51 protein-coding genes and 1 tRNA gene (1 of these 52 running past the window's edge) are annotated in these 57,671 nt (G+C 70.8%); 18 read left to right on the top strand and 34 right to left on the bottom strand.

What is annotated here, in order from left to right; translation table 11 throughout:
* A protein-coding gene (gene serC, locus ACYVKX_RS11290; protein ID WP_460832105.1) for a phosphoserine transaminase crosses the window boundary here: on the top strand, positions 1-224 show its 3' end. 889 nt of this gene lie to the left of the window's left edge; 224 of the gene's 1,113 nt are visible here — the last part of the coding sequence; its start codon lies beyond the left edge, outside the window; it ends in the stop codon at positions 222-224.
* A gap of 174 nt (positions 225-398) precedes the next feature.
* Positions 399-1,553: an HNH endonuclease signature motif containing protein gene (locus ACYVKX_RS11285; protein WP_460832101.1), complete on the top strand. Its 1,155-nt coding sequence runs from the start codon at positions 399-401 to the stop codon at positions 1,551-1,553.
* Positions 1,554-1,747: 194 nt separating this feature from the next.
* Here the strand turns inward: ACYVKX_RS11285 and ACYVKX_RS11280 are convergent, their stop codons facing one another.
* Positions 1,748-2,239: a macro domain-containing protein gene (locus tag ACYVKX_RS11280; RefSeq protein ID WP_460832099.1), complete on the bottom strand. Its 492-nt coding sequence runs from the start codon at positions 2,237-2,239 to the stop codon at positions 1,748-1,750.
* Positions 2,240-2,264: 25 nt separating this feature from the next.
* On the opposite strand from ACYVKX_RS11280, the gene ACYVKX_RS11275 reads away from it, so the two are divergent.
* A complete protein-coding gene (locus tag ACYVKX_RS11275) occupies positions 2,265-2,483 on the top strand; it encodes a KTSC domain-containing protein (RefSeq protein WP_460832097.1) in 219 nt (72 codons plus the stop codon).
* Here the strand turns inward: ACYVKX_RS11275 and ACYVKX_RS11270 are convergent.
* The 4 genes from ACYVKX_RS11270 to ACYVKX_RS11255 all read right to left on the bottom strand — a co-directional run bounded on the left by ACYVKX_RS11270 (position 2,446) and on the right by ACYVKX_RS11255 (position 8,313).
* A complete protein-coding gene (locus tag ACYVKX_RS11270; RefSeq protein ID WP_460832095.1) occupies positions 2,446-3,474 on the bottom strand; it encodes a DNA topoisomerase IB in 1,029 nt (342 codons plus the stop codon). The genes ACYVKX_RS11275 and ACYVKX_RS11270 overlap by 38 nt on opposite strands.
* The gene (locus tag ACYVKX_RS11265) at positions 3,458-4,321 is read right to left on the bottom strand and encodes a hypothetical protein (protein WP_460832093.1); all 864 of its coding nucleotides are present in this window, start codon (positions 4,319-4,321) and stop codon (positions 3,458-3,460) included. Before ACYVKX_RS11265 ends, ACYVKX_RS11270 begins: the two co-directional genes overlap by 17 nt.
* A gap of 7 nt (positions 4,322-4,328) precedes the next feature.
* Positions 4,329-5,534, bottom strand: coding sequence for a class I SAM-dependent methyltransferase (locus ACYVKX_RS11260; RefSeq protein ID WP_460832091.1), 1,206 nt, complete (start codon positions 5,532-5,534; stop codon positions 4,329-4,331).
* Positions 5,535-5,616: 82 nt separating this feature from the next.
* On the bottom strand, positions 5,617-8,313 hold the full coding sequence (locus tag ACYVKX_RS11255) for an FAD-binding and (Fe-S)-binding domain-containing protein (protein WP_460832089.1): 2,697 nt from the start codon (positions 8,311-8,313) through the stop codon (positions 5,617-5,619).
* Positions 8,314-8,472: 159 nt separating this feature from the next.
* Between ACYVKX_RS11255 and ACYVKX_RS11250 the strand changes: the two genes are divergently transcribed.
* From ACYVKX_RS11250 to ACYVKX_RS11215, 8 genes are all read left to right on the top strand, one after another.
* Positions 8,473-9,654, top strand: a complete 1,182-nt coding sequence (locus tag ACYVKX_RS11250; protein WP_460832087.1) for a cellulase family glycosylhydrolase — start codon at positions 8,473-8,475, stop codon at positions 9,652-9,654.
* 197 nt (positions 9,655-9,851) lie between these two features.
* Positions 9,852-10,124 (top strand): hypothetical protein, encoded by a 273-nt coding sequence (locus ACYVKX_RS11245; protein ID WP_460832085.1) that lies wholly within the window; start codon positions 9,852-9,854, stop codon positions 10,122-10,124.
* Positions 10,121-12,268 carry a glycosyltransferase gene (locus ACYVKX_RS11240; protein ID WP_460832082.1) on the top strand — a complete coding sequence of 716 codons (2,148 nt, stop codon included), beginning with the start codon at positions 10,121-10,123 and terminating at the stop codon, positions 12,266-12,268. The genes ACYVKX_RS11245 and ACYVKX_RS11240 overlap by 4 nt, the downstream gene beginning before the upstream one ends.
* Positions 12,265-13,926 (top strand): hypothetical protein, encoded by a 1,662-nt coding sequence (locus tag ACYVKX_RS11235; RefSeq protein WP_460832080.1) that lies wholly within the window; start codon positions 12,265-12,267, stop codon positions 13,924-13,926. Before ACYVKX_RS11240 ends, ACYVKX_RS11235 begins: the two co-directional genes overlap by 4 nt.
* A complete protein-coding gene (locus ACYVKX_RS11230; RefSeq protein ID WP_460832078.1) occupies positions 13,923-14,771 on the top strand; it encodes a hypothetical protein in 849 nt (282 codons plus the stop codon). The genes ACYVKX_RS11235 and ACYVKX_RS11230 overlap by 4 nt, the downstream gene beginning before the upstream one ends.
* A gap of 5 nt (positions 14,772-14,776) precedes the next feature.
* Complete coding sequence (locus tag ACYVKX_RS11225; protein ID WP_460832076.1) at positions 14,777-15,982, top strand: hypothetical protein; 1,206 nt, start codon at positions 14,777-14,779, stop codon at positions 15,980-15,982.
* Complete coding sequence (locus ACYVKX_RS11220) at positions 15,982-17,430, top strand: substrate-binding domain-containing protein (protein ID WP_460832074.1); 1,449 nt, start codon at positions 15,982-15,984, stop codon at positions 17,428-17,430. The genes ACYVKX_RS11225 and ACYVKX_RS11220 overlap by 1 nt, the downstream gene beginning before the upstream one ends.
* Entirely contained in the window at positions 17,427-18,437 is a 1,011-nt protein-coding gene (locus ACYVKX_RS11215) for a hypothetical protein (protein ID WP_460832072.1), read from the top strand. Before ACYVKX_RS11220 ends, ACYVKX_RS11215 begins: the two co-directional genes overlap by 4 nt.
* Here ACYVKX_RS11215 and ACYVKX_RS11210 read toward each other — a convergent pair.
* The 5 genes from ACYVKX_RS11210 to rpoB all read right to left on the bottom strand — a co-directional run bounded on the left by ACYVKX_RS11210 (position 18,400) and on the right by rpoB (position 29,152).
* On the bottom strand, positions 18,400-19,311 hold the full coding sequence (locus ACYVKX_RS11210; RefSeq protein ID WP_460832069.1) for an NUDIX hydrolase: 912 nt from the start codon (positions 19,309-19,311) through the stop codon (positions 18,400-18,402). The genes ACYVKX_RS11215 and ACYVKX_RS11210 overlap by 38 nt on opposite strands.
* Positions 19,311-20,576 carry a geranylgeranyl reductase family protein gene (locus tag ACYVKX_RS11205; RefSeq protein ID WP_460832067.1) on the bottom strand — a complete coding sequence of 422 codons (1,266 nt, stop codon included), beginning with the start codon at positions 20,574-20,576 and terminating at the stop codon, positions 19,311-19,313. Before ACYVKX_RS11205 ends, ACYVKX_RS11210 begins: the two co-directional genes overlap by 1 nt.
* 37 nt (positions 20,577-20,613) lie before the next feature.
* Positions 20,614-21,117, bottom strand: coding sequence for a DUF4232 domain-containing protein (locus ACYVKX_RS11200; RefSeq protein ID WP_460832065.1), 504 nt, complete (start codon positions 21,115-21,117; stop codon positions 20,614-20,616).
* A gap of 531 nt (positions 21,118-21,648) precedes the next feature.
* Positions 21,649-25,536 carry a DNA-directed RNA polymerase subunit beta' gene (locus ACYVKX_RS11195; RefSeq protein ID WP_460832063.1) on the bottom strand — a complete coding sequence of 1,296 codons (3,888 nt, stop codon included), beginning with the start codon at positions 25,534-25,536 and terminating at the stop codon, positions 21,649-21,651.
* 121 nt (positions 25,537-25,657) lie between these two features.
* The gene (gene rpoB, locus ACYVKX_RS11190) at positions 25,658-29,152 is read right to left on the bottom strand and encodes a DNA-directed RNA polymerase subunit beta (protein ID WP_460832061.1); all 3,495 of its coding nucleotides are present in this window, start codon (positions 29,150-29,152) and stop codon (positions 25,658-25,660) included.
* Between the two features lie 561 nt (positions 29,153-29,713).
* On the opposite strand from rpoB, the gene ACYVKX_RS11185 reads away from it, so the two are divergent.
* Both ACYVKX_RS11185 and ACYVKX_RS11180 read left to right on the top strand, forming a co-directional pair.
* Entirely contained in the window at positions 29,714-30,262 is a 549-nt protein-coding gene (locus ACYVKX_RS11185) for a type IV toxin-antitoxin system AbiEi family antitoxin domain-containing protein (RefSeq protein WP_460832058.1), read from the top strand.
* Positions 30,263-30,393: 131 nt separating this feature from the next.
* A complete protein-coding gene (locus tag ACYVKX_RS11180; protein ID WP_460832358.1) occupies positions 30,394-31,137 on the top strand; it encodes a nucleotidyl transferase AbiEii/AbiGii toxin family protein in 744 nt (247 codons plus the stop codon).
* 144 nt (positions 31,138-31,281) lie between these two features.
* Here the strand turns inward: ACYVKX_RS11180 and ACYVKX_RS11175 are convergent, their stop codons facing one another.
* The 18 genes from ACYVKX_RS11175 to ACYVKX_RS11090 form a co-directional block, all read right to left on the bottom strand.
* Positions 31,282-32,028, bottom strand: coding sequence for a J domain-containing protein (locus ACYVKX_RS11175; RefSeq protein ID WP_460832055.1), 747 nt, complete (start codon positions 32,026-32,028; stop codon positions 31,282-31,284).
* Complete coding sequence (locus ACYVKX_RS11170) at positions 32,025-32,606, bottom strand: hypothetical protein (RefSeq protein ID WP_460832052.1); 582 nt, start codon at positions 32,604-32,606, stop codon at positions 32,025-32,027. Before ACYVKX_RS11170 ends, ACYVKX_RS11175 begins: the two co-directional genes overlap by 4 nt.
* On the bottom strand, positions 32,603-33,877 hold the full coding sequence (locus tag ACYVKX_RS11165) for an MCE family protein (RefSeq protein WP_460832050.1): 1,275 nt from the start codon (positions 33,875-33,877) through the stop codon (positions 32,603-32,605). The genes ACYVKX_RS11170 and ACYVKX_RS11165 overlap by 4 nt, the downstream gene beginning before the upstream one ends.
* Entirely contained in the window at positions 33,874-35,286 is a 1,413-nt protein-coding gene (locus ACYVKX_RS11160; RefSeq protein ID WP_460832046.1) for an MCE family protein, read from the bottom strand. Before ACYVKX_RS11160 ends, ACYVKX_RS11165 begins: the two co-directional genes overlap by 4 nt.
* Positions 35,283-36,410 (bottom strand): MCE family protein, encoded by a 1,128-nt coding sequence (locus ACYVKX_RS11155; protein WP_460832044.1) that lies wholly within the window; start codon positions 36,408-36,410, stop codon positions 35,283-35,285. Before ACYVKX_RS11155 ends, ACYVKX_RS11160 begins: the two co-directional genes overlap by 4 nt.
* Before the next feature lie 8 nt (positions 36,411-36,418).
* A complete protein-coding gene (locus ACYVKX_RS11150; RefSeq protein WP_460832042.1) occupies positions 36,419-37,402 on the bottom strand; it encodes an MCE family protein in 984 nt (327 codons plus the stop codon).
* A 126-nt stretch (positions 37,403-37,528) separates the two neighbouring features.
* On the bottom strand, positions 37,529-38,563 hold the full coding sequence (locus ACYVKX_RS11145) for an MCE family protein (RefSeq protein WP_460832040.1): 1,035 nt from the start codon (positions 38,561-38,563) through the stop codon (positions 37,529-37,531).
* Positions 38,560-39,837, bottom strand: a complete 1,278-nt coding sequence (locus ACYVKX_RS11140) for an MCE family protein (protein WP_460832038.1) — start codon at positions 39,835-39,837, stop codon at positions 38,560-38,562. Before ACYVKX_RS11140 ends, ACYVKX_RS11145 begins: the two co-directional genes overlap by 4 nt.
* Positions 39,838-39,844: 7 nt before the next feature.
* Positions 39,845-40,672 carry an MlaE family ABC transporter permease gene (locus ACYVKX_RS11135; protein ID WP_460832036.1) on the bottom strand — a complete coding sequence of 276 codons (828 nt, stop codon included), beginning with the start codon at positions 40,670-40,672 and terminating at the stop codon, positions 39,845-39,847.
* A gap of 10 nt (positions 40,673-40,682) precedes the next feature.
* Positions 40,683-41,468 carry an MlaE family ABC transporter permease gene (locus tag ACYVKX_RS11130; RefSeq protein ID WP_460832034.1) on the bottom strand — a complete coding sequence of 262 codons (786 nt, stop codon included), beginning with the start codon at positions 41,466-41,468 and terminating at the stop codon, positions 40,683-40,685.
* A gap of 7 nt (positions 41,469-41,475) precedes the next feature.
* A complete protein-coding gene (locus ACYVKX_RS11125) occupies positions 41,476-42,429 on the bottom strand; it encodes an ABC transporter ATP-binding protein (protein WP_460832032.1) in 954 nt (317 codons plus the stop codon).
* Positions 42,430-42,702: 273 nt separating this feature from the next.
* On the bottom strand, positions 42,703-43,101 hold the full coding sequence (gene rplL / locus ACYVKX_RS11120) for a 50S ribosomal protein L7/L12 (protein ID WP_460832030.1): 399 nt from the start codon (positions 43,099-43,101) through the stop codon (positions 42,703-42,705).
* 82 nt (positions 43,102-43,183) lie between these two features.
* Positions 43,184-43,738 (bottom strand): 50S ribosomal protein L10, encoded by a 555-nt coding sequence (gene rplJ / locus ACYVKX_RS11115; RefSeq protein WP_460832028.1) that lies wholly within the window; start codon positions 43,736-43,738, stop codon positions 43,184-43,186.
* A gap of 297 nt (positions 43,739-44,035) precedes the next feature.
* Complete coding sequence (gene rplA / locus ACYVKX_RS11110; RefSeq protein WP_460832024.1) at positions 44,036-44,758, bottom strand: 50S ribosomal protein L1; 723 nt, start codon at positions 44,756-44,758, stop codon at positions 44,036-44,038.
* 59 nt (positions 44,759-44,817) lie between these two features.
* Positions 44,818-45,249: a 50S ribosomal protein L11 gene (rplK, locus tag ACYVKX_RS11105; protein WP_460832022.1), complete on the bottom strand. Its 432-nt coding sequence runs from the start codon at positions 45,247-45,249 to the stop codon at positions 44,818-44,820.
* A gap of 237 nt (positions 45,250-45,486) precedes the next feature.
* Positions 45,487-46,380, bottom strand: a complete 894-nt coding sequence (gene nusG, locus ACYVKX_RS11100) for a transcription termination/antitermination protein NusG (RefSeq protein ID WP_460832020.1) — start codon at positions 46,378-46,380, stop codon at positions 45,487-45,489.
* 39 nt (positions 46,381-46,419) lie between these two features.
* Complete coding sequence (gene secE, locus ACYVKX_RS11095) at positions 46,420-46,668, bottom strand: preprotein translocase subunit SecE (protein WP_460832018.1); 249 nt, start codon at positions 46,666-46,668, stop codon at positions 46,420-46,422.
* 43 nt (positions 46,669-46,711) lie between these two features.
* Positions 46,712-46,784, bottom strand: a tRNA-Trp gene (locus tag ACYVKX_RS11090).
* Positions 46,785-47,057: 273 nt separating this feature from the next.
* Here ACYVKX_RS11090 and ACYVKX_RS11085 point away from each other — a divergent pair.
* The 5 genes from ACYVKX_RS11085 to ACYVKX_RS11065 are packed head-to-tail and all read left to right on the top strand — an operon-like array spanning position 47,058 to position 50,620.
* Positions 47,058-47,336 carry a type II toxin -antitoxin system TacA 1-like antitoxin gene (locus ACYVKX_RS11085; protein ID WP_460832015.1) on the top strand — a complete coding sequence of 93 codons (279 nt, stop codon included), beginning with the start codon at positions 47,058-47,060 and terminating at the stop codon, positions 47,334-47,336.
* Entirely contained in the window at positions 47,333-47,878 is a 546-nt protein-coding gene (locus ACYVKX_RS11080) for a hypothetical protein (RefSeq protein WP_460832011.1), read from the top strand. The genes ACYVKX_RS11085 and ACYVKX_RS11080 overlap by 4 nt, the downstream gene beginning before the upstream one ends.
* Positions 47,879-47,908: 30 nt before the next feature.
* Positions 47,909-49,126 carry a pyridoxal phosphate-dependent aminotransferase gene (locus tag ACYVKX_RS11075; protein WP_460832008.1) on the top strand — a complete coding sequence of 406 codons (1,218 nt, stop codon included), beginning with the start codon at positions 47,909-47,911 and terminating at the stop codon, positions 49,124-49,126.
* A gap of 2 nt (positions 49,127-49,128) precedes the next feature.
* Entirely contained in the window at positions 49,129-50,142 is a 1,014-nt protein-coding gene (locus tag ACYVKX_RS11070) for an adenosine deaminase (RefSeq protein WP_460832006.1), read from the top strand.
* 28 nt (positions 50,143-50,170) lie between these two features.
* The gene (locus ACYVKX_RS11065; RefSeq protein WP_460832004.1) at positions 50,171-50,620 is read left to right on the top strand and encodes a DUF4190 domain-containing protein; all 450 of its coding nucleotides are present in this window, start codon (positions 50,171-50,173) and stop codon (positions 50,618-50,620) included.
* Between the two features lie 72 nt (positions 50,621-50,692).
* Here the strand turns inward: ACYVKX_RS11065 and ACYVKX_RS11060 are convergent, their stop codons facing one another.
* The 6 genes from ACYVKX_RS11060 to ACYVKX_RS11035 are packed head-to-tail and all read right to left on the bottom strand — an operon-like array spanning position 50,693 to position 57,566.
* Positions 50,693-52,402, bottom strand: a complete 1,710-nt coding sequence (locus ACYVKX_RS11060) for a dihydroxyacetone kinase family protein (RefSeq protein ID WP_460832001.1) — start codon at positions 52,400-52,402, stop codon at positions 50,693-50,695.
* Positions 52,399-53,496, bottom strand: a complete 1,098-nt coding sequence (locus ACYVKX_RS11055) for an LLM class flavin-dependent oxidoreductase (RefSeq protein ID WP_460831998.1) — start codon at positions 53,494-53,496, stop codon at positions 52,399-52,401. The genes ACYVKX_RS11060 and ACYVKX_RS11055 overlap by 4 nt, the downstream gene beginning before the upstream one ends.
* Entirely contained in the window at positions 53,493-54,554 is a 1,062-nt protein-coding gene (locus tag ACYVKX_RS11050) for a hypothetical protein (RefSeq protein ID WP_460831995.1), read from the bottom strand. The genes ACYVKX_RS11055 and ACYVKX_RS11050 overlap by 4 nt, the downstream gene beginning before the upstream one ends.
* Before the next feature lie 53 nt (positions 54,555-54,607).
* Positions 54,608-55,585, bottom strand: a complete 978-nt coding sequence (locus ACYVKX_RS11045; protein ID WP_460831991.1) for a cyclase family protein — start codon at positions 55,583-55,585, stop codon at positions 54,608-54,610.
* A gap of 29 nt (positions 55,586-55,614) precedes the next feature.
* Positions 55,615-56,601: a substrate-binding domain-containing protein gene (locus ACYVKX_RS11040; protein WP_460831989.1), complete on the bottom strand. Its 987-nt coding sequence runs from the start codon at positions 56,599-56,601 to the stop codon at positions 55,615-55,617.
* A 17-nt stretch (positions 56,602-56,618) separates the two neighbouring features.
* Positions 56,619-57,566, bottom strand: a complete 948-nt coding sequence (locus ACYVKX_RS11035; RefSeq protein ID WP_460831987.1) for an ABC transporter permease — start codon at positions 57,564-57,566, stop codon at positions 56,619-56,621.
* Between the last annotated feature and the right edge of the window lie 105 nt (positions 57,567-57,671).

Raw genomic sequence — 57,671 nt, 5'->3', positions numbered from 1 at the left:
CCGACCCCGCCCACCGCTCCCTGGTCATCGGCACCATCGACTTCGAGGACACCGTCGACGCAGCCCGGATCGCCGCCGTCCTCCGCGCCAACGGCGTCGTCGACACCGAGCCCTACCGAAAGCTCGGCCGCAACCAGCTCCGCATCGCGATGTACCCCGCCGTCGACCCCGCCGACGTCGAGGCCCTCACCGCCTGCATCGACTGGGTCGTCGAGCGCCTCTGATCGCACGGCGGTCGAGAACTGGTGGTCGAGGAGGGCGCTCTGGCGCCCGTCTCGAAACCACCACCCGCCCAGCACCGAATCTTTACCCGAGAGAATCACGGAAAGTGTCCACATCCCGGTCAAGACAAGGGATCTGAGGCCCCGAATGTCGGTGCACCCTGCTTGGCTTGAGTCATGGCAGCCACCAGCATCGTCGATGTCGATCCGGTGCTGGCCGCTGCCCGCGAAGCCGCCGAGATGGAGGCCGTCGCGCAGGTCCGCAAGCTACAACTCGCCGTCGAATGGGCACTCCAGCACCCCGGCTACGACCGCTCCGAGCACGAGTCCTGGGCCATGCGCCCCCTCGAGCTCGCCGGCGACGGCGCCCCCACCATCGACGAGGCTGCCGTCGCGGAGTTCGCCCTCGCCATCGGGTGCAAGCACGAGCCCGGCGCGAACCTGATCGGCGACGCCCTCGAACTGGTTCACCGCCTCCCCAAGGTCTGGGCCCGCGTCCTCGCGGACGAAGTGCCGGTCTGGAAGGCCCGCAAGATCGCCCAAGCCACTCGGTCCCTCCCCCTCGACGCCGCCGCCGCCGTCGACCGCCACCTCGCGCTCATCGCCAGGAAGTGCTCCTTCGCCGAGATCGACCGGCAGGTCGAGAAGGCGAGGGCGGAGTACGACCCCGCCGAGACCGAACGCCGCCGGATCGCCGCTGCCGAGAAGCGGCACGTGAAGTTCCACTTCCACTCCGTGACCTCCGACGGGCTGGTCGCGTTCAGCGGGATCACGGACCTCGCAGACGCCGTCGCCGTCGACACCCTGCTGACCGCCAAGGCAGCGACGCTCGACCCCGCCCTCCCCCTCGACGTACGCCGCTCCATGGCCCTCGGGCTCCTCGGCGACACCTCCACCGGCAAGGAGGTCGTGCTCTACACCCACACCCGTCCCGGCCAGGACATGGTCGAGGTCGACAACACCCGGTCGGTCGTGACACCAGAGCAGGTCCGCGAGTGGTGCCAGGCCGCGGTCACGAAGGTGACGGTACGACCAGTCATCGACCTCGCCGAGGAACTGACCACAGACGTCCACGACCCCACGCCGCCGATGCGGGAACAGGCATGGGCGCGACACCCGACCTGCGTATTCCCCCACTGTCAGCGGCCCTCCCGCGGGTGCGATCTCGACCACCGCATCCCCTACCCCGCCGGCCTCACGACGACCTGGAACCTCTACCCGCTCTGCCGCACCCACCACCGCCTCAAGACCACCGGCGGCTGGAACTACCGCACCCGGCCCGACGGCACCATCGAATGGACCAGCCCCGCCGGACTGCGACATACCGCCTGACCCCCCACCCCGCCGAACCCCGCCGGCGGGGCCACGGGCACGCGTGCCGGCTCACTCCGCCCTGAACACCCCGTCCGGCGTCTCGACCTGGGACGGCGAACCGTCGTCGGCGAGCCTGATCGCGATGTCGCCGAAGTGGGCGATGTCGCCGACGACCGGCACCTCGCGCGGGTCTCACCGACGGCCGTACCCCCTCACAGGGCACCCACGATCGCGTCGTACGTCGCCGCGTCGAAGGCGACGAGCCGGGCCTCGGCGACCGACGTCGTGGCGGTGCGGAAGACCTCGAGCGGAGCCGCGATCGCGTCGGTCTTCGGCCAGCCGTAGATGCCCGCCGAGACCAGGGGGAACGCGACCGAGAGGGCGCCCAGCGAGTCGGCGACGGCCAGGGCGCGCGAGTAGCAGGAGAGCAGCAGCGCGCGATCCCGCTCACCGGCGGTGTAGTTGGGGCCGACGACGTGGATCACCCAGCGGGCGGGCATGGAGCCGGCCGTTGTCCAGCCCGCGTCGCCGGTGGCGAGCCCCGAGGGGAAGCGGGCGACGCAGTCCGCCAGCACGGCCGGCCCACCGGCGCGGTGGATCGCGCCGTCGACGCCACCGCCGCCGCGCATCGTGCGGTTGGCGGCGTTCACGACCGCGTCGACGTCCTGCGCGGTGATGTCGCCCTGCACGACGGTGATGTCCATGGCGAGAGTCTGCTACACAGGAGCGATGGAGCTCGTCGGGCTGCACCGGTCCAAGGCGGTGGCCGCCGTCGGATACGACCCGGCCAGCCGCACGCTCCGGGTGCGGTTCCGCCACGGCGGCCTGTACGACTACCTCGACGTGTCGCCCGAGATCTACGACGGCCTGCTCACCGACGAGCACCCCTGGACGCGGTACGGCGCCGAGATCAAGGACGACCACCGCTGGCGGCGCGTGGAGGAGTGATCAGCCGCAGGGTCGCCCGCTCCAGGGCCGCCTGTCGCTCGTCGGTGTTGGCATAGGCACGCCGGGTGGCGCGCGCGATCGTGCGCCCCTCCTCGTAGGCGTCGACCACGCGCGGGTCGACGTAGGACGAGCGGGCCAGGGCCGGGGTGTTGCCGAGGAACTCCGCGACCTCCCTCATCGCGCCCGCGACGGCGCGCTTGCGCGAGGCCCTGGTCTCCCCCGGCTCGGGCGTCTCCGCCAGCGCCGCCGCGGCGAGCACGGTCGCGTGCCAGGTGCGGAAGTCCTTGGCCGTGGCCTCGAGCCCGGTCGAGGCGCGCACGTACTCGTTGACCAGCTCCGGCAGCACCGCCCGCCAGTCGCGGCCCTCCTTGTAGGCCAGCAGCCGCAGGTCCTCACCGCGGCGCCGGCGCATGATGTCGATCGCCTCGATCACCACCCGGTCGTCGATCTCGATCCGGTGGTCGACGCCGGACTTCCCGACGAACGCGAACACCAGCCGGTCCTGGTGCCTGCGCACGTGCCGCCGCTCGAGCGTGGTGAGCCCGAACGACCCGTGCGCGTCGGCGTACACGTCGTTGCCGATCCGGAAGTACCCCAGGTCCAGCAGTCGTACGGCGGCCGCGCACGCGCGCTCGAGCGGCATCCCCTCCCGGCCGAGATCCGCGACCACCAGCGCGCGGGCGCGGGTCAGCGCCTTGCCGAACGCCAGCACCCGGTCGTGCTTCTCGGCGTCGCGCCGGGCCCGCCAGTCCGGGTGGTAGAGGTACTGCCGCCGGCCGGCGTCGTCGGTGCCGACCGCCTGCATATGCCCGTTCGCGTACGGCGTGATCCAGACGTCCGTCCAGGCCGGCGGGATCGCCAGCGCCCGCACCCGCGCGGCGTCCTCCTCCGGCAGCCGCGCGCCGGTCGCGTCGACGTACGCGAAGCCGCGCCCGGCCCGCCGCCGGGTCCACCCCGGCTGGTCGGGTGAGGTCCTACGCAGCCGCGCCACGGCCGAGGAGTAGCCCCACGGCCCGCGCCACAAACCTCGTCGCCGACGCCACGGCGGACCAGGCGGCCATGGCGTTCACCCGGAGCACGTCGGTGAACTGCCCCTCGGTGTTGACGTGGACCGAGCCGTCCTCGGCGACCGAGATCCCCTCGCCCTGCGGCTGCGCCGGCAGCCGGAACGACGCCAGCCGCTCGTGGCCGGGGAAGGAGTAGACCGCGGCGCCGCGGTAGTCGCGCAGCACGTAGCTACGCCCGTCGGGGAAGAACGACCCGTCGGTCACGAAGCCCGCGGTGTCGGCGACGGCCGTCAGCTCGTTGGGCTCCGCGGCCGACAGCTCCCGCGGCGCGGCGTACACCGTCCCGCCGAAGACGTCCTTGCTGACCACGAACAGCTGCCCGGTCCGCGGCTGCGCGAGCAGCGCCTCCGCGTCGTGCGCGCCGTCGGGGTAGACCAGCTCGTAGGACTCCGACGTCACGGTCCGGTCGCCCGGCCCGAACGGCACCTTGAGCACGGTGATCGACGACCGTGCCCCCCGGTTGTCGCCGATGTCGCCGACCCAGACCTCGCCGTCGCCCGCCGGCGCGAGCGCCTCGGTGTCGGTGGGATCGTCGACCCACGACGTCGTGCCCACGGTCTCCCCCGACCCGTCGACGGTGAAGATCCGCCCACCGTCGCCGGAGTCGTTGACGGTCACGAAGAGTCCGTCGCGCACGACCAGCCCGCTGGACTCCACGATCGTCGGGTCGCGCAGCGTCAGGTCGACGGAGTACGCCGGGTCGTCCGGCCCGCTCGCGGCGCCGATCGCGAACGGCACCAGCGACGCGACTGCCAGCACCCGGTCGATCATCGGCCGATCACAGCAGCTCGGCCAGCCTGGGTCGCAGCCCCCAGACGCTGACCAGCTCGTCGTACTCCTTGCGCACCGAGCCGCCCTTCACCACCGCCCCGGTCCGTACGGCGCGCAGCATCGTGTTGCGCGGCGTGTGCTGGCTCTCGACGAACTGCACCACGTCGACGCGGTAGCCCTGCAGCCGCATCAGCGACGCCCGCAGCCCGTCGGTCAGGGTGTCGGCCAGGCGCTCGCGGAGGATGCCGTGCCGGGTCAGCATCGCGTACGGGCTCGGCGTCGGGGCCCTGCGCAGCTGGGCGGCGACGTCGTGGTGGCAGCAGGGCGCGGCGAGCACGAGCTGCGCACCCCAGCGCACCGCCCGGGCGAGCGCCTCGTCGGTCGCGGTGTCGCAGGCGTGCAGCGCCAGCACCACCTCGGGCGCCGGGTCGAGCTCGACGCCGCCGATCGAGCCGACCACGAAGTCCGCGTCCACACCGAGCTCGCGTGCGACGGCCGCGTTGTGCGAGCGCGACTGCTCCTTCACGTCGACCCCGGTCAGCCGGACCGGCAGCCGCTGGGACAGGTACCGCTCCGCCGCGAAGGTCAGGTAGGCGTTGCCGCAGCCGAGGTCCACGATGCGCAGCGGGTCCTCGGCGGTCGGCCGCCGCAGGTGGCCCTTGTCCAGCGCGTCGGTGATCGACGCGTCCAGCAGCCGCAGGAACTCCTCGACCTGCCGGTACTTCGCCTGCCGGCTGGGCTTCAGCCTCCCCGATGCGTCCGAGATGCCGAGCGCCACGAACACCGGGTCGTCCTCGGGCAGCAGCCGCTGCTTGTCGCGGTCGTGCTCGCGCTCGGCCTCGACCGGCTCCGCCCGGTCGGTGGTGTGCACGACCGCCTCGAGCCTCTTGGTGACCCGCAGCTGGTGCGACTGGGTCGTGGTGTCGACGTGCCAGCTCGCGAACGGCTCGTCCAGCAGCCCGTCCACGGCGTCGCGCGCCGCGCTCTGCCCGTCCCCGGTGGCCACGTGGTTGGCGGTGAACGCCTGCGTGGCGTCGTACGTCGTGACCTGGAGGTGCCGCCCGGCCCTGAGGTCGACGTAGCGCAGCTCCGCGCGCCGCCACCTGGGCTCCTGCCCTTTCTGCCGGCCGGAGGCGACCGCCCTCACCAGCACGTCCGGGTCCAGGATCAGCCCGCGCAGCCGGTTCAGCTCCCGCAGCAGCGGCTCGGCCACGACTACAGCACCGCCGCGATCACGACGATGAGCAGCAGCGCCACGAGGACCGTCGGGATGATCAGGCGTCGGTGCCGGGGGTTCACCGCTCCACTCTAGAAGCGAGCAGTTCGGCGAGGTGCAGGGTGGGGACCTGGGCGAGGTCGTCGAGCTGGACCCGGCAGGACATGCCGTCGGCGAGCACGACGGCCTCCGGCTGGGAGCGTACGGCGGGCAGGAGGTGCGTCTCGGCGACGGCGACGGACACCTCGTAGTGCCCCTTCTCCATGCCGAAGTTGCCCGCGAGGCCGCAGCAGCCGGCCACCTGGGTGACGCGAGCACCGGCCTTCTCCAGGATCCGCTTGTCGGCGGCCCAGTCGAGGATCGAGGCGTGGTGGCAGTGCGGCTGGGCGACCACCTCGACGCCGGCCAGCGAAGGCAGCTCGACGTCGAGCCGCTCCAGCAGCTCGGCGAGGGTGAGCACGTCGAGGTGCTCGCCGAGCAGCTCGGGCACGTCGGAGCGCAGGGTGGCCAGGCAGGACGGCTCGAGCCCGACGACGGGCACGCCGGAGTCGAGGTAGGGCCGCAGCGTCCGAACGGTCCGGGTCATGATCGCGCGCGCCTGGTCGAGCTGCCCGGTCGTCACCCAGGTCAGTCCGCAGCAGGCGTCGTCGCGGATCACCCGTGCGGTCACGCCGACCGACTCCAGGAAGGAGATGGCTGCGTGCGCGTTCGCCGGGAAGAAGTGGTCGGTGAAGGAGTCCGCCCAGATCCACACGTCCGGCCGCTCCCCCCGGTGGTCGAGCTCGTCGAGACCCCGCCGCAGCGTCCGCGGCGCGAAGGCCGGGATCGAGCGCCGCTGGTCGATGCCGGCGGTCGCCTTCGCCAGTCGTGCGACCGGCCCGAGCCGCATCAGGCGGTTCGCAACCGGCGCCACCGGCGCCGCCAGCCGGGCCCACTTCGGCAGCCGGCCGAGCAGCAGGTGGCTGCGGGGCCGCCGCTCGGCACCAGGACCCGAGTACGTCGCGTGCAGCGCCTCGGCCTTGTAGGTGGCCATGTCCACCCCGGTCGGGCAGTCCGACGCGCAGCCCTTGCAGGCCAGGCACAGGTCCAGCGCCTCGTGCACGGCCGGATCGGCGAGGCCGTGCACCAGCGACCCGTCGAGCGCCTCCTGCAGCACCCGGGACCGGCCCCGGGTGGAGTCCTTCTCCTCCCGGGTGGCCAGGTAGGAGGGGCACATCACGCCGTTCGTCCGCGGCGCCACGCACTTGCCGACGCCCGTGCAGCGATGGATGGCCTCTGCGAGCGGGATCGCCGGCCGCGGCCGGGTCGGGCGCAGGTCGGCGTCCAGCGGGGCGGGGTCGACGATGTTGCCCGGGTTCAGCAGCCCGCGGGGGTCGCAGATCGCCTTGACCGCGCCGAACAGCGCCAGCGACTCCGCGTCGTACATGGTGGCCAGCAGCTCCGAGCGCGCCCGCCCGTCGCCGTGCTCGCCCGAGATCGAGCCGCCGTACTCGCGCAGCCTGCGCGCGCACGCGGTCAGGAAGTCGCGGAAGACGGACGCCCCGCCGTCATCGCTCTGCCCGTCCCCGAAGGGGAAGTCGATGCGCACGTGCACGCAGCCGTCGCCGAAGTGGCCGTAGGGCACGCCGTCCAGCCCGTGCTCCCTCAGCAGCTCGTCGAAGTCGCGCAGCCAGGCGCCCAGCCGCTGCGGCGGCACCGCGGCGTCCTCCCAGCCCGAGTACGCCGGCCGCGAGAGCGACCGCGCGGCCAGCCCGGCGCCGTCCTCCCGGATCCGCCACAGCGCCACCGCCTCGCGAGGGTCCTCGACCAGCCGGTGATCCAGCGCGCCGGCCGCGGCGACCACCGCCGAGGTCTCGGCCGCCGGCACCTCCACGAACAGCCACCCCGCGCCCCGCGGCAGCTCCGGCGCCCCCGCGACCAGGTCCACGATCCGCGAGTCCAGGCCCTCGCACGCGGTCATCGACGGCGCCGCCGCGAGCAGCGCCGGCACCGCGTCGGCGGCCTCGGCCATCGACGGGTAGCCCAGCACCACCAGGTGCCGGTCCGGGTCGTCGGCGACCAGCCGCACCGTCGCCGAACGGACAACCGCGAGGGTGCCCTCCGAGCCCACCAGGAACCGCTCCACCGATCGCCCGTGCTCCGGCAGCAGGTGCTCCAACGAGTAGCCGCTGACCTGCCGGCCGAACCGCCCGAACGACGTCCGCACGTGCGCCAGATGCCGGTCCACCAGCGCCCCCAGCTGAGCCTGGACGTCGGAGGCGCCCGGCCCGTAGGCCACGTCCAGCCCCACCACGTTGTCCGAGGTCCGGCCGTACCCCAGCGCCCGCGAGCCGCACGCGTTGTTGCCGACCATCCCCCCGACCGTGCAGCGGGTGTGCGTCGACGGGTCCGGCCCGAACCGCAGCCCGTGCGGCGCCGCCGCCCGCTGCAGGTCCGCGTGGACCACCCCGGGCTGCACCACCGCCGTCCGCGCCTCCGGGTCGACCGAGGCCACCCGGTTCAGATGCCGCAGCGTGTCCACCACGATCCCGGCCCCCACCGCGTTGCCCGCGATCGACGTCCCCGCCCCCCGCATCGTCACCGGCACACCGGTCTCCGCCGAGACATCGAGCACCGCATCCAGCTCATCGACATGCCGCGGCCGCACCACCACCCGCGGCACCACCCGATACAACGACGCATCCGAGGAGTACAACGCCCGAGCCAGCACCGAGTCGTCGACGTCCAAGACCCCCCGGCCACGCAGCGACGCGACGAGATCGGGAGCGGAGGTCACGTCACCAGTGTTCCATCGACGCCCGGAGGACCGCCGCCGGGCCGTCGTCCGTGGGACGCGCCGCTCCCGAACTTCAAGGAAGGCGCAGCGTAGGCGAATACCATCTCGCTCGCCGGGCCGACCTACTAGGCTTCCTCCAGCGGAGGAGGGGGGCTCTGGATGCGTCACGTCTGGCGCCACGCACGGTGGGTCGTGCTGGCGATCGTCGTCGTGCTCCTGTCCGGTGGCGCGCTCTACGCCCAGATGCGCGACCCGCTGGGCCCGCTCGGCGGCGCCGAGACCGGCGCCCCGCAGCCCGTCGTCGACGGCAACCGGATCGTCGACGCCCGCAGCGGTCGCGAGTTCGTGCCGCGCGGCGTGAACTGGAGCAGCTTCGAGTACGCCTGCGCCCAGGGCTGGGGCTACTCCGCCCTGGACAACCTCGTCGCCCGCGACCCGTACAGCGCCGAGGCGAGGACGATCGCGAAGTGGGGCGCGAACACCGTCCGCCTCCCGCTGAACCAGGACTGCTGGCTCGGCACCCGCGGCGCCCCGGTGAGCGACCAGTACGAGGAGCGCACCGTCGAGGGCTACCGCGAGGAGGTGGCCAAGTTCGTCACCGCCCTCAACGAGGAGGGCATCGTCGTCATCCTCGACCTGCAGAGCCGCAAGCGGATCGGGCAGCCGGAGTTCGGCAACCTCGCGATGCCCGACTCCGAGTCGATCGCGTTCTGGACCTCTCTCGCCGGGGCGTACGCCGGCAACCCGTCGGTCATGTTCGACGCGTTCAACGAGCCGTACTCGCGCTACAACGCCAGCGGCACCCGCTTCCTGTTCGACCTCACCTGGAAGTGCTGGCGCGACGGCGGCTGCGAGGCGCCGTTCGTGGACGACCAGACCGCCTCCGCCGGGCAGGTCACCTTCCCGGTCCAGGGCATGGCCGCGATCGTCTCCGCGATCCGCACGGCCGGCGCCGAGCAGCCGGTGCTGCTCGGCGGGCTGGACTACGCCAACGACCTCAGCCACTGGCTCGAGTTCGCCCCCGACGACGACCAGCTCATCGCGGCGTTCCACTCCTACGACTTCAAGAAGTGCTCGACCAAGGACTGCTGGGAGGGGACCCTCGGCCGGCTCGCCGACAGCGTGCCCGTGCTCACCTCCGAGCTCGGCTCCGAGAAGCCCCGGCAGGGGTACGTCGGGCGCTACCTCGACTGGGCGGACAGCCGCAACCTGGGCGTGCTGTTCTGGGTCTGGGCCGACCACCCGGGCGACCCGATGGCGCTGATCAGCGGCGACCGCAGGCGCCCCACGGCCTCCGGCCTCGAGGCGCGGAACTGGCTCCGGGGACACGCTCCGGAGTAGCCGACCGGGCCCGAGATCCACAGCCGATCCACGCCCGGTCAACGACTCGGCAACAGTCGGTCAACGGTGGACCAGACCGGTCCGGGATGTGCCTGATTCGCCACTACGGTGGGTTCATTCGAGTCCACCATGGGGGTGGTTGAGTCGATGAAGACTCGGCGTTCGACACGACCGAGCAGGGGGGAAGCATCATGTCGGTGCAGGCGAGTCCGTCGCGTCCGGCAGCCAAGTCGACCGGGGCTGCGTTCGTCGACATCCTGTTGACGCTCGCCATCCTGGTCGTCTCCTTCCTCGCGTTCCTCATCGCCCCGCTCCTCGCGCTGGCCGTCGCCTACCTCATCTACGCGGTGATGCGGCCCCGCAACAAGAAGAAGGCCCAGCAGGCGGCCGCCCTCGGCGGAGGTGGCGGCGGTACGCCGGCCGGCCGGCCGGCCGCGGCCCACGGCTTCGGAGCAGGTACCGCGACATGACCACCACCCAGTCCCAGACGCAGACCCGCCGCCTCCCGCGGCTGACCGACGGCGTCGACCAGGATCTGCGGCACCTCATCCCCGAGGGCATCTGCCGCACGTTCCGGGTGATGCCGTACGCCGCCGTCGACGGCACCGTGCTCGTCGCGGCCGCGGACGCCGACGACAACATCACCGCGCACGTCGTGGCCGAGCGGATCGACCGCCCGGTCCAGCTGGTGCGCCACACGGTCAACGAGATCGTCTCCGCGATCGACGCGGTCTACCCGCCGCAGGACACCGAGGTCGAGACCCCCGAGGCGCGCCGCGCCCGGATGCAGATGGCCCAGATGCTGACCCGCAGCGGGCTGATCACCGACGACCAGCTCCAGCGCGCGATGCTCGAGTACAGCCGCACCGGAGACCCGCTCGGCGACATCCTGGTCTCCCACGAGGCGATCTCCGAGGACACGCTCGTCGCCGCGCTGTCGGAGATGTACCAGATGCAGCGGGTCGGGCTCACCGACTTCACCCCGGACATGGAGGTGGCCCGCCGGCTGCCCGAGCCGCTCGCGCAGGCCTTCCAGGCGATCCCGGTCGCCGCGACCGGGGAGCTCGTGCTGCTCGCCGTGGCCCGGCCGCTGGACGCCGAGGCGGCCGCCGAGGTGGAGGAGGCGCTCGGCGCGCCGTTCCGCCAGCTCCTGGCCAACCGCACCGAGCTCGACCAGCTGATCCAGCAGGTGCACTCCCGGCACTACGCCGAGGTGTCGACCCGCCTGCTGATGGAGACCCGCCCGGAGGAGTCGGCGCACGTCGTCATCTCCGGCGCCCAGAAGGCCTGCTTCGTCATGGTCGCGATCGTGGTCGTGGTCTGCGGCGTGATCTGGCCCTTCGAGACCGCCGTCGGCGTGGTCGCGGCATGCAGCCTGCTCTACCTGGTCGTCTCGTTCTACAAGTTCCGGCTCACGCTCCGCGCGCTGGGCACCCACCTGGAGACCGACGTCACCGACGAGGAGATCTCGGCCCTCGACGAGCGGCACCTGCCGATGTACACGATCCTGGTCCCGCTCTACAAGGAGGCGGCGATCGTGCCGCGCCTGGTGCGCGACATCAACGCGCTGGACTATCCGCGGACCCGCCTCGACGTGAAGCTCCTCTGCGAGGAGGACGACGAGGAGACCGTCGCCAGGGTCCGCGAGATGGAGCTCCCGCCGCACTTCCACCTGGTCGTCGTACCGGACAGCCAGCCGAAGACGAAGCCGAAGGCCTGCAACTACGGCCTGCTGCTCGCCACCGGCGACTTCTGCGTGATCTTCGACGCCGAGGACCGGCCCGACCCGGACCAGCTCAAGAAGGCGGTCATCGCGTTCAGCCGGGTGCCGGGCAACGTCGTGTGCGTCCAGGCGAAGCTCAACCACTTCAACCAGGACCAGAACCTGCTCACGGCCTGGTTCGCCAACGAGTACTCGATGCACTTCGAGCTGATCCTCCCGGCGATGGGCGCGGCGGAGTCGCCGATCCCGCTGGGCGGCACCTCCAACCACTTCGTCACCGCCAAGCTCCGCGAGCTCGGCGCCTGGGACCCGTTCAACGTGACCGAGGACGCCGACCTCGGCATCCGCCTGCACCGCGAGGGCTACCGCACCGCGATGATCGACTCCACCACGCTGGAGGAGGCCAACTCCCAGGTCCCCAACTGGATCCGCCAGCGCAGCCGCTGGAACAAGGGCTACATCCAGACCTGGCTGGTGCACATGCGCCACCCGTTCGCGCTGCTCTCGGCCACCGGCGTCCGCGGCTTCCTGAGCTTCAACCTGACCATGGGCACGGCGTTCGTGCTGCTGCTGAACCCGATCTTCTGGGGCCTGACGACGCTCTACGTCCTCACCCAGGCCGGGATCATCCAGCAGCTGTTCCCCGGCGTGGTCTTCTACGTCGCCAGCGCGCTGCTGTTCATCGGCAACTTCATCTTCGTCTACCTGAGCGTGGCCGGCAGCCTGCAGCGCGGCATGTTCAGCCTGACCCGCACCGCGCTGCTCTCCCCGCTCTACTGGGGCCTGATGAGCTGGGCGGCCTGGAAAGGCTTCATCCAGCTCTTCACCAACCCGTTCTACTGGGAGAAGACCACGCACGGCCTCGACGACGGATCGGCGGCCCACTCATGAGCACCGTGACCGTCGTCCACACCAAGGAGCGCCTCAGCGGCGTGGTCCAGGCGGTCGGCCACCGGCCCAACGACGTCCCGCGCCGCTGGTGGGAGAGCGCCCTGGTCTTCCTGCTCTTCGCCGTCGGCTACTCGCTCTTCGGCCACTGGCTGGTCGTCGAGAAGCACGTGGTCGGCTTCGAGGCCCTCGACCGCCTCAACCGCGCGCTCATGGTCTGGCACAACGACCCGGCCAAGCTGTCCGCGATCGGCTTCGACTACCCGCCGCTGGCGACCATCCTCATCGCGCCGCTGGCGATCTGGCGCGACTTCGTGACCTCGTTGTCCGCCGTACCCGTGGCGTCGGCGATCTTCGCCGCGCTCACCATGGTCGCGCTCAACACGATGATGCGGCGGGCGCTGGTCGTCGGCCCGCTGCGCTACGTGCTGCTGCTCGCGCTCGGCGCCAACCCGCTGGTGCTGCTGTACGCCACCACCGGCACCCGGCACTTCGTGTGGATCGCGTTCGTGATGCTCGGGCTCGGGGCGCTGTTCGCCTGGTACGTCACCGCGGACGTCCGGTTCGTGATGCTCGCCGGCATCGCGTACGCCGTCGCCGCGCTGTCCGGCTACTCCTCGCTCACGTTCTTCGTGCTCAGCGCGATCATGGTCGGCGCGATCCTCGCCCGGCTGGGCGCCGACGGCTCCGAGGTCGAGGGCACCGTCGTCGGGTTCGCCGCACCCACGGTCTACGTGATCGCGCTCTGGATCGTGTTCAACCTGATCCTGCTGCTGAGCCCGTTCGCGTGGATCACCCGCAGCAGCGACTCGGCGGCGTCGGGCGGCCTGGACACCTTCTCGGCGGTGGAGCTGATGGAGGCGACCGGCAAGCTGGTGCTGTACGGCGCGCCGCTGGCGATCGTCGTGCTGCCCGCGCTGATCTTCGCCGGGTTCGCCCGGGGCAACCCGTTCGCGCTCTGGCTGGGCGTGCTGCTCGGCGCCTCGATCCTGATGCCGGCGCTCGCGGTCGCCCTGCGGCTCACCGACTCGCCGATGCTCATGCGCAACGCGCTCCCGATCCTGCTGCTCTCGGTCGTGGGGGCGATCTGGCTGGCCCGGTCGGCCGAGGAGGGCAGCACGCTGGTCGCCGCCCTGGTGATCGTCGGGCTGGTGCTGAGCATCCCGTGGACGCTCAACGCGATGAAGACCTACCGCTACCAGAGCCTCGAGGCGCCGTTCGCCGCCGCGCTCACCACCGGCGAGTCGCAGGAGGGCGCGGAGACGCTCAACGGCGAGAAGGTCGGCATCGTCTCCGAGCAGGCGATGGCGGAGTACATCCGCAACAACGTGTCGCGCCACAACTCGATCCTGACCGACAACGCGCAGACCTACGCCACGATGATGCTCACCGGCCGGCCCGAGCTGTTCTTCGACCGCGTCGACCGGAGCGACGGCCCGTGGAAGGAAGCCGCGCGCAACCCGGCCGAGTCCGTGGACTACCTGCTGATGTCGACCTCCGACAACGGCGACCTGCTCACCAAGCTCTACCCGGAGGCCGCGGCCGGCAACGACCCCCAGCTCCAGGTCGTCTACCGGACCCCTCGCTACGTGCTGGTCGGCGTTCCCGCCGGATACAACCCGGGCACGCAGACCGCCGAGCAGGCCGGGGTGACGTCGTGACCGATGACGCCAGGTCGCAGATCGCGCCGCCGCCGACGGTCGACGACGTGCTGTCGGCGCTGAGCGACGACTCCCGGATCGGCCAGGTCGACTTCACCTCCGCACTGGCGCCCGACCCGCCGTCCCCGGCCGCCGCGACCGACATCGCGGCGTACCGGCCCGACCCGCCGGCCCCGATCGAGCGCCCGCTGCGCCGGGTGACGCCGCCCCCGCCGCCGCCCCCGCCCGAGGACGAGGAGCCGGCGGAGGAGGAGTCTGCACCCGAGCCGGTGGAGGCCGTCGAGCCCGTCCCGGCGCCCGAGCCCGTCCCGGAGCCCGAGCCCGCCCCGGCGCCCAGGAAGGAGAAGGCGAAGAAGGTCCGCCGTCCCAAGCCCGAGCCCTCGCCCGTGCCGGAGCCCGAGCCCGTGGTGGCCGCCGAGCCGGAGCCCGAGCCGGAGCCCGTCGCGGCGACGGAGCCCAAGACCGAGCCCGCCCCCGTCGCCGAGGAGCGCGCCGTCGACGTCGCCCGTGCCGTGGAGGAGGTCGCCGCCGAGGTGATCTCGCGGATGCGCGCCGCCGAGCGGGCGACGCTGCGCCACCTCGACGCGATGGAGACCGAGGCGACCCGCCGCTACGAGCTGGTCACCGCCCAGGCCGAGCTCGACGCCGAGCTGATCCGGCTCCAGTCGCGCCGCGAGGCGCACGCGATCGTCAGCGCCGCGAAGCTCCGCGCCGGCGAGATCGACGACGTCGCCGACGACCCCGACGACGAGGGCCACCGCCTCTCGGTGTTCGGCGACGCGATCTCGCGGGTCGCGGACGCCACCGACAGCGCCCTGAACCGCGGCCGCGGGGACGGAGCGTGAACACCATGACCACGCTGAACGGATCCACCATGCACCGCCGCCGCGCCCGCTACGCCGCCGCCCTGCTCGCGGCCTCCACCGTCCTGCTCGCCGGCTGCAGCAGTGACAGCGACGGCGGCGGGAGCCGCCCCTCGGAGGTCGTCGTCACCGTGGACCCGGCCGAGGCCGCGGCGGTCAACGTGCCCGAGCGCCGGTTCTTCAACGACTCCTCGCCGTGGAACCAGCGCATCGACACGGTCCGGATCGACCCCGACTCGGACAACATGATCGACCGGGCCCAGGAGCGGATCGGCGTCCTCGAGGGTCCGAACGGTTCGTTCAACGAGACCCGCACGCTGGTCGACGACGGCCTCTACATCAACACCACCCGCTGGACCGTGCCGGTCGTCGCCGGCGGTCGGCCGACCCAGCTGGTCTGCCGTCAGCTCGTGTGCGGCGACGGCGCCGACACCACCACGCTGAACATCCCCGACGACGTCGACCCCGACCCGCGCTACGACGGCTGGTACACCGTGTTCGACACCTCGGCGTCGGTCGCCTACGACCTGTGGCGCGCGCGCCGCGAGGACGAGAACACGATCTCGTACAACTACATGCGCAAGTGGGACCTCGACGGCCCGGGCTTCAGCCCGCCGTGGACCGAGGGCGCCCGCGGCTCCGGCCTGCCGCTCTTCGCCGGCCTGATCCGTCCCGGCGAGCTCGAGTCCGGCGAGATCAACCATGCGCTGGCGATCAGCCTGCCCGGCCCGGCGGCGAACGTCTTCGTCCAGCCCGCGTCGTCGACGGACGGCAACGGCCGGAAGAACTCGATCCCGGAAGGCGCCCGGATCCGCCTCAAGCGCGACGTGGTGCTGCCGCAGCCGGTCGACCCGATCACCGGCAAGAAGATCAGGCTGACCAAGCAGCAGCAGCGGCTCGCCGACGCGATCGTGGCGTGCCTGCGCACGTACGGCGCGATCGTGGTCGACCGCGCCGCGGTGCCCACGCTCTACGCCCAGCGCGACGTGACCGACGGGCTGATCCGCGGCAACGAGCTCCAGGGCCTCACCCTGGAGGACTTCGAGGTGCTGCCGCTCGGCCGGACCTACCGCTACCCCCCGGACGAGAAGGACCTCGCCGAGCTGGCCGATCCCGGCGAGTCGCCGTCGACGTCACCGTCGACGTCGCCGAGCGGCTCGCCGTCGAGCTCGCCCGACCAGGGGGCCCAGTGATGACCACGACCAACCGACGTATCCGCGCCGCGAGCGCGCTCGCCGTCGCCGCCGTGACGCTCTCGCTGCTCTCGGCGTGCTCGGACCCCGCCCAGGACGCGACCGAGCAGGTCGACCAGGGCCAGGCTGCGGACTTCCGCGCCGACCAGCAGCGGCAGGCCGACATCGACAAGGCGTACGCCGCCCTGCCGCAGCGCCCGTCCGGCGTCGTCGACGTCGACGGGTCGACCGGCGGGTCGCTGACCCGGGCCGAGGTCGATCTCTACGAGGGCACTCCGAACGCCGCCGAGGTCCGCTACGCCGACAACGGCGAGGACCAGGCGTTCCAGGAGTTGTGCGCCGGTCGGATCGACCTGGTCGACTCGGCCCGCCCGATCAGCCGCGCCGAGTGGGAGGCCTGCCAGGCCGTCGGCCTGGACGTGGTCCAGTTCCAGGTCGCGTCCGAGGGCATCGTGCTCGCGATCAAGTCCGAGACCGACGTGGGCGCGGACTGCCTGAGCACCGACCAGGTGCGCGACATCTACCGCGCCGGCTCGCCGCTGACCAACTGGAGCCAGGAGCCGCTCGGCTTCGACGACGTCCCGCTCAAGGTGGGCGGCCCGAGCACCGACAACACCGGCTTCGGCTTCTTCGGCCGCTACGTGCTCGGCGCGCCGGAGCCCTCGCGGGTCGACCTGCGCTCGGACTACTACCTCGCCGAGACCGACGAGGAGGCCCGCCAGTTCGTGGTCGGGAAGCCGTGGATGCAGGCCCGCGCGGCCCAGTACGACGACGCCAGCCGGATCCGGGCCCAGGCCGACCAGGCGCTCCAGGACGCCCGCAAGGAGATGCTCGCCGCCCGCGACGAGCTCCGGATCGCACTCGCCGAGCGGGCCAAGGGGATCCGCGACGAACGGCCGGCGGCGGACAAGAAGAAGGACCAGGAGCGGGTCGACGCGGCGTTCGAGCGTCGGTCCAAGGCCAGGGACCGCCTCAACGCGGTGCTGGTCCGGTACCAGGCGGCCGACGGCACCTACACCGGCATCGCCCGGGCCCGGACGATCTTCAACGGCTACCGCGGGCACGTCGCCTACTTCCGGTTCAGCTACTACGAGCTGTTCGAGGACCAGCTGCGGCCCTTCGAGATCACCCAGCCCAACGGCCAGACCAACTGCATCTTCCCGAGCCAGCGGACCATCACCAGCGGTGAGTACCCGCTCTCGCGGCAGCTGCTGATCACCACGACCACCCGGTCCCTGGCCCGCGGCGAGGTGCGCGACTTCATGACGCACTACCTCAAGTCGGCCCAGACCCTCGCCGAGCAGCAGCGCCTGGTCGTGCTGCCCGACGAGACGGTGCGAGCCCAGCAGGCGTGGCTGACCGGCGAGCAGGCACCGCTGCTCTACGCACCTGACGACGACGCCACCGCGCCGGCCACGCCGGTGCAGAGCGAGAAGCCTGCCCGGTGACCCGTCGGCGTACGGCCCTCGTCCTGCCGCTGCTGCTCGTCCTGGCCGCGGTGGGCGTGGCGCCGACGTACGCCGGCGGCGGCTCGGAACGGGCGAGGCAGGACGTCCAGCAGTCCAAGCGGATCGTCGTGAAGTGGCAGGGCTTCCAGAAGCGGCCGAAGTACGTGAAGGCCGCCGACGTGCCCGGCATCGGGCAGGTCGAGCTGGTCTGCCGGCCGAACGCCACGATGATCCGCATCCGCGCCAACGACCGCCGCGCCGAGACCCAGATGTGGCTGGCGAAGTTCGAGACCAAGGACGGCACGGACCGGGTCGCGGTCAAGAACGTCCGGGTCTACACCTACGCCACCGCCGCCGACGACGGCACCGGCGGGACCGGCCAGCGGGCGCACGAGGGCCTGAACCAGAGGACGCCCATCGAGGACTTCCAGAAGGGCTGGGCGTACGGCGTGATCAGCCAGCGCCCGGGCCGCCAGAGCGACGGCGGCGGCACCATGGCGCTGCCGGCGACGGCGTTCCGGCTCACCTGGTACTGGGAGCGGTTCGCCTATCCCGGCAGCCAGTACTGCAAGATGACGCTCGCGCTGAACACCGACACCACCCAGCAGTTCGGGCTGAGCTGGCACGGCGACGCCGAGGCCGGCCGTGCCAACACCAGCACCGCCGTGCTGCCGGGCTTCGGCGAGGCGATCCTCAAGTGCGAGACCGGGCGGTACGGCGAGCAGTCGATCGCGCTGCGCCCGGAGAGCCCCGACGCCTACATGGACTACGAGCTGGTCCGCGGCGAGGGCCAGGTCTCCGACCGCGTCGACAAGTACACCCTGCCCTACGACCCGGTCACCGGCCTGCTCGGCCCGGTCGACCTCCCCACCAACGGCATGATGCGGATCTGGTGGTCGGTGAACGGGGTCAAGCGGGCCTGGGCGCTCTCGTCCTACCTGGTCACCAACAACGAGGCCAAGCCGTGGCTCAACCTCTGCGAGGTCGCGGCCACCCGCATGCGCTGAGCGCCTCGGTCACCACGCCGAGCACCGGCACCGCGCCGGACTCGATGTCGGCGAGCGGCACCCACGCCACCGCGTCGGTCGTGCCGCCCTCCTCGGAGAGGACCGGCTCGGCGGCGTCGGGGATCGTCGCGTCGAAGACCAGCGACACGGAGTGGAAGTCCTCGTAGCGTCCGTTGGGCGCGGTGCCGCTGAAGCGCTCGTCGTGCACCGCGACCAGCTCGCCGACCGCGGCCTCGACGCCGCACTCCTCGCGGACCTCGCGCAGCAGTGCGCTCCGCGGCGGCTCGCCGTGGCCGACGCCCCCGCCGGGCAGCGTCCAGGAGCCGGTGTGGAAGCCGCGCGCGGAGATCCGGGTCAGGAGCACGCTGTCCCCACCGTCGACCGAGCGCCGCACCAGCGCGTAGGCGCCCAGCCGCTGGTGGCGGAACGGCGCGTGGTCGGCCAGCGCCTCCAGCACCATCGGCGCCACGGGCACCGTGCCGTCGAGCACCTGCGCGACCGGCTGCCACGCGGCCGCCATCGTCGAGCCGCCCACCTCCACGACGCGCGGCTCCGGCGCGTCGAGCGGCACCCATCCGTCGTACACGATCCGCAGCGCGTGCGCGTCGACGCGGCGGCCGTCGCGCCACACCCCGGGCAGGTGCGCGGAGTAGACGCGCGCCGTCTCCCCCACGACCGCGTCCAGCCCGGTCTCCTCGTGGACCTCGCGGACGACCGCGTCGCGCGGGTCCTCGCCGTGGTCGAGCCCGCCACCGGGCAGCGTCCAGAGCTCGTCGGCGGTCACACTCGCCGACAGCCGGCTGAGCAGGATGTCGCCGTCGCGCAGGATCACGGCGTACGCCGCGACCCGCTGCCGCTGGGGCAGGCCGGCCATCACGAGAACGGCGGCCGGTGGTCGCGCGCGATCGAGCGCCGGCCGGCCCAGCGCCAGACCCGGGCCGCGCGGTCGCGGTCCTCGTCGGTCACCAGGTTGCCCATCCAGCGCAGCGCCAGCGTCATCAGCCGGTCCGAGCGCATCCCGGCCGGGCCGAGCGTGGGCAGCAGCCGCGGCACGGTGACCAGTCCGGCCAGCCGGCGGGCGATCGAGAACGCCTCGCCGTAGTGCTCGCGCAGCAGCGCCGGCCACGCCGACGCGAGGTCGTCGCCCGCCACCAACATGTCGGCGACCAGCCGACCGGTCTCGAGGCCGTAGTCGATGCCCTCGCCGTTGAGCGGGTTCACGCACGCGGCCGCGTCGCCGATCAGCGCCCAGTTCGGGCCGGCGACGTGGGACACCGCGCCGCCCATCGGCAGCAGCGCCGAGGTCGGCATCCGCAACTCGCCGTCGAGCTGGAAGTCCTCGCGCCGCTGCTCGGCGTAGTGCGCCATCAGCGGCTTGATCGCGATGTCCGCGGGCCGCTTCGCGGTCGCGAGCGTGCCGACGCCGAGGTTCACCTCGCCGGTGCCGAGCGGGAAGATCCACCCGTACCCCGACAGCACCGGCCCGACGGTCCCCGAGCCCGTCGAGGGGCCGCGCAGCTCCAGGTGCGAGCTGATCCACGGGTCGTCGGACATCCCCGAGGCGACGTACGACCGGCCGGCGACGCCGTACACCGTGTCGCGGTGCCACTCCCGCCCGAGCACCTTGCCCAGCGGACTCCGCACGCCGTCGGCCACGACGACCCGCCGGCAGGCGATCTCGACGTTCTCGGTGGCCGAGCCTGTCGAGACCCGGAACACCACCGCCGACACCCGGCCGCCCTCGCGCCGTACGTCGAAGGCCCGGGCGCCGTCCACCGCGACCGCGCCCGCCTTGATGGCGGTGGTGCGCAGGTGGTCGTCGAGCTCGGTGCGCGCCACGGCGGAGCCCCAGTCGGGCAGCGAGCCGCCCGGCCACGGCAGCAGCAGGGTCTGCCCGAACCCGTGCGCCCGCAGCCCCCGGTTCACCGGGTGCGCGCGCAGCCAGTCCTCGAGGCCGAGCCGCTGCAGCTCGCCGATCGCCCGCGGCGTCAGCCCGTCGCCGCACGTCTTGTCGCGCGGGAACCTCGCCGCGTCGGCGATCACCACCTCCAGCCCGGACCGCGCCGCCCACGCCGCGGCCGCCGACCCCGCGGGGCCGGCGCCGACGACCAGCACGTCGGTCTGCGCGGGGATGCTCACCCCTCGATTGTCTCAGGCGAGGAGCCGCGGCGCGGCATCAGGCCGCCCGGTAGGCCCGGTGGCTGAGCAGGTGGATCCGGTGGTTCCGGCACCCCGTCGTCGGGTGCGGGACGAACTGCGATTGCGTCTCGTCGGGCAGGTAGACCCGGAACCCGTCCACGGGCGCCGGCCGGCAGCGGCGCCGCGGGTACGGCGAGTAGTCGGTCGCCGCCACCGGGCTGACGACCCTCTCGCCGGCGCCCACCTCGACGGTTCGCACCCGGCTCTTCTCTCGGACCGCCGGCGCCCCGATCTGGGTGCCGTCGCCGCCACCGACGTACGACAGCCCGCCGTACCCGCGGATGCTGCAGGCGTGGTCGGACTCGTTGGTCAGCACGATCCGGCCGTACTCATGGCTCATCCCCGCCCCGGTCTGGCGGTACGACGCCACCAGCTCGGCGTTCGTGCACTCCGGCACGCCGGCGGCGGCCACCGCCCCGGCCGGCACGCTCGTCAGCCCGAGAGCCATGGCCGCCAGCGCGGCTCCCCACATCGACCTCATCGGTACCTCTCCTCCCCGGGCCCGCCCACCGGGCCCACACCGATGGGATGCACCGTGAGCGCCCCCGGTTTCGTCACACCGCCGGCCGATGACATCGTGCGCCGGGTGGGGCCAGCCACCTCGTACGACGTCGTCCCGTCGGGCTGGCGGGGAGGTCATGCGGGTTGGTCGTCGAGGGGACAGCGTCTGGGCTGTCCCGACCACCATCTCGGCGCAATTGCGCTGTTGTGACAGTGCCTGCCCCGGCCCGGCTGCCATCCCGGCGCAATTGCGCCGCTATGACAGTGCCCGCCGCGCTCCGACCGCCGTCCCAGCGCCGGTCGCTGCGGCCGCCAGTCCATATGACCTCCCGGGCAGAAGCCACCGTCACCGCGGCGAGACGGCCGAGGGCCCCACCACCCGCTGGGGTGATGGGGCCCTCGGCCGTGCTGCGGCTACGACTGGGTTCCGAGACGCGTCTCGTGCTGGCGCGCGATCTGCGTCGACGCTCCTCAACCTGGTTCGTCGTATCAGACCCTGAGGGCTTCGCCCTCAGTTCTGATACGAACCGAAGTCGAAGTCGTCCAGGGCGACCGCCTGGCCCGAGCCGTTGCCGAACTCGTAGTCGTAGGCGTCGTACCCGGTGACGGAGTACGCCGCCGCGCGGGCCTCCTCGGTGGGCTCGACCCGGATGTTGCGGTACCGCTCGAGGCCGGTGCCCGCCGGGATCAGCTTGCCGATGATCACGTTCTCCTTCAGGCCGCGCAGGGAGTCCGAGCGGCCGTGGATCGCCGCGTCGGTGAGGACGCGGGTGGTCTCCTGGAAGGAGGCAGCCGAGAGCCACGACTCGGTCGCCAGCGAGGCCTTGGTGATGCCCATGAGGACCGGGCGGCCCGAGGCCGGCTTGCCGCCCTCGGAGACCACGCGCCGGTTCTCCTCCTCGAACCGCCCCCGGTCGACCAGGTCGGACGGGAGCAGGTTGGTGTCACCGGACTCGATCACCGTGATCCGGCGCAGCATCTGCCGCACGATGATCTCGATGTGCTTGTCGTGGATCGACACGCCCTGCGAGCGGTACACGGCCTGGACCTCGTCCACCAGGTGCTCCTGGGCCCGGCGGACGCCGAGGATCCGCAGGACGTCCTGCGGGTCCGGCGTACCGACGGTGAGCATCTGGCCGACCTCGATGTGGTCGCCGTCGGCGACCAGCAGGCGCGAGCGCTTCGAGACCGGGTACTCCTGGACCTCGGAGCCGTCGTCCGGCGTGACCAGGATCTTGCGAGCCTTGTCGGTCTCGTCGATCTCCACGCGGCCGGAGGCCTCGGAGATCGGCGAGCGGCCCTTCGGGGAGCGCGCCTCGAAGAGCTCGACCACACGCGGCAGACCCTGCGTGATGTCGTCGGCCGACGCCACGCCACCGGTGTGGAAGGTGCGCATGGTCAGCTGCGTGCCGGGCTCGCCGATCGACTGGGCCGCGATGATGCCGACGGCCTCGCCGATGTCGACGAGCTTGCCGGTGGCCAGCGAGCGGCCGTAGCACTTCGCGCAGGTGCCGGTCTTGGCGTCGCAGGTCAGCACGGAGCGGACCTTGACCTCCTCGATGCCGGCCGCGACCAGCTCGCCGATCTTGACGTCGCCGAGGTCCTCGCCGGCGACCGCCAGCACCTCGCCCGTCTCCGGGTGGGTGACGTCGACGGCGGCCGAGCGGGCGTACGCCGCGGTCTCGGCGTTCTCCGCCTTGACCACCGAGCTTCCCCCGGCATCAGGAGAGTCGCGACGCTCGCCGATCCGCTTGGGCAGGCCCCGCTCGGTGCCGCAGTCGTCCTCGCGGATGATGACGTCCTGCGAGACGTCCACCAGACGACGGGTCAGGTAGCCCGAGTCGGCCGTCCGCAGCGCGGTGTCGGCCAGACCCTTGCGGGCACCGTGGGTCGCGATGAAGTACTCGAGGACGGTGAGGCCCTCGCGGAAGTTGGACTTGATCGGCCGCGGGATGATCTCGCCCTTCGGGTTCGCCACGAGACCACGCATGGCGGCGACCTGCCGGATCTGGTTCATGTTCCCGGAGGCGCCCGACTCGACCATCATGTAGATCGGGTTGGCACGGTCGAACGTCGTCTCCATCGCCTTGCCGACCTCGTTGGCCGCCTGGGTCCAGATCTCGATGAGCTCCTGGCGGCGCTCCTCGTCGGTGACCAGGCCGCGCTCGAACTGCTTCTGCACCTTGGCCGCCTGGGCCTCGTAGCCCGAGAGGATCTTGACCTTCTCGCCCGGGGTGGTCACGTCGTCGATGGAGACGGTGACGCCCGACCGGGTGGCCCAGTGGAAGCCGGTGTCCTTGAGCGCGTCCAGGGACGCCGCGACCTCGACCTTCGTGTAACGCTCGGCGAGGTCGTTGACGATCGCGCCGAGGGCCTTCTTGCCCACCTCGTAGTTCACGTACGGGTAGTCGGCCGGCAGGGTCTCGTTGAAGAGCGCGCGACCCAGCGTGGTCTCGAGCGTCATCGTCTGCGGACCCTCGAGGTCGCCCGCGATCTCCAGCGGCGGTACGACGTCGTCGAAGCGGACCTTGATCCGGCTCTGCAGCGAGATCTCGCCGTGGTCGAAGGCCATGATCGCCTCGCCGACCGACGCGAACGCACGGCCCTCGCCCGGCTGGCCCTCACGGTCGGTGGTGAGGAAGAACAGGCCGATGATCATGTCCTGGGTCGGCATGGTCACGGGGCGGCCGTCCGACGGCTTGAGGATGTTGTTCGTCGACAGCATCAGGATCCGGGCCTCGGCCTGGGCCTCCGCGGACAGCGGCAGGTGCACGGCCATCTGGTCGCCGTCGAAGTCGGCGTTGAACGCCGAGCAGACGAGCGGGTGGATCTGGATGGCCTTGCCCTCGATCAGCTGGGGCTCGAACGCCTGGATGCCGAGACGGTGCAGCGTGGGCGCCCGGTTCAGCAGCACCGGGTGCTCGGTGATGACCTCCTCGAGCACGTCCCAGACGACCGGGCGGGCGCGCTCGACCATCCGCTTGGCGGACTTGATGTTCTGCGCGTGCGACAGGTCGACGAGGCGCTTCATCACGAACGGCTTGAACAGCTCGAGCGCCATCTGCTTGGGCAGGCCGCACTGGTGCAGCTTCAGCTGCGGACCCGACACGATGACCGAGCGGCCCGAGTAGTCCACGCGCTTGCCGAGCAGGTTCTGGCGGAAGCGGCCCTGCTTGCCCTTGAGCATGTCGGACAGCGACTTCAGCGGCCGGTTGCCCGGGCCGGTGACGGGGCGACCACGGCGGCCGTTGTCGAACAGCGAGTCGACGGCCTCCTGGAGCATCCGCTTCTCGTTGTTGACGATGATCTCGGGCGCGCCGAGGTCGAGCAGCCGCTTGAGGCGGTTGTTGCGGTTGATGACGCGGCGGTACAGGTCGTTGAGGTCGGAGGTCGCGAAGCGGCCGCCGTCGAGCTGCACCATCGGGCGCAGGTCCGGCGGGATGACCGGTACGGCGTCCAGCACCATGCCCTGCGGCTGGTTGCCGGTCTTGCGGAAGGCGTCGACGACCTTGAGGCGCTTGAGGGCGCGGACCTTGCGCTGGCCCTTGCCGTTGGCGATGGTGTCGCGCAGCGACTCCACCTCGGCCTCGATGTCGAAGGACTGGAGGCGCTTCTGGATCGCCGTGGCGCCCATGTGGCCCTCGAAGTACTTGCCGAACCAGTTCTTCATCTCGCGGTAGAGAATCTCGTCGCCCATCAGGTCTTGGACCTTGAGGGACTTGAAGGTGCTCCACACCTCGTCGAGACGGTCGATCTCGCGCTGCGAGCGGTCGCGGACCTGCTTCATCTCGCGCTCGGCGCCGTCCTTGACCTTGCGGCGCTGGTCGGCCTTGGCGCCCTCGGCCTCGAGGGTGGCGAGGTCCTCCTCCAGCTTCTTGGCGCGGTCGTCGAGGGCGCCGTCGCGGCGCTTCTCGAGGCGCTCGCGCTCGAGCTGGACCTTGCCCTCGAGCGAGGACAGGTCGCGGTGGCGGGCGTCCTCGTCGACGTCGGTGATCATGTACGCCGCGAAGTAGATGACCTTCTCCAGGTCCTTCGGCGCCAGGTCGAGCAGGTAGCCCAGGCGGCTCGGCACACCCTTGAAGTACCAGATGTGCGTGACCGGGGCGGCCAGCTCGATGTGGCCCATGCGCTCGCGGCGCACCTTGGACCGGGTCACCTCGACGCCGCAGCGCTCGCAGATGATGCCCTTGAAGCGCACCCGCTTGTACTTGCCGCAGTAGCACTCCCAGTCCCGGGTGGGACCGAAGATCTTCTCGCAGAAGAGGCCGTCGCGCTCGGGCTTGAGCGTGCGGTAGTTGATGGTCTCCGGCTTCTTGACCTCGCCGTGGCTCCACTGACGGATGTCGTCAGCGGTGGCCAGGCCGATCCGAAGCTGGTCGAAGAAGTTCACGTCGAGCACGAGGCTGCAACCCTTCGGTAGTTACTTGAGAAAAGTGAAGTAGTGGGGGCGGAGGCGGGGCCCCGACGGTGGTTGAGGAGGTCGTTCTGCGACCGTCTCGAAACCCCGTCGGGGCACCAGCTCACACCTCTTCGACCGAGCTGGGCTCGCGACGGGACAGGTCGATGCCCAGCTCCTCGGCGGCGCGGAAGACGTCCTCCTCCGCGTCGCGCATCTCGATGGTGGAGCCGTCCTGCGACAGCACCTCCACGTTGAGGCAGAGCGACTGCATCTCCTTGACGAGCACCTTGAACGACTCGGGGATGCCGGAGTCGGGGATGTTCTCGCCCTTCACGATGGCCTCGTAGACCTTGACGCGTCCGGGGACGTCGTCGGACTTGATCGTGAGCAGCTCCTGGAGGGCGTAGGCGGCGCCGTACGCCTCCATCGCCCAGACCTCCATCTCGCCGAACCGCTGGCCGCCGAACTGGGCCTTACCGCCCAGCGGCTGCTGCGTGATCATCGAGTAGGGGCCGGTGCTGCGCGCGTGGATCTTGTCGTCCACGAGGTGGTGCAGCTTGAGGATGTACATGTAGCCGACCGAGACCGGGTCCGGGAACGGCTCGCCGGAGCGGCCGTCGAACAGGCTGGCCTTGCCGTTCTCGCCGATCATCCGGACGCCGTCGCGGGTCGGGAACGTCGAGCCGAGCAGGCCGGTGATCTCGTCCTCGCGGGCGCCGTCGAACACCGGCGTCGCGACCTTGGTGTTCGGCTCGGCCTTGTCCGCGTGGATCTTGATCAGGCGCTGCTTCCAGTCCGCGCTCTTGGCGTCCTCGGACAGGTTCAGGTCCCAGCCCTGCTTGGCCAGCCAGCCCAGGTGCAGCTCGAGGATCTGGCCGATGTTCATCCGGCGCGGCACGCCCAGCGGGTTGAGGATCACGTCGACCGGGGTGCCGTCCTCCATGAACGGCATGTCCTCGATCGGCAGGATCTTCGCGATGACGCCCTTGTTGCCGTGGCGGCCGGCGAGCTTGTCGCCGACGGAGATCTTGCGCTTCTGCGCCACGTAGACGCGGACCAGCTGGTTCACGCCCGGGGGCAGCTCGTCGCCGTCCTCGCGGTCGAACACGCGGACGCCGATGACCGTGCCGGACTCGCCGTGCGGCACCTTCATCGAGGTGTCGCGGACCTCGCGCGCCTTCTCGCCGAAGATCGCGCGGAGCAGCCGCTCCTCCGGGGTCAGCTCGGTCTCGCCCTTGGGCGTGACCTTGCCGACCAGGACGTCGCCGGTGGTGACCTCGGCGCCGATGCGGATGATGCCGCGCTCGTCGAGGTCGGCCAGCATCTCCTCGGAGACGTTCGGGATGTCCCGGGTGATCTCCTCGGGGCCGAGCTTGGTGTCGCGGGCGTCGACCTCGTGCTCCTCGATGTGGATCGAGGTGAGGATGTCCTCCTGCACCAGGCGCTGGCTGAGGATGATCGCGTCCTCGTAGTTGTGGCCCTGCCAGGGCATGAACGCCACGAGCAGGTTGGTGCCCAGCGCCATCTCGGCGTCGTCGGTGCACGGACCGTCGGCGATCGGCGAGCCGACCTCGACCCGGTCGCCCTCGGCGACCAGCGGGCGCTGGTTGATGCAGGTGCCCTGGTTCGAGCGGCGGAACTTGGCCAGCTTGTACGTCGAGTAGGTGCCGTCGTCGTTCATCGTCTCGACGACCTCCGCGGAGACCTCCTTGACGACACCGGCAGCGGTGGCGACCACGACGTCGCCGGCGTCGACCGCGGCGCGGTACTCGATGCCGGTGCCGACCAGCGGTGCGTCGCTCCTGATGAGCGGCACGGCCTGGCGCTGCATGTTGGCGCCCATCAGCGCCCGGTTGGCGTCGTCGTGCTCGAGGAAGGGGATCAGGGCCGTCGCGACCGACACCATCTGGCGCGGCGAGACGTCCATGTAGTCCACCTCCTCGGCCAGGACCTCGGAGACCTCGCCGTCGCGCTGGCGGACCAGCACCCGCTCCTCGACGAAGCGGAACTTGTCGTCGAGCGGCGCGTTGGCCTGCGCGATGACGAAGCGGTCCTCGTCGTCCGCGGTCAGGTAGTCGACCTTCTCGGTGACCCGGCCCTTCTCGACGCGGCGGTACGGCGTCTCCACGAAGCCGAACGGGTTGATCCGTCCGAACGACGCGAGCGAGCCGATCAGGCCGATGTTCGGGCCCTCCGGGGTCTCGATCGGGCACATCCGGCCGTAGTGCGACGGGTGGACGTCGCGGACCTCCATGCCGGCGCGGTCGCGGGACAGGCCGCCGGGGCCGAGGGCCGACAGGCGGCGCTTGTGCGTCAGGCCGGCGATCGGGTTGGTCTGGTCCATGAACTGCGAGAGCTGCGAGGTGCCGAAGAACTCCTTCAGCGCGGCGACCACCGGGCGGATGTTGATCAGGGACTGCGGCGTGATCGCCTCGACGTCCTGGGTCGTCATCCGCTCGCGGACCACGCGCTCCATGCGGGCCAGGCCGGTGCGGAGCTGGTTCTGGATCAGCTCACCGACGGTGCGCATCCGGCGGTTGCCGAAGTGGTCGATGTCGTCGGCGGAGATGTCGAGGGCGCCCTGGGGCGCCTCGACCTGCTCGCGGCCGTCGTGCAGCGCGACGATGTACTTGATCGCGGCGACGACGTCGGCGATCGTCAGCGTCTGCTGGTCGAACGCCTCGACGAGGCCGAGCTTCTTGTTGATCTTGTAGCGGCCGACCTTGGCCAGGTCGTAGCGCTTCGGGTTGAAGTAGTAGTTCTTCAGCAGCGTCAGCGCGGCCTCGCGCGTCGGCGGCTCGCCCGGGCGCAGCTTGCGGTAGATGTCGAGCAGCGCGTCGTCGGGACCCTGGGTGTGGTCCTTCTCCTCGGTCAGCTGGATCGACTCGAACGAGCGGAGCTCGCTCATGACGGCGTCGTAGTCGTACTCCTCGCCGGTCTCGGCGGCGACGGCCTGCAGGGCCTTGAGCAGCACGGTGACGTTCTGCTTGCGCTTGCGGTCGAGGCGGACGCCGACCAGGTCGCGCTTGTCGATCTCGAACTCGAGCCAGGCGCCGCGGCTGGGGATCAGCTTCGCGGTGTAGATGTCCTTGTCGGAGGTCTTGTCGGCGGTGCGCTCGAAGTAGACGCCCGGCGACCGGACCAGCTGCGACACGACGACCCGCTCGGTGCCGTTGATGATGAAGGTGCCCTTGTCGGTCATGAGCGGGAAGTCGCCCATGAACACGGTCTGGCCCTTGATCTCGCCGGTGTCGTTGTTGGTGAACTCCGCGGAGACGTAGAGCGGGGCGGAGTAGGTGAAGTCCTTCTCCTTGCACTCGTCGACGGTGTACTTCGGGTCGTAGAAGACCGGGTTCTCGAACGACAGCGACATCGTCTCGGAGAAGTCCTCGATCGGGGAGATCTCCTCGAAGATCTCCTGGAGACCGGACTTGGAGGAGACGTCCTCGCCCTCGCCGCGGCGGCGCTCGACGGCGCTCTGCCACTGGTCGTTGCCGATCAGCCAGTCGAAGCTGTCGGTCTGGAGGGAGAGGAGCTGCGGGAGCTCGAGGGGCTCGGTGATCTTTGCGAAAGAGATGCGGCGGGAGGTGTTACCGGAGGTGCTGCGCGCGGCCAAGAGGTGTCCTTCGACGATTCGCTCTTCGAGGGCGTCGGACCCACCACAAAGTCGGCCACCGGGCAGGCCGACGAGCATTTGAGGGCAGACGCAAGTTGGCAGCCTACCGCAGGCACGAGCCCATCACAAACAGCACCACGAGGGCTTGCCGACGATCATGAACGCCGATCGGGCTCCGGTCAAGCGGCCGGGGACGCCGGTGGGTTGCCGGGGTCATGGTGACGGCCGTGGTGGCCGTGGCGGCGGTCCTGGGCGTGCTGGCCGCACTGTCGGGCCGCGCGGCTGATAGGCGTGGGCGTGGCAGTCGCCGCAGTGCCGGTGTTGCTGGCACTGATCCAGGCTTTCGACGGCCGCAGCGGTGGAGCTGATGTGCCGGCGAGCCGAAGCTCCACCGGTGTCGCGTCGTTCGACCCCAGCCGGCGTCTCGGCGTGGGCGCGGCCGGGTCCACGCGACCTGGTCGTGCGTGACTCGATGTCACGATCGCGGAACATGTCGACGCTCAAATGGTGGCAGAACCGTACCGTTTTCGGTACTGTTGTGTATCTGAAAGGAGGCTCGTCATGACTTACCGCGACCTGGTCCGCGACATCGCGTTCGACCAGTACGGCTACGTGACCACCAAGGACGCAGGCGACCTGGGTGTCCCTGCTGTCGAGTTGCGGAAGCTGGCGGCCCGCGGAGCGCTGACGAACCTCGCCTACGGCCTGTATCGCTTCAACGAGGTGCCTGCTGGGGCGCACGACCAGTTCGCCGAGGCGCTTCTTCGAGTCGGCGAGGGTGCGTACTTGATGGCAGACGCAGTCCTTGCGCTTCACGACCTAGCCCAGGTGAACCCTCGCCGTATCCGGGTGGGTACTGCGCACCGGACCCGGGCCGATCTGCCTCGGTTCGTCGAGGTCGTCGAGCGGGATGTCCCGGAGGACGAACTGACGATCTACGAAGGGCTGCGGAGCACGACCGTGGCGCAGGCCCTGCTTGACTGCCGTGGTCTGGTCATGCGCGAGCGGCTCCGCGACGGCGCTCGCGCCGCATGGCGCAAGGGGCTGCTCACTCCAGCTGAGCGCACCCGTGTCCGTCGAGGGCTCACGATGAAGGAGAAGGCAGCTTGAGCGAGACCGGCTCGTCCCAGACGCTTCCGCTTCGGAGCTACGCGGACAAGGGCCTTCCGCGGAGCGAGCGGGACCTGAACGTGCGGCTGCGCAACTGCCTCGACACCAAGAATCCCGCGGTCGAGCGTCGGATGCGGGTCACGCTCGCGAACGTCATCGTCGGGCAGATGCTGCCGGAGAGCGCAGTCAAGGGCGGTACGGCGATGAAGGTCCGCCTCGGTCACGATGGGAGCCGGTTCACCCCGGACCTCGACACGGCGCGCAAGTCGACCGTCAAGGACTTCCTGGCCGAGTTGGAGGCGAACCTCGAGAAGGGCTGGAACGGCTTTCAGGGCAAGGTTGTCCCGCGACCGGCGCCGAAGCCGGCGGGCGTGCCAACGGACTATGTCATGACGCCGTACGAGGTGAAGCTCACCTATCACGGCAAGGGCTGGCACACCGTCACTCTTGAGCTCGGGCACGACGAGATCGGCGACGCCGACGACCCTGAGTACGCTCTCGCGGAAGACATCATCGCGTGGTTCGTCGCACTGGGTCTGCCGGCGCCGAAGCCGATCGCGGTGATGCGCGCCGACCACCAGATCGCACAGAAGCTTCACGCGTGCTCAGGCCCCGGTTCTGAGCGGGCACACGACCTCGTGGACCTGCAGCTCATCATGTCGGCGGCTGCGCCCGACCTGGTGCAGGTCCGCGAGACGTCGGTTCGGCTCTTCACTTACCGGCAGGGTCATCCGTGGCCACCGACGGTCGCCGAGGGCGAGGAGTGGGCCTCGATCTACGCGGAGGCAGCCGACGGCCTGGATGTCCTGTCCGATGTCGACGCCGCCGTCATCTGGGTGAACGACCTGGTCGCGGCGATCGACGCCGCCGGCTGACCGGCTGCCCTCCGACCGTGGCCGCGGGCGGCCGGGAGCGTCATCGTCGCCGCGGTCCGATGCACGGACCAGGTCGAATCCGTACATCCCTCGTGGTCAAGACACCCGGCGAGACGGCCGGTTCGGCGATCGGAGCCCTGCCGGTCAGGTGTCCATGCCCGCGACGAGCCAGTCGCCGTCGACCTGCTGCATCGTGATCGTGACCCAGTTCTTGTAGACCTGCGGCTGCTTGACCTGCTTGTTGGTGCGCGACTGGTTGACCAGCACGAACACCTCGACCCGGTCGTCCCCGGCGCGGACGATGCCGGACCGGATCAGCTCGGCGGTCAGCACCGTCTCGGTGGACGGCGCGTTCTGCGCGATGATGCCGGCGAAGAGCTTGTCGTACTCCTTGCGGTAGTCGCCGGTGAGGTACTGCTGGGCGGCGGCCCGGGACTCGTCGAGGCTCTTGGCGTCGTAGGACAGGATCGGCACGACCGCGCGCTCGGCCGCCGACTGGGCGGCCGCGGTCGCGTCCTCGACTGCGCTGTCGGACGGCTTGGCGAGGTAGACCCAGGTCGCGACGCCGGCCACGACCAGGACGGCGACGGCCAGCCCGATCAGCAGCCAGGAGGGCACGCCGCGGCGCTCGCGGGTCGGCTCGGCCACCACCGACGCCGGCGCCCCGGCCTCGGGTGCGGGCTCCACGGGAGCCAGCTCCGCGTCGTACGCCGCCCGGCGATCGGCGTCGAGCAGCACCTCGGCTGCCTGGTTGAGGGTGGCGAACCGGCGGTCGGTCGGGTCGAGGTCGGCGATCGCAGTGCGCCAGGCGGTGCGGACCTCGTCCGCGGAGGCGTCCGGAGCCACGCCGAGCAGGTCGTACCAGCTCGGACTGTGCTGCGGGGTGGTCACGAGCCCGCCCCCGTCACCGGCGCGTAGTCGTCGACCAGCCACTCCCCGCCGGTCTTGACCAGGTCGACCTGCCAGCGCAGCACGTCCTCGCCGGCGGCGATCCGCTTCGCGGGGTCGTCGGGGCTCTTCGGGTCCGGATAGCTGCCGGTCAGGCCGGCCGCCACCAGCGCGACGGCGGAGTCGTCGTCGATCTGCTCCACCCCGACGCCGAACACCTCGGCCTCGCGGGAGTAGCCGGCCTGGGCCACGGTCTGCTCGGCGATCGGCAGGCCCGAGGACTCGAAGTCGGCGGCGAACTTCGGGGTGATCACGGCGTCGACCCGCTTCTGATAGGCGGTGAGGCGCGACTGGTCGTCGAGGTCGTCGGGGCCGTAGGTGTTGAGCCGCAGCACGAACTGCCGGGTCTGCGACATCACGGTCTCGCGCTCGGACTGCAGGTCGTCGGCCTCGCCGCGGCGGTCGGCGAGCAGCCAGACCAGGACGCCGGCGGAGGCGAGCAGCAGCGCGACGAGGACGACCAGCAGCACCAGGCGGAACGTGGTGGAGCGCGGCGTACCGTCAGTCCCGGCGGTCGTCACCGCGCCAGGGGCTGGAGGAACAGCCACTTCCACGACTCCTCTCCGAAGGACTGGGGAGCCAAGGTACCGGGCTGCGCCAGCGACGGGTCCACCCGCGCGCCCCAGCGCAGCCTGCCGGTCCCCGGGTCGTACGACGCCACCGGTGCCCGGTAGGCCGCGCCGGGCCGGGACAGGTTCTGCGGGCCACGGGCGTTGCTCTGCGTGATCGGCTCGGTGCAGCCGGCCTTGACGTTCATCGGCCGGTTCGACCCGTCCTGCGGCGGCCGGGTCTCGGTGCCCTCGTAGCCGCGGTGGCAGACCGGGTTGTCGGTGATGACCATGCCGAAGTGGGCGTCGTAGAGGCCGGTGTCGGGAGACTTCGAGACGACCGTGAAGCCGCCCTCCACGACGTACGGGTAGATCACCAGGATCTGCTCGATGCCGGGCAGGTTCTTGACCACGATCTCGCCGGTGGTCACCGCGTTGTTGAGCAGCGCGCCGAGGTCGACCTCGTTCTGCTCGAGGAAGGTCCGCAGCTGCGTCGCGGTCGCCGAGCCCTGGTCGATCACCTCGCGCAGCGCCTTGTCGGAGCCGGCGAGCGTGCCGCTGAACAGGCTCAGGTCGCGGGCGAAGGTCCGGATCGCGCTGGCCTTGTCGACCTGGCTCCGGAGGACGGTGTTGCTGTCGCGGATCAGGGCGGTCGTCAGCTCGAAGTTCTGGTCGGCCGTCTCGAGGAAGGAGTTGCCGGTGTCGATGATCCGCTGGAGGTCCTTGCCGGTGCCGCCGAACGCCTGCCCGAGCTCGTCGACGGTGGTGCTCAACGCCTGCTGGTCGACCGAGGAGACCGTGTTCGAGATGTCGGTGAGCAGCTTCTGGGTGGGGATGGGCGTGCGAGTGTCGTCCATCGCGATCTCCGAGCCGTCGGAGAGGTACGGCGCCGTGTCGGTCTTCGGCTGGAGCTCGACGTACTGCTCGCCGACCGCGGACCGGTTGCCGACCACGGCCAGCGTGTCGGCCGGGATGTCGTCGTAGCCCTTCTCGACGTCGAGGTAGACGTCGACGCCCCCGTCGGTCAGGACGAGCTTCTCGACCTGGCCGACCCGGACGCCCCGGTAGTTCACCTCGCCCCCGGCGAAGATGCCGCCGGAGTCGGCGAAGTGGGCGACGACGGTGTAGCCGGAGTCGACGAAGATGCGATCGAGCCGGGCGTAGCGGGCGCCGACGTAGCTGACGCCGAGCAGCGTGATCGCGACGAAGACGAGCAGCTGGATGCGGGTGCGGCGGGTGATCACTGCGTCACCATCCCCGGGACGAGGAGCCGGACGAGGGCCGGGTCGAAGGCACGGGTGAGCTGGCCCATGGTCGGACCGCGTGGCGAGGCCGAGAGGTCCGCGGGACCGACACCGGCGCGGTTCAGGCCGATCAGGTCGGTGAGGCCGCCGAGGACGCCGCCGGTGGGCAGCGGGAGACCGGGGTTCGGGAGACCGGGCACCTGGCTGAGCGCTCGGCAGACGACCGAGTCCTCGTACCTCTTCCGCAGGCAGGCCTCGCGCAGCTTCAGGATGCCCTCGACCGACGCGAGCAGCTTCCTGCAGGGCTTGCTGGTGAGGTCGCCGCTGCGCAGGCACCGGGTGAGGCGGTCCAGGACGACGGTCGGGTCGATGTTGCTGGGCAGGATCGGCGGCAGCGACGTGGGCGCGCCGGTGATGCCGCCCGAGGCGTCGATGTCGAGCTGGATCGACAGGTTGGTGTAGTCGCCCATGTGCAGGTTGCGGGCGACCTGCGGGTCGCGGCCGACGACCTCGTCGACGAACGGGTAGGTGAGGAAGACGTTGAACGACTTCACGAACGCGTCGCCGGCGTTGCCGAGCTCGGTGAGCACCGGGTTCAGCTGCTCGAGCGTGTCGATGGTGCCCTGCTTGGACGCCTGGATCACCCGGACCCCGACGTCGCCGAGCTCGCTGAGTTTCCGGAGCATCCGCACGAGGTCGCCGCGCTGCTGGTCCAGGGACTCCAGGGCGCTGGGCAGCTCGTCGAGGGCGGCGTCGATGGAACCCTGCTGTCTGCGGACCGAGACCGCCAGCTGGTTCACCGACTCGATCGCGTCGACGATGTCCTGCTTGTTCCGGTCGAGCTGGCCCATGAAGTCACGGACCTGCACCAGCACCGAGCGGGCGGTGCCCTCGCGGCCCTCGAGCGCCTTGTTGAGCTCCGAGGAGATGGTCTTGAGCTGCGCCACGCCACCGCCGTTGAGCAGCAGGCTCATCGCGCCCAGGACCTCCTCGACCTCCGGGTTGCGGCCGGTGCGCTCGAGGGAGATCACGGCGCCGTCGGCGAGCGGCTCGGGCGACGACCCGGTCTCGGGCGCCTGGAGCGACACGAACTTCTCGCCGAGGAGGCTGGTCTGCCGGATCTGCGCGATCGCGTTCGCGGGCAGCCCGCTGTCCTCGGGGATCTCCATCGTGACCACGGCCGTCTCGCCGTCGAGGTCGACGTCGGTGATCTTGCCGACGCTCACGTCGTTGATCTTGACCGTCGACTGCGGCACCAGGTCGAGGACGTCGGCGAACTCGGCCGTGACCGTGATCGGGTCGTCCACGTCGGTGCCGCCTGGCAGCGGCAGCTGGTAGACGTCGAGGCTGCAGCCGGTGAGGAGGACGGCGCCGGCGAGCAGGGCCACGAAGGCGTGCAGGAGCCTCATCGGTCCACCCCCACCAGGCCGCCGAGCGTGCGGTCGTAGACGTCGCCGCGGGCGCCGGCGCCGTTCGTCCCGGGCCGGCCGAGGGCCTGCTGCACCAGGCCGCACAGCGCACCCGAGTCGTCGGCCTGGCTGAGGAAGCCGCACAGCAGCGAGGACGGGTCGGACTGGATCTGGTTCACTACCTCGCCGAGGTTGGCGTTCGTGTCGAGCGTGCCGGCCTGCGGGTTGTAGGTCAGCGCCAGGTTGTTCAGCGCCAGCGGCGCGGCCCGGAGGATCTCGTTGAGCTCGTCGCGACGCTTGACCAGCACCTCGGAGACCCGTCTGAGGCCCGAGATGTTGCGGCCGAGCGCCTCGCGGTTGTCCCGCACGAACGTCGACACCTGACCCAGTGCCGTGGCGAGGTTCTCCAGCGACGCGGAGAGCTCCCGGCGCTCGCCGGCGAGCATCGAGGAGACCTGGGCGAGCGAGTCGTTGAAGCGGCGTACGGTCTTGTCGTTCCTCGCCAGCGCCCCGATGAAGCCCTCGAGCTCCTTGGCGGAGCCGAACAGCTCCTCCTTGTTGTCGTCGAGCGTGGCGCTGAGCCGGCTGAAGTCCTTGATCGTCTGGTTGAAGCGGGCGCCCTGACCGCCGAAGTTCTCGGCCGTGGTCTCGAGCAGGTCGCTGAGCGCGCCGTTCCTGTTCGCGCCGGTCGGGCCGAGCGCGACGGTGAGGTCGTCGAGGCTGGCATAGATCTGGTCCAGCTCCAGGGGTACGGCGGTGCGGTCGGTGCCGAGGGTCGCGCCGTCGGCCAGCACGTCGCCGCCGGTGTAGACGGGGGTCAGCTGGATGAACCGGTCGCCGACGATCGACGGGGCGATGATCGCGGCCTTCGCGTCGGCCGGGATCTTCACGCCGGCGTCGTAGGACATCGTGACGACCACGTCGGTGCCCGACGGCGTGACCGTCTCGACCTGGCCGACGGCGACCCCGAGGACCCGCACGTCGCTGCCCTCGTAGATCGAGATCGTCCGCGGGAAGCTCGCGGTCAGCGTCTTGCGCTCGTCGCCGCCGAACATCACGACGGCGGCCGCGACCAGCAGCAGCACGATGACGGCGGGCACGATGGCGCGCTTGAGGATGCTCATCGGGCGGTTCATCCCACGCCACCTCCGCTCCGCACGTCGGGCACCGGCGGCATGTTCTGGATGTAGGTGTCGAACCACGGGCCGTTGCCGAGCGTGCTCGCGAAGACCCGGTAGAACGGCGCCATCAACCGCAGGCTGTTGTCGAGGTTGTCCTCGTTCTTGTTGAGGACGGCCACCACGTTCGCGAGGCTCTCCAGCGCCGGCTGGAGGTCGGCGCGGCTCTGCCGCACCAGCAGGGTCAGCTCCTTCGACAGGCTCGTGGTCGACGTCAGCAGCTTGTGCACCGCGTCGCGCCGGGCGACGAGCGCGCGGAACAGCACGTCGGAGTCCTTCATCAGCGCGACGATGTCGTCGTCGCGCTCGCCGAGGACGCCGGAGACCCGCCTCAGGTTCTTCAGCAGGGTGTTGATCTGCTCGTCGCGGGCGGCGAGGTTCGACGACAGGTCGGAGACGCCCCGCAGCGCCGAGCGGAACTCCTCCGGGGTGTTCCGGGTCAGGTCGGCGAGCGTGGTGAGCGACTCGGCGAGCCGGTCGGTGTCGATCCGCTCGGAGGTCTCCGCGAGGCCGGAGAACGCCTCGACCACGTCGTACGGCGAGCTGGTGCGCTCGACCGGGATCTCGGAGCCCTCGTCGAGCTGCCCGTCGCCGGCCGGCTCGAGCGCGAGGTACATCGCGCCCAGCAGGGTCTTGACCTTGATCGCCGCGCGGGTGTCGGCGCCGAAGCCGGAGTCCGTGTCGATCCGGAAGGCCACCCTCACGTGGTCGCCGTCGAGCTCGACCGCGTCGACCTTGCCGACCCGGACGCCGGCGATCCGCACCTCGTCGTTGGCCTTGAGACCGCCGGAGTCGGAGAACGCGGCGTAGTAGGTGTCGCCGCCACCGATCAGCGGCAGGTCCTGGGCGCGGAAGGCGGCCAGGATCAGCAGCGCGATCACGGCGAGGCTGGCCGCCCCGACCACGACGGGGTTGCGCTCGCGGAAGGGGGTGCTCATCGGGGTCCCCTCGAAGTTGTTCGGGGGAGCGGAGCGGAGGAGAAGAACTTCGTGGGGTGGTTCATCGGGGTCCCCTCGAAGTTGTTCGGGGGAGCGGAGCGGAGGAGAAGAACTTCGTGGGGTGGTTCATCCCAGATCACACCTGGGGCTGCCGGTCTGGTACTTGACGGGCACGGACTGGCCGCCGGGCAGCCGGATCCGGCCCTGGAAGTCGCAGAGGTAGAAGTTGAACCAGGAGCCGTACGCCGCCGTCCGGCCGACCTTGTTCAGCTTGATCGGCAGCACCTGCAGCGCGCGGTCGAGCTCGGCCTTGCCCTCGTCGAGGTTGCCGGCGACCCGACGCAGCTGCTTGATGTCGGAGACGAACGGCACGCGGATGCCGGAGACCAGGTCGGCGGTCTGCGCCGAGAGCGCGGAGATCTGGTCGAGCGAGCCGAGGATCGCCTGACGGTCGTTCGCGAGCCCGCCGACGAAGGTGCGGAAGGTCGTGATCAGCCGGCTCAGCTGGACGTCGCGGTCGCCGAGGTCGTCGAGCACCTGGTTGAGGTTGTCGACCAGGTCGCCGATCACCTGGTCGCGCGCCGCGAGCGTCGTGGTCACCGAGGCGGTGCTCCGCAGCAGGCCCTCGAGCGTGCCGCCCTCGCCCTGGAAGACCTGGACGATCTCGTAGGAGAGCTGGTTGACGTCGGCCGGCGACAGCGCCTGGAAGAGCGGCTTGAAGCCGTTGAAGAGCACGGTCAGGTCGAGCGCCGGGGTCGTCCGCGACACCGGGATGGTCGAGCCGGCCGGGAGCGCGTCGGAGCCGCCGATGCCGTCGGAGAGCGCGATGTAGCGCTGGCCGACCAGGTTGCGGTAGCGGATCGCGGCGCGGGTCGCCTCGCTCAGCCGGGTCGACTCGTCCACGGTGAAGGTGACCAGCGCCCGGTTGCGGTCGACGATGTCGACGCCCTTCACGGTGCCGACCTTGACGCCGGCGACCCGGATGTCGTCGCCCTTCACGACGCCGGTGGCGTCGACGAACACGGCCTTGAACTCGTTCTTGGGCGAGAACGAGATGTTGCCGATGGTGATGACGAGGAGGGCGGTGGCGAGGGTGGTGACGACCATGAAGACCACCAGCTTGGCGAGGTCGCCGGCGGTACGCCGGTCGAGGACCTTCATCGCAGCGACACCTCCGCCCCGCGGGCCATCGGGCCGACGAGCAGCAGGCCCAGGTCGGGTACGTCGCCGGCGCTGACGCCGAGGGCGGGGCCGAGCAGCGACCGCAGCAGGTCGCTCTCGGCGGAGCTGCCGGGGGCGCTGCGGAAGTACCGGTTCGGGACGACGCGCGAGGTGCCCTTGCCGGTGGGCTCGTCGACGCCGTCGTCGAAGTCGGGCTGGTGGCGGACCGGGTTCTGCTGCGACCACGGCGGGTTCGGCAGGTTCAGGCAGTTCGGGCCGCGGTCCTCGCCGAACCGCGGCTTGTCCTGGGGGCCGTAGGGGCGCGGCTGGTTCGGCAGCGTCTCGAGCACGATGTGCAGCTTGAAGCCGCGGAACGCCTCGGCCTGGAGCTTGCCGGCTCGGACGATGCCCCTGGTCAGGCAGGCGTACTCGGGTGCGTACTTGGCGAACACGCCGAACTGCTCGTCGCCGATCTCGCTGAGCCGGATCAGGTTGTCGCCGTTGTCCTCGAGGAAGCCGCGGGCGGTGTCGGAGAAGGAGGACACGTCGGTGAAGAGCGCGTTGAGCTTGGCCTCGCGATCCTCGAGCGTCCCGGTGGTCGTGACGGTGTCGTCGAGGATCTGGGCGATCTGCGGCATGACCTGGGCGTAGGTGTCGGACGCCCGGGCGGTCAGCCGGAGGTCCTCGATCAGCCGCGGCAGCTGCGGGTTGAAGCGCTTGAGGTAGCTGTCGATGGTCTCGAGGTTCTCGCCGAGCTGGTCGCCGCGGCCCTCGAGCGCGGTCGCGATCGCGTTGAGCGTCAGGTTGAGGTCGGCGGGCTGCACGGTGCGCAGCAGGGGGTAGAGGTCGGAGAGGACCTTCTCCACCTCGATCGCGACGTCGGTGCGCTCGATGGTGTCGCCGGCCCGGATCGCGTCGGGCGCCGGATCCTCGGGGATCTGGAGGGCGACGTACTTCTCTCCGAACAGCGTCTTCGGCACGATCGAGCCGGTGACGTTGGCCGGGATCGTGCTCGTCTGGTCCGGGTAGAGGCCGAGCGTGAGCTTCGCGCCCTCGGCGTTCGCGTCGAACCCGAGCACCTCGCCGACGATCACGCCGCGGATCTTCACGTCGGCGCGCGCGGGCAGCTGCAGGCCGATCGTCGAGGTCTGCAGCGTCACCTCGTCGTACTCCGCGAACTTCTTGGTGAAGACCGCGTAGGTGAACCACACCCCGGCGAGCAGCAGCAGGATGAAGGCCACGCCGAGGAGCTTGTGGGCGGAGTTCAGGCGCACGCGTCGATCACCCCGCCAGCCGGACGGTGGTGGTGGCACCCCAGATCGCCATCGAGAGGAGCAGGTCGATCACGTTGAGCGCGACGATGCTGGTGCGCACCGCCCTGCCCACGGCCACGCCGACGCCGGCCGGGCCGCCGGACGCGGTGTAGCCGTAGTAGCAGTGGATGAGGATCACCGTGACGGCGAAGACCAGCACCTTGCCGAACGACCACAGCACGTCGCCGGGCGGCAGGAAGGCGTTGAAGTAGTAGTCGTAGGTGCCGGTGCTCTGCCCGAAGAACTGGGTGACGGTGAGCCTCGTGGCGAAGTACGACGCCAGCAGGCCGACGACGTAGAGCGGGACGATCGCGATCAGGCCGCCGATGATGCGCGTGGTCACCAGGAACGGCAGCGACGGGATCGCCATCACCTCGAGCGCGTCGATCTCCTCCGAGATCCGCATCGCGCCGAGCTGCGCGGTGAAGCCGCAGCCGACGGTCGCGGCCAGCGCGATGCCAGCCACCAGCGGGGCGATCTCGCGGGTGTTGAAGTACGCCGAGACGAAGCCGGAGAACGCCGCGGTGCCGAGCTGGTTCAGCGCGGCGTACCCCTGGAGCCCGACCTCGGTGCCGGTGAAGAAGCACATCGCGGTGATGACGCCGACGGTCCCGCCGATGACGGCCAGCGCGCCGGAGCCGAGGGTCACCTCGGCCAGGATGCGCAGGACCTCCTTCTTGTAGCGCCGCAGGGTGCGCGGCGTCCAGGCGAGCGCCTTGATGAAGAACGCGAGCTCCTCGCCCAGGCTGTCGAGGGTCCTCAGCGGCCGGTCGTAGACGGCGCGGATGTTCGCCACGGCGAGGCCCCTACCCCGTCTTCGGCGGGACGAGCTGGAAGTAGATCGCGCTCATCACGAAGTTGGCGACGAACAGGAGCATGAAGGTGATGACGACGGACTCGTTGACGGCGTCGCCGACGCCCTTCGGGCCGCCCGCGGCGTTCATCCCCTTGTAGCAGGCGACGACCGCGGCGATCAGGCCGAACACCAGCGCCTTGACCATGCCCTGCCAGATGTCCGGCAGCTGCGCGAGAGCGGTGAAGCTGGCGATGTAGGCGCCCGGTGTGCCGTCTTGGAGGACGACGTTGAAGACGTAGCCGCCGGCGACGCCGACGACGCTCACCAGGCCGTTGAGGAACAGCGCGACGAGCATGCAGGCGAGGACGCGGGGTACGACGAGGCGCTGGATCGGGTCGATGCCCAGCACCATCATGGCGTCGAGCTCCTCGCGGATCTTGCGGGCACCGAGGTCGGCGGCGATCGCCGACCCGGCCGCGCCCGCGATCAGTAGCGAGGTGGCGATCGGCCCGGCCTCCCGGACCACTGCGAGGACGGCGGCGGAGCCGGTGAACGACTGGGCGCCGAACTGCTTGATCAGGCCGCCGACCTGGAGGGCGATCACCGCGCCGAACGGGATCGCGACCAGCGCGGTGGGGATGATCGTCACCGAGGCGATGAACCACGCCTGCTGCAGGAACTCCCGCATCTGGAAGGGCCGCCGGAACACGCCGCGCCCGACGTCGAGGCCGAACGCGAAGAGCTTGCCCGCGGTCCCGACGGGCGCGAGCGCCCGGCTCGCGGTCACGGTGGCCATCGGGGCATCAGCCTCCGGTGACCATGGACATGTTCTGCTCGAACGAGCCGGCGGGCGGGGTGATGCCGTTGTCGCGGCACCAGGCACCGGGCTCGCGCTGGCTGCGCCGGGCGATGCCGTTGGAGGGCTCGAGCTGGAGCGGGATCGGCGGGAGCGGCGGCAGCTCCTGGTCGCGCTCGGCCTCGAGCTCGTCGGCGTCCTTCTCCTCGGACATGCCGATCGGGCCGACCCGCTGGGCGTTGAGGAACTGGCGGACCACGGGCTCCTCGGAGGAGAGCAGCATCTCGCGGGGGCCGAACATCGCGAGGTGCCGGTGGTAGAGCAGGCCGATGTTGTCGGGGACGGTCCGGGCGGTGTTGATGTCGTGGGTGACGATGAGGAACGTGGCGTCGATCTGGGCGTTCAGGTCGACGATGAGCTGGTTCAGGAACGCCGTGCGCACCGGGTCGAGGCCGGAGTCCGGCTCGTCGAAGAGCACGATCTCGGGCTCGAGGACGAGCGCGCGGGCCAGGCCGGCGCGCTTGCGCATGCCGCCGGAGATCTCGCCGGGCAGCTTGTCCTCGGCGCCGATGAGGCCGACCAGGTCCATCTTCTCCATGACGATGTCGCGGATCTCGGACTCGGATTTCTTGGTGTGCTCGCGCAGCGGGAAGGCGACGTTGTCGTAGAGGTTCATCGAGCCGAACATCGCGCCGTCCTGGAACAGCACGCCGAACAGCTTCCGGATCTCGTAGAGGTCCTTCTCCGAGCAGGTGGCGATGTCGGTGCCCTCGATGACGATCGAGCCCTGGTCGGGCTTGAGCAGGCCGATCAGGGTCTTGAGGAAGACGGACTTGCCGGTGCCGGAGGGGCCCAGCATCACGCAGATCTCGCCGGCGGGGACGGTCAGGGTCACGTCGCCCCAGATCAGCTGCTTCCCGAACGACTTGCTGAGGTGCTCGACCTTGATCTCAACGCCCATCGATCCCGCCCTGTCCCTCCGTCGTCTGCGCGTCCGGCTCGGCACCCGGGCGCACCCGTCACGCTCTCCCGTCTCCCACCTGACCGGTACCAACGCGACGGTTGCCGCGAAGTTACGCGCGAGTTTCCTTCCCCGGCGCCCAGCGGCGTACACCTCCGAGGACAGACGGTCTGGACGTCCTCGGACCTCCGCCGGGAACGCCGCGAGGGGCGGCCCACCCGTCCGGGTGGACCGCCCCTCGTGCGGACTTCGGCTGCGTTCAGCCGGGAGACGTCACTTGAGGGTGACGGTGGCGCCGGCGCCCTCGAGGGCCTCCTTGGCCTTCTCCGCGACGTCCTTCGCGACGTGCTCGAGGATCGCCTTGGGGGCGGACTCGACCAGGTCCTTGGCCTCCTTCAGGCCGAGGGAGGTGAGGCCGCGCACCTCCTTGATGACGTTGATCTTCTTCTCGCCGGCCGACTCCAAGATGACGTCGAACTCGTCCTGGGCGGCAGCGTCGTCGCCGCCGCCGGCGGCAGCGGCGCCACCCGCGGCGGGGGCCGCGGCAACGGCGACCGGAGCGGCGGCGGTGACGCCGAAGGTGTCCTCGAACTGCTTCACGAACTCGCTGAGCTCGATCAGCGTCATCTCCTTGAACGCGTCGAGGAGCTCGTCGGTGCTGAGCTTCGCCATGGTGGCGCTTCCTTCCGTGTGGGTCTTGCTTGTCGTTGATGTCCTACGAGGGTGGAACTGGTTTCGACTCGATCCTCGACGGCTACGCGTCGCTGCCGGCTCCACCTGCGAGGATCGAGGGGTCCTGCTCGGCCTTGGCCTGGAGCGCACCCGCGAGGCGGGCGGCCTGGGCGATCGGCGCGTTGAGCAGGTAGACGGCCTGGCTGAGCGACGCGAGCATCGCGCCGGCCAGCTTGCCCAGGAGCACCTCGCGCGACTCGAGGTCGGCCAGCTTGGCGACCTCCTTCGCGTCGAGAGGCTTGCCGTCCAGGACGCCGCCCTTGATGACGAGGGCGGGGTTCGCCTTGGCAAAGTCACGCAGACCCTTCGCGGCCTCGACGACGTCGCCGTTGATGAAGGCGATGGCGGTCGGTCCGTTGAGCAGGTCGTCGAAGTCCGAGATGCCCGCCTCGGAGGCGGCGATCTTGGCCAGCGTGTTCTTGACCACGGCGTAGTTGGCGTTCTCGCCGAGGGAGCGCCGCAGGTCCTGCAGCTGCTTCACGGTGAGACCGCGGTACTCGGTCAGCACGGCGCCGGCGCTGTCGTTGAAGGACTCAACGATCTCAGCGACGGCCGCCTGCTTGTCTGCCCGCGCCATGGGTCTCCTTCCGGTGGTCGACCACCGTGCCCGGCCCGGAGAAGACGAACGCCCCGAGCGCAGGGCTCAGGGCGTGGATGGATCCGAAGGATCCCGCTCTGTCACCTGCGCTGGCCGTCCGCGTCTCCGCGGAGCCTTCGGTCGTGCTGCTGGCGCAGCCCGACAACCGGCGGTCTCTGGTTTCGAGCGGAAGACTACGCGTCCTTCGCGCACGCACCAAATCGATCGTCGTACCCCTCAAATGCCGAGTCGGCGCAGTCTCAGTTGAGACTGCGCCGACTCGGCGTGAAAATGAGATCAGGCCGAGGTGGCCTCGTCCTCGACCGCGACGTTGCGGGTGCGGTTCGGGTCGACCTGGACGCCGGGGCCCATCGTCGTGGAGACGGTGACCTTCTTGAGGTAGCGGCCCTTCGAGCTGGCCGGCTTCAGGCGGAGCACCTCCTCCAGCGCCGCGGCGTAGTTCTCGGCGAGCTGGGACTCGGAGAAGGACGCCTTGCCGATGATGAAGTGCAGGTTGGCGTGCCGGTCGACGCGGAACTCGATCTTGCCACCCTTGATGTCGGACACGGCCTTGGCCACGTCCGGCGTCACGGTGCCGGTCTTCGGGTTCGGCATCAGGCCCCGGGGGCCGAGTACGCGGCCGAGGCGGCCCACCTTGCCCATCATGTCGGGGGTAGCGACGACGGCGTCGAAGTCGAGCCAGCCGCCGGCGACCCTCTCGATGAGCTCGTCGCCGCCGACGACGTCAGCGCCGGCCTCACGGGCGGCCTCGGCCTTGTCGGCGTTCGCGAAGACGAGGACGCGGGCGGTCTTGCCGGTGCCGTGCGGCAGGTTCACCGTGCCGCGGACCATCTGGTCGGCCTTGCGCGGGTCGACGCCGAGACGCATCACGACGTCCACGGTCTCGTCGAACTTCTTCTTGCTGGTGGTCTTCGCGATCTTGATCGCGGCCAGCGGCGCGTAGAGCTCGTCCTTGTCGAACGTCTCGGCCGCGGCGCGGTAGGTCTTGCTGCGCTGCATGGTGGTTCCTCTGCTTTCAGGACATGTGGTCAGCGGGCCAGCGCGGCCCTCCCACGGTTTCAGCTGTCGGTGGTGACGCCCATCGAGCGGGCGGTGCCCTCGACGATCTTCATGGCCGCCTCGACGTCGTTGGCGTTGAGGTCGGGCATCTTGGTCTGGGCGATCTCGCGCACCTGGTCCTTGGTCAGCTTGCCGACCTTCTCCTTGTGCGGGACGCCCGAGCCCTTCTGCAGGCCCGCGGCCTTCTTGATCAGCTCCGCGGCCGGCGGGGTCTTGGTGACGAAGGTGAAGGACCGGTCCTCGTAGATCGTGATCTCGACCGGGATGACGTTGCCGCGCATGGACTCGGTCTGGGCGTTGTAGGCCTTGCAGAACTCCATGATGTTCACGCCGTGCGGACCGAGCGCGGTACCGACCGGCGGGGCCGGCGTCGCGGCACCGGCCTGGAGCTGCACCTTGACGAGTGCGGCGATCTTCTTCTTCGGAGGCATGCTGCTTCTCTTTCTGTCTCGTGGTCATGACGAGGAGTACGCCGTACGCCTCTGCCACCTGCTGCTGCCCGTGTCTCCTCGGGCAACCTGTCCATTGTGCTGCGGGCCCTGGTCGATCGCGAAATCCGCATCCTCTGGATTTCGAGACGCCTCGCTCGTCCCGCGCTGCGCGCGGTGCGAGCCGACGCTCCTCAATCTCTTCGCCCGTCCTGCCCGGCGCAAGCGCCGGACAGGGGCTCAGACGCGCTGAATCTGGCTGAAGCTGAGCTCGACCGGGGTCTCGCGGCCGAAGATCTCGACCAGCGCCTTGACCCGCTGCGACTCCGCGTTGATCTCGGTGATCGTCGCGTGCAGCGTGGCGAACGGGCCGTCGACCACCATGACGGAGTCGGAGACGCCGAAGTCGGCGACCTCGACCGGCTTCTTCGCGGCGCCGCCGCCGGACGCGGCCGGGCTGCCGGCGGCGACCGCCTCGGCCTCGGCGCGGGCGACGACGGCCGGGGCGAGCATGCTCTCGACCTCGGACATCGACAGCGGCACCGGCTGGTGGCTGTGGCCGACGAAGCCGGTGACCGACGGGGTGTGCCGCACGGCGGCCCAGGACTCGTCGGTGAGGTCCATCCGGACCAGGACGTAGCCGGGGAGGACGGTCCGGCGCACCATCTTGCGCTGGCCGTTCTTGATCTCCGCGACCTCCTCGGTGGGGACCACGATCTCGTGGATGTAGTCCTCCATGTTGAGGGAGATGATGCGGTTCTCGAGGTTCGACTTCACCCGGTTCTCCATGCCGGAGTAGGTGTGCACGACGAACCAGTCGCCCGGCTTGGCCCACAGCTCGCGGCGGAACGCCTCGAGCGGGTCGTTCTCGTCGACCTCGTGCTCGGAGTCCTCGGAGTCGCCCTCGGCCTCGGACATCTCGAGGCTGGTCGCGCCGTCGTCCTGGGTGTCGTCGAGGCCCATGGCCTCGTCGGTGGCCTCGTCGGTGACCTCGGCGTCCAGGCGGGGGTCGACCTCCACCTCGGGGCCGTCGTTCGGCTCGCCGTACTGGTCCTCGAGGGACGCCTCGACCTCGGGGGCGGTCTCCTCGGTCTCGACCGAGTCGTACTCCTGCTCAGACACGTACTGCTCCATCAGGTGTTCGGGTGCTGCGGGTGGTCGGGGCGACCGCGATCAGGTGCTGAACGAGCCGGTGAAGATCGCGAACACGAGCTTGCCGAAGCCCAGGTCGAGCAGCGACACGATCGCCATCATCACGACGACGAAGACCATCACCACGATGAAGTAGGTGACCAGCTGCTCCTGCGTCGGGTAGACGACCTTGCGGAGCTCGGCGACCACCTGCCGGTAGAACGTGGGAAGACTGGTGCGCTTGTGGGTGTCCCCGCCGCGCGATCCACGGACCGCCTTGCTGTCCGGCACGTCCTCACCTCTCCTCGTCTACTGGTTGTCCACCGGTTCCTTGCAGGGCACGAGGGACTTGAACCCCCAACCTTCGGTTTTGGAGACCGATGCTCTGCCAGTTGAGCTAGTGCCCTCCGATGGTCCCGGGTGGGCCAAAACCCGAAATGGGCGCAACCCACCATGTGGCAGAACCACCAAACGGGAAGTCTACGGGGAACACCCCGGCCGAGTCGAACCGACATCGACGGCGCCTGCGACCCGCCGCCCCGGCGGCCTGGGGTGGCGGGCATCAGGCACCGACCAAGTCCTGCCAGCCTTCGGTTGGTGGCTCCCGGCCTTCGGTTCTGCCGTACGTCTGCCGTACACTTGAGCCGACAGAGAGCCCGCAGGAGAAGGAGGCGATCGCCATGGGGACAGCAACCAGGCCGGCCAAAGCGCGGCTCGAGGCCCGCATCGACCACGACCTCGACCTGATGATCGCCGAGGCCGCCGACCGCCTGCACGTCACCAAGACCGCATTCGTCACAGACGCGGTCCGCGACGCCGCCCTGAAGGTAATCGCACACGCCGAGGTGACCCTGATGGCTCCCGAGGTCTTCGACTCGATGATGGCCTCGATCGACGTCGCCGACGAGTCACCGGAACTGGAGAGCCTCGCCGCGCTCCCCCGCCGTATCGACGCGTGAGCGAACCGACCTACACCGTCGTCAGGCTGGCCCCAGAGCATGACCTGGATGCCTTCGACTGCGGTGCACCCTCCTACGACGAGTGGCTCGTTCGACATGCCGCGGCGTCGGTGCGGGCCGGCGTCGCGGCGGTCTACCTGCTCAACGAGACCGAGGAGGACCGGAGCCGGGTGGTCGGCTACTACGCGATCAACCCGACCCAGGTCGTGCGCGACGCCGTCCCGCGGTCGATGGCACGCGGCTGGCCGCAGACCGTCCCCGCCTGGAAGCTCGGCAAGCTCGCCGTTCACGTCGACCTACGCGCAGACAGGGAGGCCCAGTGGGGCCGCCAGCTCCTGCGCGACGCTCTGGAGACCATCGTGCGGGTCGCCGATGCCGGCGGGGGCAAGGTGATCGTCGTCGATGCCGACCATCCGGGGCTCCTCGGCTTCTACACCCGCAACGGCTTCAAGCCGAGCGGCATCGAGGGCGACCTCGCGCTCTTCATGAAGGTCTCGACCGCTCGCGCCGCGCTCTTCTCCGCGGAAGCGGGCGGGACCTGACTCCCCGGCCGACCGCCCTACGATGGTGCCATGACCTCCCCCGAGACCTCTCCCCGCTCCCGCCGCGTCTCCCGCAGGATCGGCGCCATCGCCGAGTCCGCGACGCTGAAGGTCGATGCGAAGGCGAAGGCGCTGAAGGCGGAGGGCCGTCCGGTGATCGGGTTCGGCGCCGGCGAGCCGGACTTCCCGACGCCCGCGTACATCGTGGAGGCGGCGGCCGAGGCCGCCCGCGACCCGAGGAACCACCGCTACACCCCGGCCGGCGGCCTGCCCGAGCTGAAGAAGGCGATCGCGGCCAAGACGAGGCGCGACAGCGGCCTGGAGATCGAGCCGGGCCAGGTGCTGGTCACCAACGGCGGCAAGCAGGCCATCTACGCGGCGTTCGCCACGATGCTCGACCCGGGCGACGAGGTGATCGTGCCGGCGCCGTACTGGACGACCTATCCGGAGGTCATCTCGCTGGCCGGGGGTACGCCGGTCGAGGTGCTCGCCGACGAGACCCAGGACTACAAGGTGACGGTCGACCAGCTCGAGGCCGCGCGCACCGACCGCACCAAGGTGCTGCTGTTCGTGTCTCCGTCGAACCCGACCGGCGCGGTCTACACCGCCGACGAGATCCGCGCCATCGGCACCTGGGTCGAGGAGCACGGCCTGTGGGTGCTGACCGACGAGATCTACGAGCACCTCGTCTACGACAACATCCAGACCGGCTCGCTGCCGGTGCTCTGCCCCGAGCTCGCCGAGCACACCGTCGTCGTCAACGGCGTCGCGAAGACCTACGCGATGACCGGCTGGCGGGTCGGCTGGATGATCGGCCCGGCCGACCTGGTCAGGGCCGCCACCAACCTCCAGTCGCACGCGACCTCGAACGTCGCCAACGTCACGCAGCGCGCCGCGCTCGCCGCCCTCGAGGGCGACCTGACCGCGGTCGAGGAGATGAAGGCCGCCTTCGACCGGCGCCGCCGGACCATCGTCGCGATGCTCAACGAGATCGACGGCGTCGTCTGCCCGACCCCGGGCGGCGCGTTCTACGCCTACCCGTCGGTGCGGGCCCTGCTCGGCAAGGAGTACGGCGGCACGGTCATCGAGACCTCCGCCGAGCTGGCCGAGTACATCCTCGACCAGGCCGAGGTCGCGGTCGTGCCCGGCGAGGCGTTCGGCTCGCCCGGCTACCTCCGGCTGTCCTACGCGCTCGGCGACGATGACCTGGTCGAGGGCGTCACGCGGCTGCAGAAGCTCTTCGCCTGAGAGTGAGGGAGCTCCACCGGCTGCCGAAGGCGCATCTCCACCTGCACTTCACCGGGTCGATGCGGCACTCGACGCTGCTCGAGCTCGCCGCCCGCGACGGGATCGCGCTGCCCGACCAACTGGTCGAGGACTGGCCGCCGAGGCTGTCGGCGGCCGACGAGAAGGGCTGGTTCCGCTTCCAGCGGCTCTACGACGTGGCGCGGTCGGTGCTGCGCACCGAGGGTGACGTGCGCCGGCTGGTGCGCGAGGCGGCCGAGGACGACGTCCGCGACGGCGGCCGGTGGCTGGAGATCCAGGTCGACCCCAGTGGGTACGCCACCCGCTTCGGCGGCATCACCGCGTTCACCGACCTGGTGCTCGACGCCGTCCGGGACGCCTCGGCCGCGACCGGCCTCGGCATGGCGGTCGTGATCGCCGCCAACCGCACCCGGCACCCGATGGACGCCCGCACGCTGGCCCGCCTGGCCGGGCAGTACGCCGGACGCGGGGTCGTCGGCTTCGGGCTCTCCAACGACGAGCGACGCGGCCGGACCGGCGAGTTCGCGCCGGCGTTCCGCATCGCCGAGCGCGCCGGACTGCTGCTGGCGCCCCACGGCGGCGAGCTGCGCGGACCCGAGCACATCCGGCTCTGCCTCGACGAGCTGCGCGCGCAGCGGCTCGGCCACGGCGTGCGCGCGGCCGAGGACCCGGAGCTGCTGGAGCGGATCGTCGCGACCGGCGTCGTGCTTGAGGTGTGCCCGGTCTCGAACGTCGCGCTCGGCGTCTACTCCGACCTGACCTCGGTGCCGCTGCCGACGCTGCTGGCCGCCGGCGCGACGGTCGCGCTCGGAGCCGACGATCCGCTGCTCTTCGGGTCGCGGCTGGCCGGGCAGTACGCCACCATGCGCGCCGCCCACGAGCTCACCGACGAGCAGTTGGCCGAGCTGGCCCGGATGTCGGTGCGGGCGTCGCGGGCGCCGTCCGACGTACGGGCCGCGATCCTCGGCGACATCGACGGCTGGCTGAACGCTCGGTGAAACGGGCGGATCCTGCCAAGATGTCCCCATGACCACGGGCCCCGACAATCCCTACGGCGAGCAGCAGCCTCCCCAGCAGCCGCCGAACCCCAATCCGTACTACCCCCAGCACCACCAGCAGCCGCACCACCAGCAACAGCCGTACGGCTATCCGCAGGCGCCGTATGGCCAGCCGCCCCTGCCGAACCACCCGTCCGCGACCACCGCGATGGTGCTCGGCATCATCGGTCTGGCCGGCGTCGTCGCCTGCGGCGGCATCACCCTGGTGCTCTCGCCGTTCGCCTGGGCGATCGGCGCCAAGGCGAGCCACGAGATCAAGGCCCACCCCGGCACGTACGGCGGCGAGGGCTCGGCCTCGGCCGGCAAGATCATGGGCATCATCGGGACGGTCCTGCTGATCCTCGCGGTCCTGGCCGTGGTGGCGTTCATCGTCATCGCGATCGCCGTGGACTCCCCGGGCAGCAGCTCCGGCCACTGACCCCTACAGCTCGCAGCCGACCTGCACCGCCCCGAAGCGCCGGCGCCGCGCACGTCAGGAGGGCTCGCCCCGTTACCGCCCGGTCAGCCGGGCGCCGATGGCCTCGACCACCAGCACGAAGGAGACCGCCCCGGCGTCGGGAGTGCCGAGCGAGCGGTCGGCGTGCAGCTTCGAGCGTCCCTTCTTGGCGCTGAACCCGACCGTGCCCTCCGCACCGTTGCGGGCTGCCTCGGTCGCCGCCCGCCAGGCGGCCGCGATCTCCCGGCCGTCGCCGATCTCCTCGGCGAAGGCGCGGGCGAACGGCTCGATCGCGTCGACCATCGTCTTGTCCCCGACGGCCGCACCGCCACGCTCGACCACGGCCGCGGCGAACGCCGCTACCGTCTCGACGAGCCGGCCGGGATCGGGCACCTCGTCATCGCCGACGACGTCGGCGGCGGCCGCGATCCCGGCGCCCCACAGGGCTCCGGAGGTGCCTCCGCCCACATCGGACCACGCGGCGCCGGCCGCGCGCATCGTCGTCCCGGCTCCTGCTCGGCCGGCGAGTGCTGCCGCCGCCTCGGCGGCGGCAGCCGAGCCGCGGCGCATCCCGATGCCGTGGTCGCCGTCGCCGGCGACGGCATCGATCTCGCCCAGCCGCTGGTCCGCGGCGGCCAGCGCTCCGGCCACGTCGGCGAGAGCCCCCGCCACGGCCGCGGCGAGCTCGGTCGAGGCCGGGGAGGCCGGCGCGGGCGCCGCCTCCGTGCTCGCGGGGAGCGCCAAGCGCGCGCGGCGCGGCCGTGGAGTCGCGAGTCCTCGACGGAAGCACGGTGCCTCGGCCGGATCGGTCCACAGCTCCTCGAGCTCGTCATCGAGGACGGCCATCGACAGCGAGACGCCGGCCATGTCGAGACTGCTCACGAGCTCGCCGACGACCGGCGCGACGATCCGGAAGCCGCCGGCCGTGAGCCGGTCGTGCACCCGCGCGAAGACGACGTGCAGCTCGTCCGGTGTGGTCGACCCGAGCCCGTTCACGAGGACCGCAACCGCCGCACCCGCCGGGGGCGCCACCTCGGCGAGCAGCCCGTCGAGCAGCAGGTCGGCCACGTCGTCGGCCGACCCGAGGTCGCGCTCGGCGATGCCGGGTTCCCCGTGGATGCCCAGCCCCACCGCGATCCGGCCCTCCGGGACCTCGAAGAGGGGCGTGGCCGCCCCGGGGAGGGTGCAACCGGAGAGGGCGACGCCGAAGGTCGCGGTGAGGCCATTGATCCTCTCCGCCACCTCGGTGAGCTCAGCGAGACTGCGTCCGCGCTCGGCCGCGGCGCCGACGACCTTGACGACGAGGAAGCTGCCCGCGATGCCGCGGCGGTCGGTACGCCGCCCGGGCGGCCCGGATGCGATGTCGTCGGTGATCGCCACCATCTCCGCCAGGTGGCCGGCGGCGCGGAGGTCGTCGGCAGCAGCCGAGAAGTGGAGGATGTCACCGGCGTAGTTGATCGGCAGGAACAGGACGCCGGCACCGTTGTCGGCCGCGCGGGCCACCTCCAGCACCTGCGTCTGCGAAGGCGAGGCGAAGACGTTGCCGCAGGCCGCGCCATGGGCCATCCCGGGCCCCACCCAGCCGGCGAAGGCCGGGAAGTGGCCCGAGCCGCCGCCCAGCACCAGCGCGACCTGGTCGGCCGGACTGGCGCTCGCGCGGACCACGCCGCCGTCGAGCAGCACGACGTGCTCGGCGTTCGCCGTGGCGAACCCGGCGAGCGCGTCGCGCGCGAACCGGTCCGGGTCGTTGACGAGCTTGGTCATCTCACCCGACCCCGGTCCGCGGCGCGCGCCCGGTAGGGCTCCATCACCTCGGTGGCGAACCGAGCCACCTCGTCCTCATGGCCGGGCATGACCTGCCACACGATCTCGTCGACGCCGGCCTCCTCCATCGCCGCGATCTCGCCGAGGAGCTCCTCGGCGGTGCCGATCTGGCACACCGCCTCGATCAGCTCCGGCGTGAGCAGGTGGGCCTCCTCGTCGCGCACGAAGATCGCGTGGCCACGATGCTGGCGGGAGTACGGCGCAGGACCCTCGATGTGCCGACCGACCTCCTCGTGGAAGCGGCGTGCCGCCTCGCGCAGCAGCGGTGGCGTCCGCGGGTCTTCGACGCCGAACCCGAGGTCGCCGTGGAAGTGCTGGGTCACGGCGGGACCGACGAAGCCACGCAGCCGGTCGGAGTCCGAGGGCTCGTCGGGCTCCTTGACCGCCATCGTCGTGAAGAGGCTGACCGGGAGCGGGGCCCGCCCGGCCTCGGCAGCCAGGGCGCCGATCGCGCCGACCGTGGCGGCGAGCTCCTCGGGAACCGGCCGCTGGCCGGCCGACATCGTGTAGAAGCCGTCGGCGAGCTCGGCGGTGACCCGCATGCCCTTGGGGCCGGCGGCACTGATGTAGATCGGCACCTCGTCGTGGGTGTTGATGAAGCCGCGGTCGGCGTGCAGGTGCTTGACCCATCGACGACCGCCCTTGACCGGTGCCTCGGTCAACTCGTCGCCGAGGATCCCGCGGCACACCCGCACCGCGTCGGCGACCGTGGCCCACGTGTCGGCCGTGGACCCGGTGGTCAACGCAGCGGTGAAGCCGGTGCCGAGCGCGAGTTGCACCCGGCCGGGGGCCATCGCGTTGAGGGTGCCGACCCCAGCGGCGAGCACGTGCGGGAGCCGGAGATGGGGCACCGCGACCGAGATGCCGATCCGCACCCGCTCCGTCTTGGCCGCCACGGCGCCGGCGACCGAGAACACCTCGGAGAACACCAGAGGAGTGTCGTAGAGATGGACCGCGTCGTAGCCCAGCCGGTCGGCCTCGACGCAGGAGGCGATGACGTCTGGATGGGTCGCGTACGCGATGCCGAACCTCACGCCGCCGGCTCCAGCGCCTGACTGCGGAGGGACCCGAGCATGAGGTTGATGATCAAGATGTGCTCGGCCGTCTTCCACAGCGCGTCCGCCTCGTTGGGCCTCGGATAGAGGAAGGCCGAGGGGTTCCAGCGCCCGTCCGGGAGCTGACAGTTGGCGTACCAGTCCGCCATCAGCAAGACGTCGCGCAGGTGGCTCTCGGCCGGGTCGGCCTCGAGCATCGTCGCGGCACCCCAGGCGAACTTCCCCACGTGGACGGTGTCGGCGAAGTCGTACTGCTGATCGGTGGCGGTCTCCGACAGGACGAGCAGTTGGCGGCCGAGGTCGCGCGCGTGGGTCTGCCCCGTCACCATGTAGTAGCGGGCGAGGAACGCCGCGCCGATGCCGGGGTTGAAGAAGGCCTGCCGTGGCGCCTGGAAGTCGATCACGTGCCCGAACGCGGCGTCTGCGGGGAACTCGGTGACCAGCCCGTTCGCGTCGGTGCTGATGAGCAGCCGGTCCGGCAGTGACGGCTGGTCCGCCAGCAGCCGCTCCAGCCAGCGGTAGGCGCGGTCGGCCACCTCGCGACGGCCCGTGGCAAGGCCGGCCATGCCGAGTTGCGCGGTGCAGAGCAGGTCCTGCCGGCCCGTGGACCGGTGGTCCGGGTGCTCGACGTAGGCCCCGCCGCTCTCGGGGTCCTGGAACCGGACCAGGTTGTCCATGATCCGGTTGGCGGTGTTGTAGCGCTCGAGGTGCCAGGCACCGATCGCCATGATCGCGAGCGGGTAGGGCGCGTTGGCGGCCGTCCACGGAGTCTGCGCGGGGCCGGGGACCAGGTCACCGGTCTCGGTGAGCGCGGCACGCTCCATCCAGGACATCACCGATCCTGCCTCGAGGACCCGGCCGGAGGTCGCGAGCGCCCAGGGAAGCCGGTAGTAGGCGTTCTCCTCCTTGGCGCCGACCGGCTCACCGTCGTCGCGGATCCGGCTGACGAGCCAGGTCAAACCCGCCTCGCGCGCGGCGACGAGCCGCGCGACGACGCGCTCGATCTCGGTGTCGAAGGAGGTTGGGCTGTTGGTCATCGCGTTCTCTCTCTTGTGGTGGACAGGTGCCGCACGGCCGGGCGGCACCGGGGTCAGCGGATGGCGAGCGGGTTCACCGGCGCACCGGTGGCGCCGACGACCTTCAGCGGCGCGGCGCAGTAGAGGAAGGACCATCGCGCGTCGCCGGCACAGGCCCCGGCGAGCTCGGGCAGCCACAGGATCTCGTTGAAGGCGACCCCGAGGTTGCGCATGAGGGCCGCGTGGAGGACCGACATGACATCGCTCTCCGGCTGTGGCTGGATCTCGTTGGCGACGGTGTCCGTGCCGTACGCCGCGATCTGCTGGTCGTGGAACCAGTCCGACACGGCACGGGTGTAGACCAGCCCGGGCTCGTGGAAGGGCTGCTCGTAGAACCGGTCACGGTCCTCGTAGAACAGCTCGACCCAGCCGGTCCGTACCAACAAGATGTCGCCCAACCGGAACTCCACGCCCTGGGTTGCCGCTGCCTCGAGCAGCTCCTCGAGCTCGAACGGCTCGGCGCGACCGAGGTGGCCGGCTCCGCGATGTCGCGCGATGTCGACCAGGACACCGCGGCCGACGACACCGTGCTGGGCGATCGGCAAGACGCCGGCCCTGCGCATGTGGCCGATGGTGTCGTCGGCCGGATAGCCGTTGTAGAGCCGGTCGCCGTACCACGCGTGCCCGATGCCGTCGTAGTGGGTGGTGCCCTGCAGGAACATCTCGATCTTGTCGTCGGCCCACTCGAGCCCTCCCGGAAGGGGCTCGAGATCCCCCGAGGTGTAGGTCCCATGGTCTTGGACGTGCCAGCGGCGCGCGGCGGACCGCTCGGGAGTCACCGGCTCGCCCTCGGCGCCGCCGATGCGCGTCCCCAGGGTGAACACCTCGCCGCTGCGGACCTCGGTGATGGCCCGCAGCACCCCTGCCGGGGTGAGGTAGTTGAGCGCACCGAGCTCGTCGTCGGACCCCCACCGGCCCCAGTTCCTGGGCGCGTCCGCGAGCAACTCCTCGAGTGACACGCCCGCGCGGGCCCTGCCGTCGTCCTCAGCCATCGCTCTCCCGTCCCGTCGGTCGTCTGGCCTCAGCAATCGTTCGTGTAGAGGTACTTGTCGACCTCGGGGTCGCTGAGGTTGTCGGCAGTCGCCAGCACCACGGGGGTGGTCTGCTGGTAGTCGATCGCGCTCTCCTCGACGTCGCCGGCGAGCACCTCGGACATCTGCTTGACGGCCTGGTAGCCCATCTCGTACGGCGTCTGGATCACCAGCGCGTCGATGTCGCCGGCCTTGAGCGCGTCGACCTCGGCGGGGTCGCCGTCGTAGCCGACCACCACGATGTCGTCGGCCTCCGAGTTGCCGTTGAACGCCGACATGGTGCCGAAGACCGACGGCTGGAAGGTCGCGAACACTCCGACGAGGTCGTCGTTCGCGCGCAGCGTGTTGCCGACGATCTTCGCGGCGTCGCTCGGCTCGCCCCCGGAGTACTCGATGGGCAGCACCTCGATGTTCGGCGCGATCTTGGCCATCCGGTCGATGAACCCCTGTGCGCGGTCCACGACCGGCGTGATGGTCGGCGAGTTGGCCAGGACGAGCACCTTGCCCGAGGTGCCCTTGAGCTGCTCGGCCATGTAGTCGGCAGCCAGGGCGCCCCCCTCTCGTCCGTCGCTGGAGATGCTGGCCAGACCGATCTGCTCGCTGGGGGCCAGGTCGGTCGTCATCACCGGCATGTCCTGGGCCGTCTGGGCCAGGGTCGCGTTGAGCGCACTGCTGTCGGCCGGGACCACGATGAGGCCGTCGAGGCCCTTGACGAGGAGGGACTGCAGGATCTGCTGCTGCTCCGCGGCGTCGAACGCCTTCGGCGCCTCGTAGGTGACGTCGACGCCGAACTCCTTGGCGGCCGCCTGCGCACCGCAGTTCATCGTCGTGTAGTAGGAGATGCTGGCGAGCGCGCTCACCAGGGCCAGGCGGGGGCGGTCGCCGCCGCTGGAGTCGGCCGCGCTGTCCTTGCCGAACGCGCAGCCGCTGGTGAGCAGTGCCAACGCGGCCGAGGTGGCGATGAGTTTCTTGGACATCATTGTTCCGTTCTGTGCTAGGCCAGACGCCTGGATCGACGCTCCTGGTCGATGAAGACCGCCAGGATGAGGATCAGTCCGACGACGATCTGCTGATAGAAGGACGGCACACCGATCACGATGAGCCCGGACCCGAGAACGACAGGAAGGAAGGCACCGACGATGCTGCCGCCCACGGTGGCCACGCCGCCGAAGAGGCTGGTGCCGCCGATGACGGCCGCGGCGATGGCGGCCAGCGCGGCCCCCTCGCTGCCGCCGATGGTCGTGGTGGAGAACCGCACCAGCCCCAGGAAGCCGGCGAGCCCCGCCAGCAGCCCCATCTGCGCGAAGAGCTTGATCACGGTCGCGTCCACCCGGATCCCGGCTCGGCGGGCGGCCTCGGACGAGCTGCCGATGGAGATGGCGTAGAGACCCAGCCGGGTGCGCCGCATCGAGAACCACAGGTATCCGGCCAGCACCAGGACCACGATGGTCTGGACGGGCAGGATCTCGCCGACCGACGCGGTGCCGATGGTGCGCTGGATGTCGGTCGGGAACCCGGTGATGTTGTTGCCGTCGGTGAGCACCAGAACCAGGCCGGTGGCCGCGCCCGCGGTGCCCAGGGTGGCGATGAAGGAGTTGACCTTGAGCTTCGTGACGACCAGGCCGTTCACGATCCCGAACCCCACCCCCGAGGCGAGCGCGGCCGCGAGCGCGGCGAGACAGGCGACCACCAGGCGCCCACCGCCGCCGTCATAGGTGAACCCGTCGTCGCCGGCGACCGCCTTGAGCGAGGCCGCGGCCGCGACGGAGCTGAGCACCAGGTTGGCGCCGATCGAGAGATCGAGCATCCCCGCCGCGAGGAGGAACGTGACGCCGCAGGCGAGCAGGATGCCGACCGCGCCGTCGAGGAGGAGGCCGTTGATGCTGCGGGGGCCGGTGAAGACGCCGGAGGAGAGGGCGTTGAAGACCAGCACGAGCAGCACGAGGACGAGCCCGACCCAGAACGCGGTCGAGCGCCCCTTGTCGGCGTACGACCTGACGTGTCGGTTCAGGTACGACCTGACGTGTCGGTCTCGGCTGGGTGATCA

This window comes from Nocardioides hungaricus (assembly GCF_054782915.1).
The sequence above is the reverse complement of the archived record's forward strand: the minus strand, read 5'-3'. Positions and strand labels throughout refer to the sequence as shown.

Coding starts and splice junctions, on each gene's coding strand:
- ACYVKX_RS11285 (WP_460832101.1), top strand. CDS start 399: ATGGCAGCCACCAGCATCGTCGATGTCGATCCGGTGCTGGCCGCTGCC.
- ACYVKX_RS11280 (WP_460832099.1), bottom strand. CDS start 2,239: ATGGACATCACCGTCGTGCAGGGCGACATCACCGCGCAGGACGTCGAC.
- ACYVKX_RS11275 (WP_460832097.1), top strand. CDS start 2,265: ATGGAGCTCGTCGGGCTGCACCGGTCCAAGGCGGTGGCCGCCGTCGGA.
- ACYVKX_RS11265 (WP_460832093.1), bottom strand. CDS start 4,321: ATGATCGACCGGGTGCTGGCAGTCGCGTCGCTGGTGCCGTTCGCGATC.
- ACYVKX_RS11250 (WP_460832087.1), top strand. CDS start 8,473: ATGCGTCACGTCTGGCGCCACGCACGGTGGGTCGTGCTGGCGATCGTC.
- ACYVKX_RS11240 (WP_460832082.1), top strand. CDS start 10,121: ATGACCACCACCCAGTCCCAGACGCAGACCCGCCGCCTCCCGCGGCTG.
- ACYVKX_RS11235 (WP_460832080.1), top strand. CDS start 12,265: ATGAGCACCGTGACCGTCGTCCACACCAAGGAGCGCCTCAGCGGCGTG.
- ACYVKX_RS11225 (WP_460832076.1), top strand. CDS start 14,777: ATGACCACGCTGAACGGATCCACCATGCACCGCCGCCGCGCCCGCTAC.
- ACYVKX_RS11220 (WP_460832074.1), top strand. CDS start 15,982: ATGACCACGACCAACCGACGTATCCGCGCCGCGAGCGCGCTCGCCGTC.
- ACYVKX_RS11210 (WP_460832069.1), bottom strand. CDS start 19,311: ATGGCCGGCCTGCCCCAGCGGCAGCGGGTCGCGGCGTACGCCGTGATC.
- ACYVKX_RS11200 (WP_460832065.1), bottom strand. CDS start 21,117: ATGAGGTCGATGTGGGGAGCCGCGCTGGCGGCCATGGCTCTCGGGCTG.
- ACYVKX_RS11185 (WP_460832058.1), top strand. CDS start 29,714: ATGACTTACCGCGACCTGGTCCGCGACATCGCGTTCGACCAGTACGGC.
- ACYVKX_RS11180 (WP_460832358.1), top strand. CDS start 30,394: ATGCGGGTCACGCTCGCGAACGTCATCGTCGGGCAGATGCTGCCGGAG.
- ACYVKX_RS11160 (WP_460832046.1), bottom strand. CDS start 35,286: ATGAGGCTCCTGCACGCCTTCGTGGCCCTGCTCGCCGGCGCCGTCCTC.
- ACYVKX_RS11155 (WP_460832044.1), bottom strand. CDS start 36,410: ATGAGCATCCTCAAGCGCGCCATCGTGCCCGCCGTCATCGTGCTGCTG.
- ACYVKX_RS11150 (WP_460832042.1), bottom strand. CDS start 37,402: ATGAGCACCCCCTTCCGCGAGCGCAACCCCGTCGTGGTCGGGGCGGCC.
- ACYVKX_RS11145 (WP_460832040.1), bottom strand. CDS start 38,563: ATGAAGGTCCTCGACCGGCGTACCGCCGGCGACCTCGCCAAGCTGGTG.
- ACYVKX_RS11130 (WP_460832034.1), bottom strand. CDS start 41,468: ATGGCCACCGTGACCGCGAGCCGGGCGCTCGCGCCCGTCGGGACCGCG.
- ACYVKX_RS11125 (WP_460832032.1), bottom strand. CDS start 42,429: ATGGGCGTTGAGATCAAGGTCGAGCACCTCAGCAAGTCGTTCGGGAAG.
- rplL (WP_460832030.1), bottom strand. CDS start 43,101: ATGGCGAAGCTCAGCACCGACGAGCTCCTCGACGCGTTCAAGGAGATG.
- rplJ (WP_460832028.1), bottom strand. CDS start 43,738: ATGGCGCGGGCAGACAAGCAGGCGGCCGTCGCTGAGATCGTTGAGTCC.
- rplA (WP_460832024.1), bottom strand. CDS start 44,758: ATGCAGCGCAGCAAGACCTACCGCGCCGCGGCCGAGACGTTCGACAAG.
- rplK (WP_460832022.1), bottom strand. CDS start 45,249: ATGCCTCCGAAGAAGAAGATCGCCGCACTCGTCAAGGTGCAGCTCCAG.
- nusG (WP_460832020.1), bottom strand. CDS start 46,380: ATGGAGCAGTACGTGTCTGAGCAGGAGTACGACTCGGTCGAGACCGAG.
- ACYVKX_RS11085 (WP_460832015.1), top strand. CDS start 47,058: ATGGGGACAGCAACCAGGCCGGCCAAAGCGCGGCTCGAGGCCCGCATC.
- ACYVKX_RS11075 (WP_460832008.1), top strand. CDS start 47,909: ATGACCTCCCCCGAGACCTCTCCCCGCTCCCGCCGCGTCTCCCGCAGG.
- ACYVKX_RS11065 (WP_460832004.1), top strand. CDS start 50,171: ATGACCACGGGCCCCGACAATCCCTACGGCGAGCAGCAGCCTCCCCAG.
- ACYVKX_RS11060 (WP_460832001.1), bottom strand. CDS start 52,402: ATGACCAAGCTCGTCAACGACCCGGACCGGTTCGCGCGCGACGCGCTC.
- ACYVKX_RS11050 (WP_460831995.1), bottom strand. CDS start 54,554: ATGACCAACAGCCCAACCTCCTTCGACACCGAGATCGAGCGCGTCGTC.
- ACYVKX_RS11045 (WP_460831991.1), bottom strand. CDS start 55,585: ATGGCTGAGGACGACGGCAGGGCCCGCGCGGGCGTGTCACTCGAGGAG.
- ACYVKX_RS11040 (WP_460831989.1), bottom strand. CDS start 56,601: ATGTCCAAGAAACTCATCGCCACCTCGGCCGCGTTGGCACTGCTCACC.